The organism is Nocardioides sp. S-1144 (assembly GCF_005954645.2).
Classification (GTDB): Bacteria; Actinomycetota; Actinomycetes; order Propionibacteriales; family Nocardioidaceae; genus Nocardioides; species Nocardioides dongxiaopingii.
Genome location: NZ_CP040695.2, coordinates 2279109 through 2333810 on the forward strand (window position 1 = coordinate 2279109; position 54702 = coordinate 2333810).

Annotated in this window: 57 protein-coding genes (2 of these 57 running past the window's edge); 21 read left to right on the plus strand and 36 right to left on the minus strand. The window is 74.6% G+C overall.

The features are described 5' to 3' along the window. A protein-coding gene (locus FE634_RS10710; RefSeq protein WP_148240579.1) for a glycosyltransferase crosses the window boundary here: on the minus strand, positions 1-767 show its 5' portion. It extends 124 nt beyond the left edge of the window; the window shows 767 of its 891 coding nt (coding positions 1-767); it begins with the start codon at positions 765-767; the stop codon falls past the left edge of the window. A 224-nt stretch (positions 768-991) separates the two neighbouring features. On the opposite strand from FE634_RS10710, the gene FE634_RS10715 reads away from it, so the two are divergent. From FE634_RS10715 to FE634_RS10730, 4 genes are all read left to right on the plus strand, one after another. Continuing rightward, positions 992-1612, plus strand: a complete 621-nt coding sequence (locus FE634_RS10715) for an acyltransferase (RefSeq protein ID WP_148240987.1) — start codon at positions 992-994, stop codon at positions 1610-1612. Between the two features lie 104 nt (positions 1613-1716). Next, positions 1717-2748, plus strand: a complete 1032-nt coding sequence (locus FE634_RS10720; protein WP_148240580.1) for a sensor histidine kinase — start codon at positions 1717-1719, stop codon at positions 2746-2748. Next, on the plus strand, positions 2727-3422 hold the full coding sequence (locus FE634_RS10725; RefSeq protein WP_137295227.1) for a response regulator transcription factor: 696 nt from the start codon (positions 2727-2729) through the stop codon (positions 3420-3422). Before FE634_RS10720 ends, FE634_RS10725 begins: the two co-directional genes overlap by 22 nt. Positions 3423-3741: 319 nt before the next feature. Further along, positions 3742-4479 carry an AfsR/SARP family transcriptional regulator gene (locus FE634_RS10730; RefSeq protein ID WP_138875869.1) on the plus strand — a complete coding sequence of 246 codons (738 nt, stop codon included), beginning with the start codon at positions 3742-3744 and terminating at the stop codon, positions 4477-4479. Positions 4480-4486: 7 nt separating this feature from the next. Here FE634_RS10730 and FE634_RS21615 read toward each other — a convergent pair whose 3' ends face one another. After that, complete coding sequence (locus tag FE634_RS21615; RefSeq protein ID WP_262347384.1) at positions 4487-4618, minus strand: hypothetical protein; 132 nt, start codon at positions 4616-4618, stop codon at positions 4487-4489. 121 nt (positions 4619-4739) lie between these two features. Beyond that, positions 4740-5783, minus strand: coding sequence for an LLM class F420-dependent oxidoreductase (locus FE634_RS10735; protein WP_138875870.1), 1044 nt, complete (start codon positions 5781-5783; stop codon positions 4740-4742). Between the two features lie 119 nt (positions 5784-5902). Here FE634_RS10735 and FE634_RS10740 point away from each other — a divergent pair, with 119 nt between their 5' ends. Continuing rightward, entirely contained in the window at positions 5903-6217 is a 315-nt protein-coding gene (locus tag FE634_RS10740) for a helix-turn-helix domain-containing protein (RefSeq protein ID WP_138875871.1), read from the plus strand. 5 nt (positions 6218-6222) lie between these two features. On the opposite strand, the gene FE634_RS10745 is transcribed toward FE634_RS10740, so the two are convergent. The 3 genes from FE634_RS10745 to FE634_RS10755 are packed head-to-tail and all read right to left on the minus strand — an operon-like array spanning position 6223 to position 8233. Further along, a complete protein-coding gene (locus tag FE634_RS10745) occupies positions 6223-7002 on the minus strand; it encodes a maleylpyruvate isomerase family mycothiol-dependent enzyme (RefSeq protein ID WP_138875872.1) in 780 nt (259 codons plus the stop codon). After that, entirely contained in the window at positions 6999-7631 is a 633-nt protein-coding gene (locus FE634_RS10750; RefSeq protein WP_138875873.1) for a ClpP family protease, read from the minus strand. Before FE634_RS10750 ends, FE634_RS10745 begins: the two co-directional genes overlap by 4 nt. Further along, the gene (locus tag FE634_RS10755; protein WP_137295233.1) at positions 7628-8233 is read right to left on the minus strand and encodes a ClpP family protease; all 606 of its coding nucleotides are present in this window, start codon (positions 8231-8233) and stop codon (positions 7628-7630) included. Before FE634_RS10755 ends, FE634_RS10750 begins: the two co-directional genes overlap by 4 nt. A 101-nt stretch (positions 8234-8334) precedes the next feature. Here FE634_RS10755 and map point away from each other — a divergent pair, with 101 nt between their 5' ends. The 3 genes from map to FE634_RS21620 all read left to right on the plus strand — a co-directional run bounded on the left by map (position 8335) and on the right by FE634_RS21620 (position 9712). Beyond that, on the plus strand, positions 8335-9102 hold the full coding sequence (gene map, locus FE634_RS10760) for a type I methionyl aminopeptidase (protein WP_137295234.1): 768 nt from the start codon (positions 8335-8337) through the stop codon (positions 9100-9102). A 50-nt stretch (positions 9103-9152) separates the two neighbouring features. Continuing rightward, positions 9153-9497, plus strand: a complete 345-nt coding sequence (locus tag FE634_RS10765) for a hypothetical protein (protein ID WP_137295265.1) — start codon at positions 9153-9155, stop codon at positions 9495-9497. A gap of 89 nt (positions 9498-9586) precedes the next feature. Continuing rightward, complete coding sequence (locus FE634_RS21620; RefSeq protein WP_262347385.1) at positions 9587-9712, plus strand: hypothetical protein; 126 nt, start codon at positions 9587-9589, stop codon at positions 9710-9712. A gap of 28 nt (positions 9713-9740) precedes the next feature. Here the strand turns inward: FE634_RS21620 and FE634_RS10770 are convergent, their stop codons facing one another. Together FE634_RS10770 and FE634_RS10775 are read right to left on the minus strand one after the other, a co-directional pair. Next, positions 9741-10337: a DinB family protein gene (locus tag FE634_RS10770; protein WP_137295235.1), complete on the minus strand. Its 597-nt coding sequence runs from the start codon at positions 10335-10337 to the stop codon at positions 9741-9743. Then, positions 10334-10798: a MarR family winged helix-turn-helix transcriptional regulator gene (locus FE634_RS10775; RefSeq protein ID WP_138875875.1), complete on the minus strand. Its 465-nt coding sequence runs from the start codon at positions 10796-10798 to the stop codon at positions 10334-10336. Before FE634_RS10775 ends, FE634_RS10770 begins: the two co-directional genes overlap by 4 nt. Positions 10799-10870: 72 nt before the next feature. On the opposite strand from FE634_RS10775, the gene FE634_RS10780 reads away from it, so the two are divergent. Further along, the gene (locus FE634_RS10780) at positions 10871-11311 is read left to right on the plus strand and encodes an OsmC family peroxiredoxin (RefSeq protein WP_137295237.1); all 441 of its coding nucleotides are present in this window, start codon (positions 10871-10873) and stop codon (positions 11309-11311) included. A gap of 22 nt (positions 11312-11333) precedes the next feature. On the opposite strand, the gene FE634_RS10785 is transcribed toward FE634_RS10780, so the two are convergent. The 5 genes from FE634_RS10785 to FE634_RS10805 all read right to left on the minus strand — a co-directional run bounded on the left by FE634_RS10785 (position 11334) and on the right by FE634_RS10805 (position 16098). Then, positions 11334-12548: a DUF480 domain-containing protein gene (locus FE634_RS10785; protein ID WP_148240581.1), complete on the minus strand. Its 1215-nt coding sequence runs from the start codon at positions 12546-12548 to the stop codon at positions 11334-11336. Between the two features lie 10 nt (positions 12549-12558). After that, positions 12559-13074 (minus strand): 2'-5' RNA ligase family protein, encoded by a 516-nt coding sequence (locus tag FE634_RS10790; protein ID WP_148240582.1) that lies wholly within the window; start codon positions 13072-13074, stop codon positions 12559-12561. Positions 13075-13096: 22 nt separating this feature from the next. Continuing rightward, entirely contained in the window at positions 13097-14584 is a 1488-nt protein-coding gene (locus FE634_RS10795; protein ID WP_148240583.1) for a cryptochrome/photolyase family protein, read from the minus strand. Between the two features lie 99 nt (positions 14585-14683). Next, positions 14684-15472 carry a hypothetical protein gene (locus FE634_RS10800; RefSeq protein ID WP_138875877.1) on the minus strand — a complete coding sequence of 263 codons (789 nt, stop codon included), beginning with the start codon at positions 15470-15472 and terminating at the stop codon, positions 14684-14686. After that, the gene (locus FE634_RS10805) at positions 15469-16098 is read right to left on the minus strand and encodes a SatD family protein (protein ID WP_138875878.1); all 630 of its coding nucleotides are present in this window, start codon (positions 16096-16098) and stop codon (positions 15469-15471) included. The genes FE634_RS10800 and FE634_RS10805 overlap by 4 nt, the downstream gene beginning before the upstream one ends. A gap of 109 nt (positions 16099-16207) precedes the next feature. Here FE634_RS10805 and FE634_RS10810 point away from each other — a divergent pair, with 109 nt between their 5' ends. Both FE634_RS10810 and FE634_RS10815 read left to right on the plus strand, forming a co-directional pair. Next, a complete protein-coding gene (locus tag FE634_RS10810; RefSeq protein ID WP_138875879.1) occupies positions 16208-17485 on the plus strand; it encodes an alpha/beta hydrolase in 1278 nt (425 codons plus the stop codon). Between the two features lie 20 nt (positions 17486-17505). Further along, positions 17506-18195 carry a class I SAM-dependent methyltransferase gene (locus FE634_RS10815; RefSeq protein ID WP_262347386.1) on the plus strand — a complete coding sequence of 230 codons (690 nt, stop codon included), beginning with the start codon at positions 17506-17508 and terminating at the stop codon, positions 18193-18195. A 65-nt stretch (positions 18196-18260) separates the two neighbouring features. On the opposite strand, the gene FE634_RS10820 is transcribed toward FE634_RS10815, so the two are convergent. The 4 genes from FE634_RS10820 to FE634_RS10835 form a co-directional block, all read right to left on the minus strand. After that, on the minus strand, positions 18261-19340 hold the full coding sequence (locus FE634_RS10820; RefSeq protein WP_148240584.1) for a prenyltransferase/squalene oxidase repeat-containing protein: 1080 nt from the start codon (positions 19338-19340) through the stop codon (positions 18261-18263). Between the two features lies 1 nt (position 19341). Continuing rightward, complete coding sequence (locus FE634_RS10825; RefSeq protein WP_137295245.1) at positions 19342-20097, minus strand: class I SAM-dependent methyltransferase; 756 nt, start codon at positions 20095-20097, stop codon at positions 19342-19344. Beyond that, the gene (locus tag FE634_RS10830; RefSeq protein ID WP_137295246.1) at positions 20084-21349 is read right to left on the minus strand and encodes a glycosyltransferase family 4 protein; all 1266 of its coding nucleotides are present in this window, start codon (positions 21347-21349) and stop codon (positions 20084-20086) included. Before FE634_RS10830 ends, FE634_RS10825 begins: the two co-directional genes overlap by 14 nt. A gap of 127 nt (positions 21350-21476) precedes the next feature. After that, positions 21477-22493: an NAD(P)/FAD-dependent oxidoreductase gene (locus FE634_RS10835; protein WP_148240585.1), complete on the minus strand. Its 1017-nt coding sequence runs from the start codon at positions 22491-22493 to the stop codon at positions 21477-21479. A gap of 69 nt (positions 22494-22562) precedes the next feature. On the opposite strand from FE634_RS10835, the gene FE634_RS10840 reads away from it, so the two are divergent. Both FE634_RS10840 and FE634_RS10845 read left to right on the plus strand, forming a co-directional pair. Then, positions 22563-23111: a DUF1707 SHOCT-like domain-containing protein gene (locus tag FE634_RS10840; protein ID WP_187366673.1), complete on the plus strand. Its 549-nt coding sequence runs from the start codon at positions 22563-22565 to the stop codon at positions 23109-23111. Beyond that, positions 23111-23767: an ion channel gene (locus tag FE634_RS10845; RefSeq protein ID WP_137295267.1), complete on the plus strand. Its 657-nt coding sequence runs from the start codon at positions 23111-23113 to the stop codon at positions 23765-23767. The genes FE634_RS10840 and FE634_RS10845 overlap by 1 nt, the downstream gene beginning before the upstream one ends. Here FE634_RS10845 and FE634_RS10850 read toward each other — a convergent pair. Beyond that, complete coding sequence (locus FE634_RS10850; RefSeq protein ID WP_262347387.1) at positions 23748-24674, minus strand: DMT family transporter; 927 nt, start codon at positions 24672-24674, stop codon at positions 23748-23750. The genes FE634_RS10845 and FE634_RS10850 overlap by 20 nt on opposite strands. 37 nt (positions 24675-24711) lie before the next feature. Here FE634_RS10850 and FE634_RS10855 point away from each other — a divergent pair, with 37 nt between their 5' ends. After that, a complete protein-coding gene (locus FE634_RS10855; RefSeq protein WP_148240586.1) occupies positions 24712-26133 on the plus strand; it encodes an aminotransferase-like domain-containing protein in 1422 nt (473 codons plus the stop codon). A 28-nt stretch (positions 26134-26161) separates the two neighbouring features. Here FE634_RS10855 and FE634_RS10860 read toward each other — a convergent pair whose 3' ends face one another. From FE634_RS10860 to FE634_RS10875, 4 genes are all read right to left on the minus strand, one after another. Beyond that, the gene (locus FE634_RS10860) at positions 26162-26446 is read right to left on the minus strand and encodes a hypothetical protein (RefSeq protein WP_138875882.1); all 285 of its coding nucleotides are present in this window, start codon (positions 26444-26446) and stop codon (positions 26162-26164) included. Beyond that, complete coding sequence (locus FE634_RS10865; RefSeq protein WP_262347388.1) at positions 26443-27747, minus strand: MFS transporter; 1305 nt, start codon at positions 27745-27747, stop codon at positions 26443-26445. Before FE634_RS10865 ends, FE634_RS10860 begins: the two co-directional genes overlap by 4 nt. Positions 27748-27849: 102 nt before the next feature. After that, the gene (gene uvrB / locus FE634_RS10870; protein WP_148240587.1) at positions 27850-29976 is read right to left on the minus strand and encodes an excinuclease ABC subunit UvrB; all 2127 of its coding nucleotides are present in this window, start codon (positions 29974-29976) and stop codon (positions 27850-27852) included. 67 nt (positions 29977-30043) lie between these two features. Beyond that, the gene (locus FE634_RS10875; protein WP_246060912.1) at positions 30044-31294 is read right to left on the minus strand and encodes a phospholipase D-like domain-containing protein; all 1251 of its coding nucleotides are present in this window, start codon (positions 31292-31294) and stop codon (positions 30044-30046) included. 125 nt (positions 31295-31419) lie between these two features. Here FE634_RS10875 and FE634_RS10880 point away from each other — a divergent pair, with 125 nt between their 5' ends. Continuing rightward, positions 31420-32616, plus strand: coding sequence for an MFS transporter (locus FE634_RS10880; protein WP_262347389.1), 1197 nt, complete (start codon positions 31420-31422; stop codon positions 32614-32616). Between the two features lie 265 nt (positions 32617-32881). On the opposite strand, the gene FE634_RS10885 is transcribed toward FE634_RS10880, so the two are convergent. Further along, the gene (locus FE634_RS10885) at positions 32882-33841 is read right to left on the minus strand and encodes a DNA-3-methyladenine glycosylase family protein (protein WP_148240588.1); all 960 of its coding nucleotides are present in this window, start codon (positions 33839-33841) and stop codon (positions 32882-32884) included. A 92-nt stretch (positions 33842-33933) separates the two neighbouring features. Between FE634_RS10885 and FE634_RS10890 the strand changes: the two genes are divergently transcribed. Further along, a complete protein-coding gene (locus FE634_RS10890) occupies positions 33934-35460 on the plus strand; it encodes an ATP-dependent DNA ligase (RefSeq protein WP_148240589.1) in 1527 nt (508 codons plus the stop codon). 80 nt (positions 35461-35540) lie between these two features. Continuing rightward, positions 35541-36236, plus strand: a complete 696-nt coding sequence (locus tag FE634_RS10895; protein WP_148240590.1) for a TetR/AcrR family transcriptional regulator — start codon at positions 35541-35543, stop codon at positions 36234-36236. Positions 36237-36248: 12 nt separating this feature from the next. On the opposite strand, the gene FE634_RS10900 is transcribed toward FE634_RS10895, so the two are convergent. Further along, entirely contained in the window at positions 36249-37538 is a 1290-nt protein-coding gene (locus FE634_RS10900) for an acetyl-CoA C-acetyltransferase (protein ID WP_138875883.1), read from the minus strand. Positions 37539-37669: 131 nt separating this feature from the next. Here FE634_RS10900 and FE634_RS10905 point away from each other — a divergent pair, with 131 nt between their 5' ends. Continuing rightward, positions 37670-39022 (plus strand): 3-oxoacyl-ACP reductase, encoded by a 1353-nt coding sequence (locus FE634_RS10905; protein ID WP_138875884.1) that lies wholly within the window; start codon positions 37670-37672, stop codon positions 39020-39022. 2 nt (positions 39023-39024) lie between these two features. Further along, entirely contained in the window at positions 39025-39912 is an 888-nt protein-coding gene (locus FE634_RS10910; protein WP_262347390.1) for a MaoC/PaaZ C-terminal domain-containing protein, read from the plus strand. Positions 39913-39942: 30 nt separating this feature from the next. Here FE634_RS10910 and FE634_RS10915 read toward each other — a convergent pair whose 3' ends face one another. The 6 genes from FE634_RS10915 to FE634_RS10940 form a co-directional block, all read right to left on the minus strand. Beyond that, a complete protein-coding gene (locus FE634_RS10915; protein WP_138875886.1) occupies positions 39943-40836 on the minus strand; it encodes an acyl-CoA thioesterase in 894 nt (297 codons plus the stop codon). Beyond that, on the minus strand, positions 40833-41762 hold the full coding sequence (locus FE634_RS10920; protein ID WP_170981680.1) for a proteasome assembly chaperone family protein: 930 nt from the start codon (positions 41760-41762) through the stop codon (positions 40833-40835). Before FE634_RS10920 ends, FE634_RS10915 begins: the two co-directional genes overlap by 4 nt. A gap of 9 nt (positions 41763-41771) precedes the next feature. Further along, positions 41772-43238, minus strand: coding sequence for a hypothetical protein (locus FE634_RS10925; RefSeq protein ID WP_138875887.1), 1467 nt, complete (start codon positions 43236-43238; stop codon positions 41772-41774). Next, positions 43219-45144 (minus strand): 1-deoxy-D-xylulose-5-phosphate synthase, encoded by a 1926-nt coding sequence (gene dxs / locus FE634_RS10930; RefSeq protein ID WP_138875888.1) that lies wholly within the window; start codon positions 45142-45144, stop codon positions 43219-43221. Before dxs ends, FE634_RS10925 begins: the two co-directional genes overlap by 20 nt. Before the next feature lie 79 nt (positions 45145-45223). Further along, entirely contained in the window at positions 45224-46177 is a 954-nt protein-coding gene (locus FE634_RS10935; RefSeq protein WP_138875889.1) for an SMP-30/gluconolactonase/LRE family protein, read from the minus strand. After that, on the minus strand, positions 46174-46593 hold the full coding sequence (locus tag FE634_RS10940; RefSeq protein ID WP_138875890.1) for an NUDIX domain-containing protein: 420 nt from the start codon (positions 46591-46593) through the stop codon (positions 46174-46176). The genes FE634_RS10935 and FE634_RS10940 overlap by 4 nt, the downstream gene beginning before the upstream one ends. Positions 46594-46633: 40 nt before the next feature. Between FE634_RS10940 and FE634_RS10945 the strand changes: the two genes are divergently transcribed. Then, positions 46634-47668: a glycosyl hydrolase family 18 protein gene (locus FE634_RS10945; RefSeq protein ID WP_148240591.1), complete on the plus strand. Its 1035-nt coding sequence runs from the start codon at positions 46634-46636 to the stop codon at positions 47666-47668. A 194-nt stretch (positions 47669-47862) separates the two neighbouring features. Here the strand turns inward: FE634_RS10945 and FE634_RS10950 are convergent, their stop codons facing one another. From FE634_RS10950 to FE634_RS10970, 5 genes are all read right to left on the minus strand, one after another. After that, positions 47863-50079 carry a DUF3376 domain-containing protein gene (locus FE634_RS10950; protein ID WP_187366674.1) on the minus strand — a complete coding sequence of 739 codons (2217 nt, stop codon included), beginning with the start codon at positions 50077-50079 and terminating at the stop codon, positions 47863-47865. Between the two features lie 78 nt (positions 50080-50157). After that, positions 50158-50529, minus strand: coding sequence for a hypothetical protein (locus FE634_RS10955; protein WP_137295315.1), 372 nt, complete (start codon positions 50527-50529; stop codon positions 50158-50160). A 33-nt stretch (positions 50530-50562) separates the two neighbouring features. After that, complete coding sequence (locus tag FE634_RS10960) at positions 50563-50976, minus strand: YjbQ family protein (protein ID WP_137295316.1); 414 nt, start codon at positions 50974-50976, stop codon at positions 50563-50565. Beyond that, positions 50969-51277: a thiamine-binding protein gene (locus FE634_RS10965; RefSeq protein ID WP_137295317.1), complete on the minus strand. Its 309-nt coding sequence runs from the start codon at positions 51275-51277 to the stop codon at positions 50969-50971. Before FE634_RS10965 ends, FE634_RS10960 begins: the two co-directional genes overlap by 8 nt. A gap of 58 nt (positions 51278-51335) precedes the next feature. Continuing rightward, on the minus strand, positions 51336-52037 hold the full coding sequence (locus tag FE634_RS10970) for a hypothetical protein (protein WP_137295318.1): 702 nt from the start codon (positions 52035-52037) through the stop codon (positions 51336-51338). Positions 52038-52148: 111 nt separating this feature from the next. On the opposite strand from FE634_RS10970, the gene FE634_RS10975 reads away from it, so the two are divergent. Next, positions 52149-52454 (plus strand): MmcQ/YjbR family DNA-binding protein, encoded by a 306-nt coding sequence (locus tag FE634_RS10975; protein WP_138875894.1) that lies wholly within the window; start codon positions 52149-52151, stop codon positions 52452-52454. A gap of 116 nt (positions 52455-52570) precedes the next feature. Here the strand turns inward: FE634_RS10975 and acnA are convergent, their stop codons facing one another. Next, a protein-coding gene (acnA, locus tag FE634_RS10980; protein WP_148240593.1) for an aconitate hydratase AcnA crosses the window boundary here: on the minus strand, positions 52571-54702 show its 3' portion. It continues 553 nt past the right edge of the window; 2132 of the gene's 2685 nt are visible here — the last part of the coding sequence; its start codon lies off the right edge, out of view; it ends in the stop codon at positions 52571-52573.

Below are 54702 nucleotides of genomic sequence, written 5' to 3' on the forward strand. Positions count from 1 at the left end.
GGGCGGCGGGCGGCGAGCACCAGCAGCGACATCGGCGTCGTGGCGGAGTCGGCCCGTCGCGCGCCAGCGGCGCTGGCCTGGGTGACGCCGGTGGCGACGCGGCTGCGCCGGCGCAGCAGGTCGGCCAGCGAGCCCGGGGTCCGGACCTCGACGACGGAGTCCTCGATGACGCGGCGCTCGTCGTCGGTGAACGCGTCGGAGACGACGAGGTCGTCGCTCATCAGCTCCGGCAGGGCGTCGACCCGCGCCTGGCCGGCCGCGCTCAGCGCGAACGCCCCGCGGCCGAACAGCCCGCTGCGGACCTGTGGCAGCTGCTCCCAGACGTCGTAGTACCACCGCACCAGCCGGGGCGTGCCGTCGTGCCGGAGCACCCGGCGCGGCGCCGTGGCCATCGCGCCGCCGTCCAGCAGGGGCGCCACGAGCAGCAGCAGGTCGGCGCCGGTGAGCCGGACGTCGGCGTCGAGGTGGACCCGCGGGAAGACGCGGCACGCGGCGTTGCCGGCCCGCACCGCGGCCGCCTTCGACGGCGTCGCGAGCTCGATCACCCGCGCCTCCGGGTAGGCCAGCGCCGCCTGCGCGGCCGTGTCGTCGGTGCAGCCGTTGCAGACCACGACGACGTCGAGCAGGTCGGGCGGGACGCCGGTGCGCAGCGCGCCGAGCGTGCTGGCGATCCCCCGGCCCTCGTCGTGGGCCGGGACGACCACGCCGACCCTCGGGTGCTGGTCCCCTGCCGCCCCGCGCGCCGTGCCGGCGCGGTGGATGTCCATGTCGCGTGTGCCCCTCGGTGTGCTCGGCGGTGTCCTCGGCCGTCCCTCGTGTCCCGAGGCCCGCAGCCTCCCCTCGTTGCCAGGCGCGACGGCCCGGGCACGACCTCGGTCGCCGAATTTGGGGAGTGCCCCCGACCGGCTCGGCCGCCCGCCCCCGCGTGCCGTGAGATGGCCGCATGCCTGCCGAGCCGCCCGCTGTCCTCCCCGCCATCGCGCCACCACCGATGGCCGTCGAGGACGGGGCGCGCGTGGAGACGTCGGCCGAGGTGGAGGACGGGGCGGTGGTCGGGCGGGGCACCCGGGTCTGGCACCTGGCCCAGGTGCGGTCCGGGGCCCGGGTCGGCCGCGACTGCGTGGTCGGGCGCGGCGTCTACGTCGGTCCCGGTGCCGTGGTCGGTGACCGCTGCAAGATCCAGAACCACGCGCTCGTCTACGAGCCCGCCGTGCTCGAGGACGGCGTCTTCGTCGGGCCGGCCGTCGTCCTCACCAACGACGCCTACCCGCGCGCGGTCACCCCGGACGGTCGTCTCAAGGACGCCGACGACTGGACCGCCGTCGGCGTCCGGCTGCGGGAGGGCGCCAGCATTGGTGCGCGTGCCGTCTGCGTCGCCCCGGTCACGGTCGGCCGGTGGGCGCTGGTCGCGGCGGGCGCGGTCGTCGTCGACGACGTCCCGGACTTCGCGCTCGTCGCGGGGGCCCCCGCCCGGTTCCGCCGCTGGGTGGGTCACGCCGGCGTGCCCCTGGTCCCCGAGGGCGACGGTTCGTTCCGCTGTCCCGCCACGGGGCGGGGCTACACCGAGTCGGAGGGCCTGCTGCGCGAGGCGGGGCCGCCGGGCCCGTCGTGACCCAGCGCCTTCCAGCGCCGTTTCTGAGAAGCGGTTTGACGTTCCTTTGACGTTTGGTTCGCACCGTCGTCGTTAGATCCTCCTGAGCATCCGGGGGGACGCACATGAGCATCGATCTTGCATTCATCGCACCAGGTTCGAGTCGGCGGAGCCGGCTCCTCGACCCGCCGCCGACGACGGTCGTCGCGGTCGCGGTCGTCACCGTCGCCGCGCTGGCGGCCAGCCTCGTCGGGCACCCGTCGAGCGCGGGCTCCGGCTCCGAGCTGGCCCTGCGCTGGGGCCAGACCGAGCTGCTGCTCGGCGCCGCCGTGCTGGTGGTGCTGCGCCTGTCCCGGCGTCGCCGCGCCGACGGCGACGAGCCGGTCCCGGGCGCCGGTGGTGACGCCGGCGACCCCGACGCCCCTGCCGACCTCGCCGACCTGGGTGCCGCGTCGCGCCGCGCCCTGGCGGCCGAGGCCGCCCTGGGCCGCGACCAGGAGCGGTGGCACGAGCTGCGCGCCACCGTCACCGGGATCGCGCTCTCGCACCGGCTGCTCCACGACGGCGCCGCCGCGCTCCCGGCCGGCACCCAGGCGCGGCTCGCGCGGATGTACGACAGCGAGATCGGCCGCCTCGAGCGGCTGGTCTCCCCGGCGCACGACGAGGACCCGGCGTCCACCGTCGACCTCCACGACGTGATCGACCCGCTCGTGACCAGCCTGGAGGTCCGCGGCCACGCGGTCCGGTGGGCCGGGACGGCGCGACGGGTGGTCGCCCGCGCCGACGACGTCGCCGAGATGGTGCACGTGCTGCTGGAGAACGCCGTGGCGCACGGGTCCGGTCGCGAGGTCGCCGTCGAGGTCGTCGCCGCTGCCGGTCACCCCGCGGACCCCGGCGGAGCGGAGCGGGTCCACGTCGTGGTCAGCGACCACGGGCCCGGCGTCCCGCCCGCCCTCGCCGGCCGGGTCTTCGACCGCGGTGTGCGCGGCGAGCGCTCCCGCGGACACGGTCTCGGTCTCAACATCGCCCACCGGCTCGCCGCCGAGGCCGGCGGCCGTCTCTGGCTCGAGCCGGGTGGCCCCGGCTCCGGGGCGACCTTCGTGATCGACCTCGCCGCCGACGACCGGACCAGCCCGTGCCCCGCTCTCTCGGCCTGACCCGCATCGTCCTCGTCGAGGACCACGCACTGTTCGCCGAGGCGCTCGACGTCGCGCTGACGCTCGAGGGCCACCAGGTGCAGCGCGTGTCGCCGACGTCGGGGCCGATGACCACGGCCCAGCTGGTCAACGCCGCGCTCCGCAGCCGGCCGCGGATCGTCCTGCTCGACCTCGACCTCGGCCCGGCCGGCGACGGCGTCCGGCTGATCACGCCGCTCGTCGACGCGTCGGTGGCGGTCGTCGTCGTGACCGCCTCGACCGACCGCGCCCGCTGGGGCGACTGCCTGCGCCAGGGCGCCCGCACCGTGCTCCCGAAGTCGACGCCGCTCAACACCATCCTGGCGACGATCCGGCGGATCGGCGAGGGCCAGCGGGTGATGCCGCGCGAGGAGCGCGACCTCCTCGTCGCTGCGTTCCACGACGAGAACCGGTGGCTGCAGCACACCCGGGAGCGGCTCGAGTCGCTCACGACGCGGGAGCGCGAGGTGCTCGCGCGGCTGATGGCCGGGCGGACGGTGCGGGAGATCGCCCGGGAGTCGTTCGTCTCCGAGGCGACCGTCCGGACCCAGGTGAAGTCGATCCTGTCGAAGCTCGAGGTGTCGTCGCAGATCGCCGCTGTCGGCGCCGCGATGAAGGCCCGGTGGCGACCCCCGGCCCTGCGTGACCGGCTGTGAGGAGGCCTCGCGCCGACGGGTCCCGCGTGGGTGTCACTCGGTTTGGGGATGCGCTCGCCGGTCGCGACGGGGCAGCGTGGAGGCTGCACGCGGCGGTCGGTCCGATCCCCCAGGAACCGGCCTTCGTCCGTGGTGCGCCGGGGCCTGCCTCTCCGAAGTCACCCACGGCGGCGGGACGGCAGGCTCCCGGTCCAGCCCTCCGGGACCTCCGCCGGTCCTCGCGGCCCACCGGGTCGCCGACGTCGTCTACGATCGATCAGCGGTCGGACCCGGGCCGCGCGGGTGGCAACGGCCGGGGAGAGGCATCGTGCACCTGATCATGATCCGCATGCTCGGCGGCCTCGAGGTGCTGCGCCCCGACGGGGCGCTCGTCGAGCCGCGCGAGTGGCGCACGGGCAAGACCGCCGACCTCCTGCGGCTCCTGGCGCTCGAGAACGACCGGCCGGTCCGCGTCGGCAGCCTGCTGGCGACGCTGTGGCCCGACGCCCCGGTCGCGCGCGCCCAGGGCAGCCTGCGCACGGCCAGCAGCCAGATCCGGCGGGCGATCGGGACGCACTGCGTCGTCCGCCAGCCGGACTCGCTCGTGCTGGAGGGCGCCTGGGTCGACGTCGGGCACTACCACCGCAACGGCGCCGACGCCGCGGCGGCGGCACGGGCCGGTGACCTCGAACGGGTGCTGGCCCTGACCCGGATCGCCGAGCGGCACTACCGCGGCGACTTCCACGCCCACGACGACCTCGCCGCCTGGGCGGTCGCCGAGCGCGAGCGGTTGGCGCTGCGCCGCCACGACATGCTGTGCGACGCCGCCGACGCCGCGCTCGCCCTCGGGCGGCCGCGCGACGCGCTGGACTTCGCGAGCACGGCGGCCCGGGCCACCCCGTCGTCGGAGACCGCGCACCGCGCCCTGATGCGGGCCCACGCCGACCTCGGGGAGGTCGGGGCCGCGCTCCGGGTCTACGAGGGCTACCGGCGTCACCTGGCCGACGAGCTCGGCGCCGACCCGTCGGAGCAGACCCGGGCGCTGCACCTGGGCCTGCTCCGCGGCCGCGGCGACTGAGACCACCTCAGACGAGGTGCAGCTGCACCGCGGGCTGCTCCGTGCCCCGCGACTCGGCGTCCCCGCCCGCGCGGCTGCCGACCACGAGCAGGATCACCCCGACCACCACGACCAGCACCAGCACTGCACCAGCGATCATGCGTCCCGACATCTCGCTCCTCCGTTCCGTAGGCGTCCCTCCAGTACAGGGGCTCGGCCGCGGCGGCACCACCTCCCGCCGGGTTGTCCGCGCCAGGCGGGCGCGGCGCGCGCCGACGACGTCAGGCCAGCAGCTCGGCCACCCGGCGCACCTCGGCGGGGTCGGTGAGGCTGAGCAGCAGCGTCGTGACCCCGGTCGACTCCCAGGCCGCGACCCGCTCCAGGACCTCGGACGGCGTGCCGACGATGTGCATGTCGTCGACGAGGTCGTCGGGGATCAGCGCGGTCGCCTCGTCGCGGCGTCCGGCCAGGTAGTGCGTCTGGACCTCCGCGGCCAGGGCCTCGTGACCCATCCGGACGAAGACCTGGTTGTGGAAGTTCGCCTCGGCGGCGCCCATCCCACCCATGTAGAGCGCGACCATCGGCTTGAGGGCGTCGAGCACCTGCTGCTTCTCCGCGGCCGAGCCGACCACCTGGAGGTGGCAGGTCGCGGCGATCTCGAAGGTCTCCCGCGTGCGCCGGGCGCCCGGCCGCGCGAAGCCCTCGTCGAGCCAGGGCTGGTACATCCCGGCCGAGCCGGGCGTGTAGAAGAGCGGGATCCAGCCGTCGGCGATCTCGGCGGTCTGGGCGACGTTCCGCGGCCCCTCGGCCCCGAGCCAGATCGGGACGTCGGACCGCAGCGGGTGCACGATCGGCTTGAGCGGCTTGCCCAGGCCGACCGCCCCGGGACCGGCGTACGGCAGGGGGTGGTGCGGCCCGGCGTTGGTGACCGGGGCCTCCCGCGCGAGCACCTGGCGGACGATGTCGACGACCTCGCGGGTGCGGGCCAGCGGCTTCGCGAACGGCTCGCCGTACCAGCCCTCGACGACCTGCGGCCCGCTCACGCCCATGCCCAGCACCACGCGGCCGCCGCTGAGGTGGTCGAGGGTCAGGACGTGCATGGCGATCGAGGTCGGCGAGCGCCCCGACATCTGCACGATCGAGGTGCCCAGCCGGACCCGGGAGGTCTCGCGCCCCCACCACGCCAGCGGCGTGAACGCGTCCGAGCCCCAGGCCTCCGCGGTGAAGATCGCGTCGAACCCCGACTCCTCCGCGGCGGCGACGAGCTCGGCGACACCCTCGGGCGGTCGCGCGCCCCAGTACCCCAGCTGCAGTCCCAGCTTCATGGGGTCACTCTGGCACGGCGCCGCGCGCACCGGCGCCCGCGCGATCGCGTCCACCGGCCGCGTTCACCGGTCGCGAACAGCCCTTCCGGGCCGGCACCCGGGGCGCCTAGCCTCCGGGCATGGGTGACCTCGTCCCGCTCCCGCGCCCCGCACACCGCGCGCCCGCGCCGCAGCGACCCGAGCCGCTGTGGCGCGAGGTCGTCGGCCGGGAGCTGCGCGCCGAGCGGCGGCGCCAGGACCGCACCCTCGCCGACGTCGCCGGCGACGCCGGCATCTCGGTCCAGTACCTCTCCGAGGTCGAGCGCGGGCTCAAGGAGCCGAGCTCGGAGATCCTCGGCGCCGTGCACGGCGCCCTCGGGCTGCGGCTCGTCGAACTCACCGGCCGGGTCAGCCGGGCCCTGCGACCCAGCGGCCCGGTCGCCCTCGCCGCCTGAGCGGCTCAGTAGCCGGGGAAGACGCCGCGGAGCTCGTCGAGGGTGGTGTTGCCGACGACCTCGACGTCGTCGGGCGTGTGCGCCGGGCTGAGCCGGCCGGCCAGCAGCCGCACGAACGCCTCCACCGGTCCGTTGAAGGTGGCCGTCGGCGCGACCGGGGGCTCCGCGACCAGCGTCACGGCGTCGCCGATCGAGAGGCCGTGACCCGCCACCGCGAGCACCACCGGCTCCGCGACGGCGTCGGGCCGGCTCGAGAAGCCGAGCATCATCGCCATCGGTCCGGCGTGCAGCTCGAGCAGCGTCCCGGCCGCCTCCTCGTCGAGGACGGCGTCCGCGACCACCCCGGCGCGGACGTCCCACTCGTGCAGGGCCACCTCGCTGAGCCGCATCCCGGCCGCCACCTCCAGGGGCACCGGGGCGGGCAGGAAACCGAGGTCGATCGACACCGACCGGCGCTGGTCGTCGTCGAGGCCCTCGAGGGTGGCGACCAGCACCTCGTCGCGCTCGATGAACCCGCTCGCCTGCTCGCGCGGCGACAGCGCGTTCCAGCGGTCCCAGATCGCCTGGTTCCCGTCGCTCGGCGGCTCCGTGCCGGTGGCGGCCACCACGACGGGCCGCAGCGTGATCTCCGCGCCGCTGCCGAGGTGCGACAGGACGTCGCACACCCGCCACTCCGACGCCCCGCTCGGGCCGGTGAGCGCCGCGTCGTCGAGCGTCGCCACCAGCCCGGCGAGGTCGTCGTGGCGGGAGCGGAGGGAGCTGATGACGCGGTCGACGAGGGTCATGCTGGCGAGGGTACCGAGCGCGCGGCCCCGACCGGGGCCACCTTGCGGCTGTCGAGGACGGCGTCCGCCATCCCGTAGGCGACGGCGGCCGGTGCGGTCAGCACCAGGTCGCGGTCGGTGTCGAGGCGCAGCCGGGCGACGTCGACACCGGTGTGCCGGCTCAGGAGCCCCTCCATCTCCCCGCGGAGCCGGACGATCTCCTTGGCCTGGACGGCGAGGTCGGGCAGCGTGCCGCGACCGCCCCCGGACGGCTGGTCGAGCACGACGCGCGCGTGGGGCAGCAGGGTGCGTCGTCCCGGCTCCCCCGCGGCGAGCAGCAGCGCGGACGACGAGCCCACCTGGCCGACGCACGTGGTCGCCACCGGCGACCGGACGAACATGAGGGTGTCGTAGATCGCCAGGACGGCGGTCACGCTGCCGCCCGGCGAGTTGAGGTACAGGCTGATCGGCTCGTCGGGGCTCTCGGACTCCAGGTGCAGCAGCTGGGCGATGACGACGTTCGCGACGCCGTCGTCGACCTCCGTGCCGAGGTAGACGACCCGGTCCCCCAGGAGCCGGCTGTAGACGTCGACGGCCCGCTCGCCGCGCGCGGTCCGCTCCACGACGCTCGGGATCGCGTAGCTGCTCATGCCGGCCGCGCCGTGCCGAAGGCGATGCCGGCGCGCGTGGGCACCACGGAGGCGACCTCGGTGAGCACGTGGTCGACGAAGCCGTACTCGCGCGCCTCCTCGGCGGTGAACCAGCGGTCGCGCAGCGCGTCGCGCTCGACCTTCTCGACCGGCTGGCCGGTGTGCTCGGCGGTGATCGACATCATCACGTCCTTCATGTGCTCCAGGTTCTCGGCCTGGATCTCGACGTCCACGGCGCTGCCACCGATCCCGGCCGAGCCCTGGTGCAGCAGGATCCGGCTGTTCGGCAGCGCGAACCTCTTGCCCGGCGTGCCGGCGGTGAGGAGGAACTGCCCCATGCTCGCGGCCAGGCCCATCGCGAGGGTCGCGACGTCGTTCGGGATGAGCCGCATCGTGTCGTAGACGGCGAGCCCGGCCGAGACCGAGCCGCCCGGCGAGTTCACGTACAGGCTGATGTCCCGGTGCGGGTCCTCGGCGGAGAGCAGCAGCAGCTCGGCGCAGACGGTGTTGGCGATCTCGTCGTCGACCTCGCGGCCCAGGACGATGATCCGCTGGTGCAGCAGGCGGTCCGCGGCGCTCGGGCCGGTGGTGGTGGTGGTCATGGCTCCAGCCTGCGACCCCCGGGTCGCCGCGCCCAGGGAATCCGCCGGCAGCGGATCCGCCCGCAGCGGAACGGTGCGGGCCGACCGACTACCGTAGCCGCGTGATCGAGCTCAGGACCCCCGCCCAGATCGAGGAGATGCGTCCCGCCGGACGCTTCGTCGCCTCGGTGATCTCCGCGCTCGCGGAGAAGGCCGACGTCGGCATGAACCTCCTCGAGCTCGACGCCATCGCGCACGAGATGATCCGCGAGGCCGGCGCCGAGTCCTGCTACATCGACTACCACCCCAGCTTCGGCGCCTCGCCGTTCGGCAAGGTGCTGTGCACCTCGGTCAACGACGCCGTCCTGCACGGGCTCCCCCACGACTACGTCCTCCAGGACGGCGACCTGCTCTCCGTCGACTTCGCCGCCTCCGTCGACGGCTGGGTCTCCGACTCCGCGGTCTCCGTGGTCGTCGGCACGCCGCGCGAGGAGGACCTGCGCCTGATCGAGGTCACCGGCCGGGCCCTCGACGCCGGCATCGAGTGGGCCCGCCCCGGCGCCCGGATGGGCGACATCTCGCACGCCATCGGCGAGGTCGCGCGCGCGGCCGGCCTCGGCGTCAACCTGCAGTTCGGCGGTCACGGCGTCGGGCGCACGATGCACGGCGACCCCCACGTGGCCAACGACGGCCGTCCCGGCCGCGGGTTCAAGCTCAAGGAGGGCCTGGTCATCGCGATCGAGCCCTGGTTCATGCACACCACCGACGCGATCTACACCGATCCCGACGGCTGGACCCTCCGGAGCGCCGACGGCTCGCGCGGTGCCCACATGGAGCACACCGTGGCGATCACCGCCGACGGGCCGCTGGTCCTCACCGCCCGCGACTGACCCGGGCGGGGCCGGTCCCCGCGCGCGACGTCTAGGCTCGGGTCGTGAGCATGCAGCAGCCCCAGCGACGGTCGAAGCACCTCATCGACCCGTCGGCGCCCCGCAAGCGGGCGACGCCGGAGGAGGTGGCGCGGCTGGAGCGGGTGCAGCGCACGGTGCTCTCCGTCCTGGTCGGGACGACGATCTTCCACCTCGCGATCGGCCTGGTGCTCGCGGCGGTCTTCATCGACGACTCGGAGCGGGTCGCGCAGGTCGGCCTGTGCGTCCTCGGCGGCGCCTTCGGGGTGGTCGCCCTCGCCTCCGCGTTCGTCATCCACCGGCGGCAGGTGCTCAGCCCCTGGCTGCTGCTCGGGCTCGTGCCCACGGTCGTCGGGCTGGTCGTCGTCCTGCGCTGATGCGTCGTGTGACCGACGAGACACCGCCGGCCACCCGATTTCGGGCCGTTCGAGTCGTCCGGGACGTCGCCCGCACCTAGGGTGGAACCATGATCGGCACGGACGACGCGCAGGCCCCGCACGACCACTCCGACGGCGTCGCCACCGCCGCCGTCGAGCTCGACGACTACCCCGTCGGGAGCGTCGCCAGCCCGACGCGCACGCGCGTCCTCTGACGCCTCCCGCCTCGGCCCGCAGCCGGTCTCAGGACCGCAGCTGCGGGTCCGCCGCGTCCCGGGCCGCCGCCGCGACCCGGGCGACGTGGCCGGCCCAGTCGTAGCCCTCGTCGAGGTTGGGGTCACCGGCCCGCCGGCCGGCGGCGCCGTCGACCAGCTCGCGCAGGATGTCGGCGTGCCCGGCGTGGCGGTAGGTCTCGGTGGTCGTGTGCACCAGCACCTGGTGCAGCGTGACCGCGGCGTCCTCGGCCGGCCACCACGGCACCCGGCCCACCGACGCCAGGTCGTGGGTCGCGAACGTCTCAGCGGCGTGCGCCCAGGCCGTGCGGTAGAGCCCGACCACGAACTCGCGCGACTCCGACGCCGGGACCCAGAGGTCCTCGTTGGGGTCGGCGTCCTCGGCGTGCCAGGGCAGCGGCACCGGGCTCGGCCGGCCGAAGGTGTCGCCGAAGTAGCCGAGCTCGACGCTCGCGACGTGCTTGACCAGGCCGAGCAGGTTGGTGCCCGTCGGCGTCAACGGGCGCCGGACGTCGTGCTCGTCGAGGCCGTCGAGCTTCCACAACAGCGCCTCGCGGGCGCTCTGGAGGTACTCGACGAGGGTGTCCTTCGGGTCGGGCAGCGTCATGCCCCCATGCTCGCACCGTCCGCCGACGTCGGCACGGGTCCGGCGCCGACCGCCGCCGAGACCCGGCGCAGCAGGGAGCGCAGGACCTCGACGTCCTCGGCGGGCAGGCCCACGGCCTCCGCGATCCGGCACCGGACGTCGTCGGCGTGCTCGCTCAGTGCGCGCCCCTCCGCCGTGAGGGCCACGACGACCGCGCGCTCGTCGTCCTCGCTGCGCCGACGGGTCAGCAGCCCCGCCGCCTCGAGGCGTCGCAGCAGCGGGGTCAGCGTGGCGTGGTCGAGCCGGAGGGCCGTCGCCAGCTCCTTGATCCGTCGCTCGTCGCGCTCCCACAGCACCGCCAGCACGAGGTACTGCGGGTAGGTGACGCCCAGCCCGCCGAGGATCGGGCGGTAGGCCGCGGTCACCGCCCGCGAGGCGACGTGGAGGTCGAGGCACAGGAAGTCGTCGAGCTCGTCGGTCATGGGTGGAATATTACGTGTCTGCAAGTATCTTGTGCACAAGACAACTGCTCACCACCACGAGAGGACACCCCGATGCCCACACGCACCGCCCGCACCGCCTGGAACGGCTCGCTCCAGGAGGGCTCCGGCCAGGTCGAGCTCACCAGCTCCAAGGTCGGCACCTACGACGTCTCGTTCCCCCAGCGCGCGGCCGACGACGCCGGGGGCGCCACCAGCCCCGAGGAGCTCATCGCCGCGGCGCACTCGGCCTGCTACGCGATGAGCCTGTCCAACGAGATCGCCGGTGCCGGCGGCACCCCGCAGGCCCTCGACGTGACCGCCGACGTGACGCTCGGCCCGGACCCCGCCGGCGGCTTCCGGCTGACCGGGATCACGCTCAAGGTCGTCGGCGAGGTCGACGGTCTCGACGAGGCCGGCTTCCTCGCGGCGGCCGGCGCCGCCAAGGAGGGCTGCCCGGTCAGCAAGGCGCTCACCGGCGTCGAGATCACCCTCGAGGCCTCGCTCGAGGCCTGAGCGACTCCGCCGTCCGGGGTCGCTAGGGCTTGCGTCCGAGGACGTAGAGCCGCTGCGTGGACTCGCCGCGGGCCGTCACCGGCCCGCGGCGGTACCACTCGACGTCGACCAGCCCGGCCCGCTCGAGCACCGCGACGACGTCCGCCGGCTCGTGGAAGACGAAGTCCAGGTCGACCTCCTGGTCGAACCAGGAGCGGTTGGTCCTGACCTCGGCGCCGGCGTGCAGCGCGAGCAGCAGCCACCCGTCGTCCCGGATCGGGCGCACCAGCGCCTCGACGGCGCCCGGCAGCTCGGAGGCGGCGAGGTGGATCAGCGAGTACCAGCCGAGGACGACGGCCCACCCCGACCCGTTCAGCGGCCGCATCAGCGTGCGCAGGTCGCCCACCTCGTAGACGCCGTCGGGGAAGCGGCGCCGCGCCTCCTCGACCATCTCGGGCGTGAGGTCGATCCCGGTGGCGTCCACGCCGGCGTCGGCGAGGTAGGCCGTCACGTGGCCCGGCCCGCAGCCCACCTCGACGACGGGGTCGGTGCCGGCGTGGGCGGCGACCCGGTCGAGCAGCCAGCGCTCGAAGGGCAGCCCGGCCAGCTCGTCGGTGAGGGCCTCGGCGTAGGGCGCCGCGATCGCGCCGTAGGACGCGCGCACCTTGGCGTCGCGGACGTCGGCGCCGCCGGCGATCACGACGTCGCGGTCGACGTCGGGTGCGGCCGCTCCGGGAGCCGCCGACCCCTGGTCGACCGGGCCCAGCAGGTGCACCCACCGGGCGTCCTGCTCGCGGGGCTGCCGCGGCAGCTGCTCGACCAGCGGCTGCGCCCGGCCGGCCATCCGCTCGAGGCAGGCCGCGACCTCGTCGCGGTCGGCGAAGGCGTGCAGCCGCTCGGTGCGGGCGCGCAGCGCGCCCGGTGGCTGCGCCCCGCGCAGCAGCAGCACGGTGAGCAGCGCCCGCTCGTCGTCGGCGAGGTCGAGCCGCACGCTCAGCGTCTGCACGTACTTGAGGGTGCGCCGTCCCCTGTCGTCCCAGGTGACGGCGGCCAGCTCGGCCTGCTTCAGCGTGCGCAGCGCCTCGTGGACGACCCGCTCGTCGTGGTCGGTCACCGGCTCGCGGCTGCTCGACTGGTTGCAGCCGGTGCGGACGGCGTTCACCGTCATCGGGTACGACGCGGGGACGGTGACCTCCTTCTCCAGGAGCACCCCCAGGACGCGCTGCTCCTCGGCGGTCAGGACGGGAAGGTCGCTCACGCGAGGCAGACTAGTGCGCCGCTCCGAGCGTGCGCACCGTCCCCGCCTCCGGGTCCCAGCGACGCAGCGTGGTGAGGGTGAGCACGACCTCGCCGGCGCCGAGCGCGTCGACGACGTCCTGGGTGCGCTCGCGCGGCACCCGGCGCGCGAGGCTCACGTGCGGCAGCCAGCCGCGGTGCCGCTCGGGCGAGGTCGCCACCGAGGCGCGCAGGTCGAGCACCGCCCGCACCAGGGCGTCGTCGACGTCGAGCAGGCGCGCCACCGTGACCTGGGCGCCGCCGAGCAGGGTCAGCCCGGAGGCCCGCACCGTCACCGGGAGCAGGACACCGACCAGGTCGACGGCCCGGGCCTCGTCGGCGGCCGAGATCGCCGGCACGGCCACGACGGTCACGTGCGGGGAGTTCGTCGAGCCGCGGTGGTCGAGCATCGAGGGCAGCCCGGCGTCGCGGAGCCGCTGCCAGTCGGCGCGGACGGCGGCGTCCCCGGCGGCGTCCGGCAGCAGCTCGAGGGCGTGCAGCCGCGGCATCAGGCCGGCCCCGGCGCGGCCGTCACGACAGCCACCGCCCCGCGCGCCGGGTGTGACCCGCCTTGGTCGCGGCGTCCATCCGGTCGTAGGCGCTGGTCACGAAGTGGGAGCGGGCGTTGCCCTCGAACACGTCGCGGTGGTCGCGCACGAAGGTCCAGTAGAGGGCGTCCCAGTCCTCGACCCAGTCCTTCCCCCAGCCGGCCGAGCCGTAGTCCCCCATCTTTCGCAGGTAGTTGCTGCCCGACACGTAGGGCTTGGTCGTGATCGCCGCGCCGGCCGAGAACTGGCTCATCGCGTGCACGTTGGGCACCATCACCCAGTCGTAGGCGTCGACGAACATCTCCATGAACCACTCGTGGACCGCCTCGGGGTCGGTGCGCAGCAGGCCCATCGCGTTGCCGAGCACCATCAGCCGCTCGATGTGGTGGGCGTAGCCGTGCTCCAGCACCCGGGCCACGACGTGGTCGACCGGGGCGAGCCCGGTCTCGGCGGTCCACCAGCCGGGCGCCAGCGGACGGGCGTGGGCGAGGTGGTTGCGGCTGCGGAGGCGCCGTCCGTGCAGCACGTAGGTCGCCCGCATGTACTCCCGCCAGCCGATGAGCTGGCGCACGAAGCCCTCGACGCTGGCGATCGGGACGTCGTTGGCCGCGGCCACCTCGAGCGCCCGGGACAGCACGTGTCGCGGGTCGAGCAGCCCGATGTTGAGGCCGGGGGTGAGCAGGGAGTGGAAGACGAACGGGTGCTCGGTCGACAGGGCGTCCTCGTAGGGACCGAACTCGTGGAACCGCTCGGCGAGGAACTGCTCGAGGCCGGCCGAGGCCTCCGCGTGGCTCGTGGGCCAGGCGAACGCCGCCGCGTTGCCGGGGTTGTCGGGGAACTCCTCGTCCACCCAGGCGATCGCGTCGTCGACGGCCGGGTGCCGGTCGGGCGGGAGCGGCTCGGGCACCGGGTGGTTGCGGGGCAGCTTCCTGCGGTTCTCCTGGTCGAAGGACCACCGGCCGCCGACCGGGCCGTCGCCGTCCACGAGGACGTCGAGGCGGCGCCGCTGCCACTCGTAGAAGCTGCTCATCCGCGGACGCCGTCCCTCGAGCTGGGCGGCGAGCTCGGCGCGGGTGGTGAGGAAGTTGGGCGTCTCGCGCACGTGCTCGGCGGTGAGGCTGAGCCCCGCGTCGCCGACGGCGGCGACCAGGTCGCGGCCCAGCCAGTCGTCGACGACGTCGTGCACGCCGACCTCGGTGGCCCCCAGCGCGCGCAGCGTGCCGGCCAGGGCGGCGCGCGACGTCGTGGCGGCGTCGGTGCGCAGGTGCTCGACCTCGTGCCCGCGCCCGTGCAGCCGCTCGGCGAAGCGCACCATCGAGGCGCGGTGGAGCACCAGCTTCTGCCGGTGGAACCGGTACTGGCGGAACAGCAGGTCGTGCTCGACCAGCACGAACGTCGTCCCGGCGGGGGCGTCGAGGTGGGTCTCGAACAGCTGGTGCGGGAGCACGAGGCGCACGGGTCGGTCGGCCATGGCGCGACCGTAGCGAGCGGCGCCCTGCTCCAGATCACCCGAGCGGCGGCAACCCTCGCCCCGCAGGCCACCCGCCCCCGGGCGCCGGTCAGGTCGCGGTCAGGTCGCGGTGAGGGCGAGGGAGACGAGGGACACCGTCCACGAGACGAAGCTGCCGACGAGGAAGTACTCGGTGACCTCGTGGATCCCCGGCTCCGGTGGACCGGCGCCGGCGCCGCGGGCCCGGGTGGCGGGATCGCGGGCGGCCTGGAGCTCCGGGAACCGGAGCAGGCCCTTGGCCGCGATCACGACGCTGGCGGCGGTGACCTCGCCGGCCAGGCCGAGGCCGAGGATGAAGACCCGCTCCATCGGCCCGAGCAGGCGCCCGCCCTTGAGCGCCGGCGCCGCGCCCGCGGTGGACCGCAACGGGTGGGTGGTGCCGGTGGCGCCGAGCACCAGGCGGACCACGACGTTGCCGGTGGACAGCTGGACGAGCAGGCCGCCGGCGACCAGCACCGCACGCCCCGGGTCGCCGGCGAGGCCGGACAGCACCGGCAGGCCGGAGGCCTCGAGCCAGTCGGCCAGGACTCCGCCCGCCGGCACCGGGGCGGCCGAGGCGAGCACGGCGGCGACCACCGCCACGGCGAGCACGAGCAGCGGGCGGCCGTAGCGCCGCGCACCGAACCCGTGCGTGACGCTCTCGCCCCAGGCCACCGCCGCGACGGCGACCGCCAGCAGCCCGGCCGCTCCCCCGGCGCCGGCCGGGCCCAGCGACCCGGCCCCGGCGAGCAGGCCGAGGACGACGACCGTCGCGGCCGCGGCCGCCTCGGCCGTCCGCGGACGCCGGGTCCAGGAGTAGACGAGGTCGGTGACGCCGATCCCGACCAGCAGCAGTCCGAGCCACGTCACGCCAGGTCCTCCAACCACTCGCCCATCGCCAGCACGACGCCGATGCCGTCGCGACGGACGCGTTGCGAGACGGCCGAGGCCGAGACCCCCTGCTCCGCGGCGAGCTCGCGCTGCGTCCGTCCGCCCAGCAGACCACGTAGCACCGACAACGACCGCTCGTCGAGCCGCCCGACCAGCTCGTCGCGCGCGAGGAGGGCGGCCTCGACCGCACCCGCCGGCTCCTCGACGTCGGCCGAGCGGTACCCGGTGCGCGCAGCCCGGGTCGCCGCGTGCGCGGCGCGCGCGCTGACCGCCTCGATCGCGGCCCGCGCCGCCCACCAGCCGGGCCCGTCCTCGATGCCCGCCGCCGGGTCGAGGACGGCGGTGGGGCCGCGCCCGATCCCGTGCCGGACGTCGTGCGCCGGCAGCAGCGCGACCCGCAGGTCGAGCACGACCGCCGTGGCCACCCCGAGGCTGGGGACGGTCCCCTGGTACTCGTCGCCGACCGTGATCCGCAGGTCGGTCCCCCGGCGCCGGTTCACCGCGGCGAGCGCCGCGCCCAGGGCACGGTGCAGCCCGCCGCGGTCGGCCGCGGCTCGGGAACCGACGACGTCGCCGATGACCACCACGTGGTTCATTCCGCTCATGTGAACACGATACCTTCATTTCGTCTGAATGAAGCCAAAATCTTCACCATCGCCCCGGGGCCCCGGGGCCCGGGCCTGGTCGACCGTCCCGTCGGCCTACCGTGGGTGCATGGGGTTCCTCCGACGTCGCCTGGTCACCGCCGCCCTCACCGCGAACGCCATCCGGCCGCTGCCCGGGTTCCGGTTCGGCATCCCGGCCTTCGTCGCCGGCTGGCTCTCCGGCGAGCTCGCCCCGCACCTGCTCGCCCTCACCGCAGCCGACACCGCCGCCCAGCTCGCCCGCGGCCGCCGCGACCCCCGTGCCCTCGCCGTGGCCGGGGCCAGCGCGGCCGGGCTGGCCTTCCTCGTCGCGCAGGCCCGGCGCGCCGGCGACGTGGCCGAGGACGCGCTCGCCGAGGCGCTGGGACCGGGGTACCGCGACCAGCTCGAGACCCAGCCGACCCCGGCCGACGTCGCCGCCGGGTGGCGCCCGCTGGTCAACCCGTTCCGGCTCACCCGGCAAGCCCGCGCCGGCTTCGTCGTCGAGCGCGACATCGCCTACAACGACCGCGGCCGGCGCGGACGCCTCGACGTCTACCGGCCGGCGGGCGGCGTCCCCGACGGCGGCGCGCCCGTGCTCGTGCAGGTGCACGGCGGCGCGTGGACCGTCGGCAGCAAGGAGCGGCAGGCCCTCCCCCTCATGCGCCACCTCGCGTCGCGGGGGTGGGTCTGCGTGGCGGTCAACTACCGCCTCGCGCCGCGCCACCCGTTCCCGGCCCAGGTGATCGACGTCAAGCAGGCGATCGCGTGGGTCAAGGAGCACATCGGGGAGCACGGCGGCGACCCGTCCTACGTCGCCATCACCGGGGGCTCGGCGGGCGGCCACCTGTGCGCCCTGGCCGCGCTGACGGCCGGCGACCGGTCGTGGCAGCCCGGGTTCGAGGACGCCGACACCTCGGTGCGGTGCGCCGTCCCGCACTACGGCGTCTACGACTTCGCCGGTGCCACCGGCCTGCGCAGCGTCGAGCTGATGCGCGACCGGTTCCTCGGGCCCCAGGTGCTGCGCACGCGCTTCTCCGAGGAGCCCGACGTCTTCGAGGCCGCCTCGCCGATCCTGCGGATCATCGCGGACGCCCCCGACTTCTTCGTGCTGCACGGCACCGTCGACACGATGGTCGGGGTCGACCAGGCCCGCGAGTTCGTGCGCCGGCTGCGCGACCGGTCCGACCACAGCGTCGTCTACGCCGAGCTCCCCGGCGCCCAGCATGCCTTCGACACCTTCGCCTCGATCCGGTCGACGCAGGTCGTCCGGGCGATCGACCGCTACCTGCACTGGCACTGGAACACCTGGCGTGCCGGGCTCGACCACGACGACCAGGTCGACGACCCGCAGCCGCGCGACGACTGAGGCGCCGTAGGGTGCCGGTCGTGCCTGCCGAGACGCCCGCCGAGACGCCCGCCGAGATGCCCGCCGATCTGCTCGCCCACGCACTCGCCGCCAAGGGCTTCATGCCGCCCGAGGAGGGCCTGCTGCTGCACCGGCACGCCGCGGAGCGGGCCGCCCACGGGCCGCTGCTGGAGGTCGGCACGTACTGCGGGAAGTCGGCGATCTACCTCGGCGCGGCCGCTCGGGACTCGGGGACGCCGGGCGCCGTCGTCCTCACCGTGGACCACCACCGCGGCTCGGAGGAGAACCAGGCCGGCTGGGAGCACCACGACCCGACCCTGGTCGACCCCGACCTCGGCCTGATGGACACCCTGCCCGTCTTCCGGCGCACCATCGCCCAGGCCGGCCTGGAGGACGTCGTCGTCGCGCTCGTCGGGCGGAGCACGACCCTCAGCGCCCTGTGGCGCACCCCGCTGAGCCTGCTGTTCATCGACGGCGGCCACGCCGAGGAGCACGCCCAGAACGACTACACCGGCTGGGCGCCGTGGGTCGTGTCCGGCGGTCTCCTCGTCATCCACGACGTCTTCCCCGACCCCGCCGACGGCGGCCGCCCGCCGTACCACGTGTTCCTGCGCGCCCTCGAGGGCGGCGCGTTCACCGAGGTGGAGGCACTCGGCTCGATGCGGGTGCTGCGCCGCACGACCGGCACCGCCGGCGACCCCCTCCGCTGACCCGTCGCTGATCAGCGACGGGTCGACGGGGTTTCCGCGCTGACCCGTCGCTGATCAGCGACGGGTCAGCGTGCGTGGGACGGGGTGCAGCCGCACTCGAGGGCGATCTCGGCGAAGTGCGGGGCGAGGGAGGTGCCGCGCATGATGCCGGAGCCCGGGGTGCCGTGGCCGTAGGTCTCCCCCAGGGCGTCGACGGCGAGGATCACCGCGGCGGCGGTGTACGTCGTGTGCTCGACCGGCCAGTAGACGTCGGGGTTCTCGCCCTCGTAGACCCAGCCGGTCCAGTAGCCACCGGCGTCGCCGCGCAGGTGTTGCATGTCGGCGAGCAGCCCGAGCGCGCGGCGGTGGTCGCCGACGGCGTCGAGGGCCATCACCAGCTCGCAGGTCTCGGCCCCGGTGACCCAGGGGTTGGTGTCGACGCAGCGGATCCCGAGACCGGGCACCACGAAGTCGTCCCAGCGGGGCGCGAGCAGCTCCAGGGCAGCCGGGCCGCGGACGGCGCCGCCGAGCACCGGGTAGTACCAGTCCATCGAGTAGGTGGACTTGTCCTCGAACCGGTCGCGGTGGCGGCGGACGGCGTGCCCGAGCCGGCCCCCGGCCAGCTCCCACCCCGGCTGGGGGTCGTCGAGGAGGTCGGCGAGCGCGACGCCGGCGCGCAGCGACTGGTAGATCGACGACGACCCGGCGAGCAGGGCGAACGACTCCGACGGCGTCCACCCGATCCCGCCGAACGGCAGCTGCTGGGACACGACCCAGTCGAGGCCGGCGCGCACCGACGGCCACAGCCGCCGGACGAAGTCGACGTCGTGGCGCACCAGCCAGTGGTGCCAGACCCCGACCGCGAGGTAGGCGCTCATGTTGACCTCGCCGCGGTCGTCGTCGACCTGGCCGCCGACGATCTTCATCGGCCACGAGCCGTCGGGACGCTGCATGGTCGGCACCCAGTCGTAGGCGCGCTCGGCGGCCTCGACCTCGCCGCCGACGAGCAGGGCCATCGCGGCCTCGACGTGGTTCCAGATGTCGACGTGCTCGCCGGTCGTCCACGGCACGGCGCCGCTGGGCTCCTGCATCGAGGCGATCGACGCGGCCGTCTCGGCGACCTGGCGCGGGCTCAGCACGTCGGGGACGTGCGGCAGCTGGCCCACCTCAGGCCCGGGGCGCGGCGGGCTTGCGGAAGTACAGCACCATGCTCTTGCCGATGAGCGGGTCGAGCACCTTGCCGGCGTACTGCAGGGCCTTGGGCTGCTTCATGATCTCCCAGACCAGGAGCTTGTGGTAGGCCCGGGCGGCGGGGTGGTCGTCGTTGGTGACGCCGACCGCGCACTTGATCCACCAGTACGGCGTGTGCAGCCCGTGGGCGTACTCCTTGCCCTCAAAGAGCATCGCGTCGCCGGGGTTGCCGTCGTTGGACCGGCCGCCCTTGGTGACCTTGTCGACCAGCTCGTGGTCGGTGTAGATCCGGATGTGGCCGCCCTCGGCGTTGTGGTACTCCTCGGACAGCTTCCAGTTGACGACCTCGGGCAGCCACCGCGGCACGGTGACCGCCAGGGTGCCGCCGGGCCGCAGCACCCGCACGAGCTCGCGGACCGCCTGGGTGTCGTCGGGGATGTGCTCGAGCACCTCGGAGGCAACGACCCGGTCGAACTCGTCGTCGGCGAAGGGCAGCTCGAGCGCGTCGCCCTGCTTGATGTCGGCCTGGGCGCCCTCGGGCACCTCACCGGCCTCCTTCATCGCCCCGAAGAGGTCGAGGACGCCGGCCAGCTCGTCGGCGTCCATGTCGAAGGCGACCACGTCGGCACCGCGGCGGTACATCTCGAAGGCGTGCCGGCCGGCGCCGCACCCCATGTCGAGGACGCGGTCACCGGCGGTGAGGCCGAGGCGGTCGAAGTCAACGGTCAGCACGGGTGGGGCGCTCCTTCTGGTCGTCGTGGAAGTCGGCGATCGCGTCCTCGTAGGCCTGCGCGACCTTGACGGCGACGGCGCGCCAGCTGAACAGCTCCTCGACGCGACGCCGTCCGGCCGCGCCCATCCGGGCCCGGCGCTCGGGGTCGTCGAGCAGCGCGGCGACGGCCTGCTTGAGCTCCTCGACGTCGCCGGGCGTGACCAGGTCGGCGCAGTCGCCGTCGGCACCGACGACCTCGGGGATCGCGCCGGCCCGGGAGACCACGAGCGGGGTGGCGCAGGCCATCAGCTCGGCGGTGGGCAGCGAGAAGCCCTCGTAGAGCGAGGGCACGCACGCCAGCTCGGCGGAGCCCATCAGCTCGACCAGCTCGGCGTCGCTGACGCCGTGGACGAACCGGACCCGGTCACCGATCCCGAGCCGCTCGATCAGCTTCTCGGTGCGGCCGCCGGGCGCCGGCCTGGAGACGAGCACCAGCTCGACGTCGCGCTCGGTGCGCAGCTTGGCGAAGGCCTCGAGCAGCGTCGAGATGCCCTTCATCGGGGCGTCGGCGCTGGCCATCGCCATGATCCGGCCGGGCACGCGGGGCCGGGTCGGCGGGACGAACATGTCGTCGACGCCGAGCAGGATCACCCGCATCCGGGCCGGGTCGACGCCGAAGTCCTGGGCGATGTCGCGCTTGGAGGCCTCGGACGGCGTGATCACCAGCCGCGCCCGGCGCGCGACCCTGCCCTGCATCCGCAGGAAGCCGTACCAGCGCCGCAGGGTGAGCTTGCGCCACGGCGTGCGGGCCTGGTCCAGGTCGATGCGTCGGTCGAAGGTGATCGGGTGGTGGATCGTGGTGACCAGCGGCAGCCCGTAGCCCTCGATGTCGAGCATCCCGGTGCCGAGCACCTGGTTGTCGTGGGCGACGTCGAAGTCACCGGCCCGCTCGGCGAGGATCCGGCTGATCCGGCGGCTGAACGTGCGCGGCTCGGGGAACCCGCCGACGCACATCGTGGCGAACTCCTCGACGTCGACCAGGTCGCGGAACTCCTCGCGGCGCGGCACCCGGAACGGGTCGGGCTCGCGGTACAGGTCGAGGCTCGGCACCTTCGTCAGCTCGACGCCGGCGTCGAGCTCCGGGTAGGGCTGACCCGAGAGCACCTCGACCTCGTGGCCGAGCGCGACCAGCTCGCGGCTGAGGTGGCGCAGGTAGACGCCCTGTCCCCCGCAGTGGGGCTTGCTGCGGTACGACAGCATGGCGATGCGCATGGGCGGCTCGACTCTCGGTGCCGGGGCGACGACACTCGGCCGCGCGTACAGGGGTGCTTCCGGTCCCATTATGGGTTACCGGGGAGTCACCGGCACCAGCACCCGGCACCACGGCGGCCGGTCGGCGTCAGGGCGCCTCGGAGGAGTGGCCCGGGAAGACGTGCGCGCTGGGGTCGATGGCGACGGTGGCGTTGTTGACGGCCGTGGCGGCCTCGCCGAACCCCACCGCGATCAGGCGCACCTTGCCGTCGTACTCGGTGATGTCGCCGGCGGCGAAGACCCGCGGCAGGCTGGTGCGCATCGCGGCGTCGACCACGACGTGCCGCTTCGACACCTCGATCCCCCAGCCCTGGATCGGCCCGAGGTCGGCGACGAAGCCGAGGGCGGCCACGACGGCCTGGCACGGCCGCGTCGTCGTCACCCCGTCGACGACGAGGTCGACCTCCTCGACCGTGGTCCGGCCGCGCAGGGCGGCGACCTCGGCCCGGGTGACGATCTCCACGCCCGAGGCACGCACCTGCTCGACGGTGCGCGCGTGGGCGCGGAAGGCGTCGCGGCGGTGGACCAGCGTCACCGAGCCCGCGATCGGCTCGAGGTGCAGGGCCCAGTCGAAGGCGCTGTCGCCGCCGCCGACGATGACGACGTCCTTGCCGGCGTAGGGCGCGAAGCTCGGCACGAAGAACTCGAGACCGCGCCCGACCCACCCGGCGCCGGCCGGCAGCGCGCGGGGCGAGAACTTGCCGATGCCGGCGGTGATGAGCAGCGCCCCGGCCCGCACCTCGGTGCCGTCGTCGAGGCCGACGGTGACGCCGGCGTCGTCGCCGGTGCGCTGCGCGAAGGTGGTGGCGGTGCGCTCGAGCAGGTACTCCGGCTTGGCGGTGTTGGCCTGCGCGACCAGCCCCTCGACGAGGTCGCGGCCCTTGACGCTGGGGAAGCCGGCGACGTCGAGGATCTGCTTCTCCGGGTACATCGCGGTCACCTGGCCGCCCAGCTCGGGCAGCGAGTCGACGACGGCGACCCGGTGCCCACGAAACCCGGCGTAGTAAGCGGCGAACAGCCCGGTGGGCCCGGCCCCGATGATGAGCAGGTCGACGTCGACGGTGGTCACCTCCGGATCCTCCCCCTCGCGGGGTCCGGCGTCCATGGCCCGCTCCCTAGGATGTCGGCAGCCAGCACCCGGTGGCACCGGGACCGACGGAGGGAGGAGCAGAGCGTGGTCGACCTGTGGTCGTCGTTCCCCCTCGACCCGCGCGAGAGGGCCCACGCCGCCCTGCGCGCCTCCGACGAGGACCGGGAGCTGATCCGCGCCGAGCTGAGCAGCGCGTTCGGCGCCGGCAAGCTCGACGCCGACGAGCTCGAGGAGCGCCTGGACGCCGTCGGCTCGGCGCGCACGCTCGGCGACCTGCCGCCGATCGTCTCCGACCTGGTGCCGTTGAAGCCGCCGCCCGCCCGCCCCACGAAGTCCCTCGTGGGCGTCCCCCACGACGAGCTGCAGCGGCGCGCGGTCGCCGAGTGGCAGGACCGGCGCCGCAACGCGGTCTCGGCGTTCGTCGGCTCCGCCGTCATCTGCTGGGCGATCTGGCTGGCGATCTACCTCGGCACCGACGGCGGCGCGTTCCCGTGGCCGCTGATCGTCAACGCCGTCACGCTGCTCAACCTGGTCCGCACCTCGACGTCGCGCGAGGTGATGGTCCGCGACGAGCTCGCCCGCCTGGAGAAGAAGCAGGCGCGCCAGCAGCGCTGGCCCAAGGGCCTGGCGTGATGCTCCGCTCGCTGCGCGCCGTCCAGAGCCACCCCTCGGCGCTGCTGCTGGGCCTGCAGCTGCTCGTGATCCTGGCCTACCCGTTCCTCGACGCCTCGACCTCCGGGCGGGCGGTGCTCGGTGCGGTCCAGGTCTCCGTCGTGCTCGCCGCCACCTGGGCGGTGCGGCGCACCCCGACCCTGTCGTGGGTCGCCGTCGTCTTCGGTGCACCGGCCGTCGTCTTCAGCGTGCTGGAGGCCTTCGCCTCGCAGACCAGCTGGGTGGTGCTGGTCTCGGCGCTCCTGCACGTGCCGTTCTACCTGTTCGTCTCCTACGCCCTGATCCGCTACCTGTTCCACGACGACAAGGTGACCCGCGACGAGCTGTTCGCGACCGGGGCGGCCTTCACCGTCGTCGCCTGGGCCTTCGCCTACGTCTACGCCGGCGCCCAGGTCGTCTGGCCCGACTCGTTCATCGCCCACGGCGGCGAGGGCCCCCGCCCGTGGTTCGAGCTGCTCTACCTGTCGTTCACCACCCTCACCTCGGTCGGGCTGTCCGACGTCGCGCCGATCGACGACCACGCCCGCTCGCTGGTGATGCTCGAGCAGGTCACCGGGGTCTTCTACGTCGCCCTCGTCGTCGCCCGTCTCGTCGGCCTCACCGCCCGCCGCGCCTGACCCGCACCTGACCCGTGCGGGGCGGACCCGCCGGCGCCGACCGGACGCGGACGGCCCCCGCCGCGCACGCGACCACGGCGACGCCGCCGAGGACGGTAGCCGTCGTGACCTCCTCCCCGAGGAGCAGGCCGGCCCACGCGATGGTGAGGACCGGCTGGGCCAGCTGGACCTGGCTGACCGACGCCATCGGCCCGATGGCCAGGCCGCGGTACCAGGCGAGGAAGCCGAGGAACATGCTGACCACGGCGAGGTAGCCGAAGGCGGCCCACTCGGTCGGCGTGGCCTGCGGCGCCCCGGCCCGGAGGGCGACCAGCGCGAGCACCAGCATCGGGGGCGCACAGACGACCAGCGCCCAGGAGATCGTCTGCCACGCGCCCAGCTCGCGGGCCAGCAGCCCGCCCTCCGCGTACCCCACGGCCGCGGCCAGCACGGCGGCCACGAGGAGCAGGTCCGCCCGGTGCAGCCCGCCGAACCCGTCGCCCTGGAACGAGGCGAAGACCAGCGCCGCGACGGCCCCAGCCGCCGCCGCGACCCAGAACGCGCGCCGCGGCCGCTCACCGGAGCGCACCACCGTGGTCACCGCGGTGGCGGCCGGGAGCATCGCGACGACGACGGCCCCGTGGCTCGCCGGCGCGGTGGTCAGCGCGTAGGAGGTCAGGAGGGGGAACCCCACGACGACGCCGGCGCCGACGACCGCGAGCCGGGCCCACTGGCGCCCGCGCGGGAGCCGCTCGCGGGCGAGCCCGAGACACAGGACCGCGAGGCCGGCGGCGACCACGGCCCGTGCCGAGCCGACGAGCAGCGGCGACAGCCCCCCGAGCGCGACCCGGGTCATCGGCACCGTGAAGGAGAAGGCCACCACCCCCAGCAGCCCCCACCGGAGCCCGGCACCGGGACCTGGTAGCACCGGGCGGAGCGGACGAGTAGCGCTATCGTGGTGCGTCATGAACGACGATAGCAGCGGCCGGATCGCGGCCAGCCTCCGCGCCTGGCTCGCGACGGCGCCCGCGGGGGCCCGCCTGCCGTCGACCCGGTCGATCGCCGCCGAGCACCGGGCGAGCCCGGTCACGGTGCAGCGGGCGCTGCGCTCGCTCACCACCCTGGGGCTGGTCGAGACCCGGCCCGGCGTCGGCACCTTCGCCCGCACCGCCCGCACCGCCCGCACCGCCCTGCCGGTCGACCACGCCTGGCAGACCAACGCCCTCCGGTCCCCGCCGACCAGCGCCCGCGGGTCGTCGACGGCGCTGCGCACCGTGCCGAACGACGTCCTCGCCCTGCACGCGGGCTACCCCGACCGCGACCTGCTGCCCGAGCGACTGGTGCGCTCGGCCCTGGCGCGCGCCGCCCGCTCGGACGCCGCGGTGACCCGCACCCCCGCGGCCGGGCTCCCGGCGCTCCAGGCCTGGTTCGCGGCCGAGCTCGCCGAGCACACGCCGTCCGGGACGACGGCACCCGCGGCGCACGAGGTCGTCGTCGTGCCGGGGAGCCAGAGCGGGCTCGGCTCGGTCTTCCGGGCCCTGGTGGCGCCCGGCCAGGCGATGCTGACCGAGTCGCCCACCTACTGGGGCGCCATCCAGGCCGCCGGCCAGGCCGGGGTGCGGCTCGTGCCGGTCCCGAGCGGGCCGGGCGGCCCGGACCCGGACGACGTCGACCGCGCGTTCGCGGAGACCGGCGCCCGGGTCTTCTACGCCCAGCCGCACTACGCCAACCCCACCGGCGCCCAGTGGAGCCCCGCCGTCGCAGCCCGGATCCTCGACGTCGTCCGGGCGCGCGGCGCGTTCCTGGTCGAGGACGACTGGGCGCACGACTTCGGGATCACCACCTCCCCGACGCCCCTGGCCGCCCAGGACGACGGCGGCCACGTGGTCTACCTCCGCTCCCTGACCAAGAGCGTCTCGCCCGCCCTGCGGGTGGCGGCGCTGGTCGTGCGCGGGCCGGCGCGGGCCCGGATCCTCACCGACCAGGCCGCCGAGACGATGTACGTCAGCGGGCTGCTCCAGGCCGCCGCGCTCGACGTCGTCACGCAGCCCGGCTGGGGCACCCACCGCCGCGGCCTGCGCGAGCGGCTCGGCGCGCGCCGCGACCTGCTCGCCGCGGCGCTGCGGGAGCACGCACCGAGCGTCGAGGTCGAGCACCTGCCGCCGGGCGGGCTGAACCTCTGGGTCCGGCTGCCCGACCACACCGACCTGGACGCCGTGGTGCTCGGCTGCGAGCGCCGGGGGCTGGTGGTGGCCCCGGGCGCCGAGTGGTTCCCGGCGGAGCCGCCGGCGCCGCACGTGCGGCTGAGCTACGCGGGACCGAACCCCGCCGCGTTCGCGGACGCCGCGACCATCCTCGAGCAGGCGGTCGTCGCGGCCCGTCCCTGAGCCCCGCGACGTCTCGACGCCGGCGCCGTCACGGGCCCTCGACCACGGTCTCCCAGCGGGCCCGCCGCTCGTCGTCGTCCTGCTCCCACCAGGGGGTGCCCCGCTCACCGAGCGCGACCTTGGCGGCCTGGACGCCGGCGCGGGAGCGGGCCTCCTCGTCGGTGCCGCGGGTGCGCCGGACGTCGCGGCGCCAGGCCATCAGCACCTTCTGGAGCTCGGCCCGCCGCTCCTTGGGGATGTCGGGGTCGGTCGCGCGCCAGCGCCGCCCGTCGATGACGACGTGGTGACCGTCCTCGGTGTGCTCCGGGCTCACGTCGCCTGCCCGTTCGCCACGCCGGCCTCGAGGGTGGACCGGTCGATCACCCGGCGGGCCCGGCGGCGCCAGCGCCAGATCTGCAGGAGGCCGACCGCCCACAGCACGTACTGCGCGCTCATCGCCCAGCGGAACGCCTCGGGCGAGTAGTCGGTGGAGGCGCCCGGCGTGCGCCAGTCGAGGATCAGCCCGACCGTGACGACCAGGATCAGGCTGGCCACGAACCCGGCCTGGTTGATGATCCCGGTGGCGCTGGCCAACCGCTCCGCGGGGTTCGAGGTGCGCGCCATGTCGAAGCCGATCATCGAGGCCGGCCCGCCGAGCCCCACGACCTGGGTCAGCAGGACCAGCAGCCACAGCGGCGCCTGCCCGGGCCACGCCAGGACGGCGGTCCACACCAGCACGATCGACCAGACGATGACCAGCACCATCGAGGACCGGTGCCACGGGTGCCGGCCGACGAGCAGCCCGAGCAGCGGGCCGGCGTACATGATCGCCACGACGATGAGGGTCAGCAGCACCCCGGCCGTCGCCTCCGAGAGCCCCTCGCCCTGCACGAGGAACGGGTAGCCCCACAGCAGGCTCAGCGTGGTCGCGCTGAACTGCGAGGTGAAGTGCATCCAGAAGCCCAGGCGGGTGCCGGGGTGCGCCCACGACGCCGCGAGGCTGCTCCGGACGACGCCCAGCGACAGCCGGGCCCCGACCTCGCGCCGCTGGGACGGCGCGTCGCGGACCACCAGCAGGAGTGCGGCGACCAGCGCGATGCCGACCGACGCGGCCGCGAGGTAGGTCCCGGTCCACCCGAACTCGCGCAGCGCGAACGTCATCGGCACCGCGGCCGCCACCGCGCCGGCCTGGCCGAGGGTGCCGGTGACCTGGGTGATGAGCGGGACCCGCCTCGGCTCGAACCAGCGGCTGACCAGCCGCAGCACGCAGATGAAGGTGAGCGCGTCGCCGATGCCGACGACCACCCGCGCCGCCACCGCCGCCGGGTAGGACTCGGCGAGCGCGAAGCCCGCCTGCGCACCGGTGAGCAGCACGGTGCCGAGCAGCATCACCGCCTTCGGCCCGAACCGGTCGACCAGCAGCCCGACGGGGACCTGCATCGCGGCGTAGACGAGCAGCTGGAGCATCGTGAACGTCGCCAGCTGGGCCGCCGACAGGTCGAACCGCTCGGTGGCCGCGATCCCGGCGACCGCGAGCGAGCTGCGGTGGAAGACGGCGACGAAGTAGACCGTCAGGGCGACCGCCCACACGCTCCAGGCCCGTCGCCCGCCGAGCGGGGACGAGGTGCTGGTCACTCCCCGGACTGTACGACCGCGGGAGCGCCGGCCCCCACCCAGGCTCTGGCGGTGGACGGCCGGGGGTGACGTCGCCCGCCGACGGTCACGAGGCAGTCCTCCTCACTTCGTCGCCTCCATCATCTGGCGCAACTCGCGCTTGAGGTCGTTGATCTCGTCGCGGAGCCGCCCGGCCAGCTCGAACTGCAGCTCGGCGGCGGCCTGCTTCATCTGGTCGGTGAGGTCCTGGATCAGCTGGGCCAGCTCGGAGCTGGGCAGCCCGGCGAGGTCCTTGGCGTGGTGGCCGCTGGCCTTGTCGCCCAGCACCGGCACCGTCTGGCGGGCCTTGACCCCGCCGGCCCGGCCCTTGGCCGCGGTGCCGGCCCACGTCTGGAGCAGCGCCTCGGTGTCCTCGCTGTCGCGGTTGAGCATCTCGGTGATGTCGGCGATCTTCTTGCGCAGCGGCTGCGGGTCGACGCCGGCCGCCTTGTTGTAGGCCACCTGCTTCTCGCGACGCCGGTTGGTCTCCTCGATCGCCGACTCCATCGAGGGGGTGATCTTGTCGGCGTACATGTGGACCTGGCCGGACACGTTGCGCGCGGCGCGCCCGATCGTCTGGATCAGGGACTTGTCGGAGCGCAGGAAGCCCTCCTTGTCGGCGTCGAGGATCGCCACCAGCGACACCTCGGGCAGGTCGAGGCCCTCGCGCAGCAGGTTGATGCCGACCAGGACGTCGTACTCGCCCATCCGCAGCTCCCGGAGCAGCTCGATGCGGCGCAGGGTGTCGACCTCCGAGTGCAGGTAGCGCGTGCGGATGCCGGCGTCGAGGAGGTAGTCGGTGAGGTCCTCGGACATCTTCTTGGTCAGCGTCGTGACCAGGACCCGCTCGTCCTTCTCGGTGCGGGTGCGGATCTCGTGGATCAGGTCGTCGATCTGGCCCTTGGTCGGCTTGACGACGACCTCGGGGTCGATCAGGCCGGTCGGCCGGATGATCTGCTCGACGACGTCGCCGCCGACCTTGTCGAGCTCGTAGTTGCCGGGCGTCGCGGAGAGGTAGATGGACTGGTCGACGCGGTCGAGGAACTCCTCCCAGCGCAGCGGCCGGTTGTCCATCGCGCTGGGGAGCCGGAACCCGTGGTCGACGAGGTTGCGCTTGCGCGACATGTCGCCCTCGTACATGCCGCCGATCTGCGGGACGGCGACGTGGGACTCGTCGACGACCACGAGGTAGTCCTCGGGGAAGTAGTCGAGCAGGCAGTTGGGCGCGCTGCCGCGGGTGCGGCCGTCCATGTGCATCGAGTAGTTCTCGATGCCGGCGCACGAGCCGACCTGCCGCATCATCTCCACGTCGTAGGTCGTGCGCATCCGCAGCCGCTGGGCCTCGAGCAGCTTGCCCTGGCGCTCGAAGGAGGCCAGCTGCTCGACCAGCTCGGCCTCGATGCCGCGGATCGCGCGCTCCATGCGCTCGGGACCGGCCACGTAGTGGGTGGCGGGGAAGACGTAGAGCTCCTTGTCCTCGGTCAGGACCTCGCCGGTGACGGCGTGCAGCGTCATCAGCCGCTCGATCTCGTCGCCGAAGAACTCGATGCGCACCGCGTGCTCCTCGTAGACCGGGAAGATCTCGAGGGTGTCGCCGCGGACCCGGAAGGTGCCGCGGGTGAAGGACATGTCGTTGCGCGTGTACTGGATCTCCACGAGCTGGCGCAGGATCGAGTCGCGGTCGCGCTCCTCACCGACGCGCAGGCGGAGCATCCGGTCGACGTACTCCTGGGGGGTGCCCAGGCCGTAGATGCACGAGACCGTGGAGACCACGATGACGTCGCGCCGCGTCAGCAGCGAGTTGGTCGCCGAGTGCCGCAGCCGCTCGACCTCCTCGTTGATCGAGGAGTCCTTCTCGATGTAGGTGTCGGTCTGCGGGACGTAGGCCTCGGGCTGGTAGTAGTCGTAGTAGGAGACGAAGTACTCGATCGCGTTCTCCGGGAACAGCTGGCGCAGCTCGTTGGCGAACTGCGCGGCCAGCGTCTTGTTGGGCTGCAGGACGAGCATCGGGCGCTGCACCTGCTCGGCCACCCAGGCGATCGTGGCCGTCTTGCCGGTGCCGGTCGCGCCGAGGAGGACGACGTCCTTGACGCCGCCCTCGACCCGGCGGGTGATCTCCTTGATGGCCGCCGGCTGGTCGCCGGACGGGGAGTAGTCGGAGATGACCTTGAACGGGGCCAGGCGGCGCTGGAGGTCGGTGACGGGGCGCATGTGAGGAGCCTACGACCGGCCACCGACAACCTCCGGGCGAGCGGGCGTCCGGGCCCCCGGGCGCCGGTCAGAGCAGCGGGCGGAGGGGGGCCAGGAAGGCCTCGGTGAACTTGCGGTGCAGGTCGCGGGCCTCCCACTCGCCCTGTGTCAGCTCGACGGTGTTCGACTCGTCGGTCCGGAAGATCTCCTCGAGCTGGGCGGCAAGACCGGCGTCGATGATCTCCACGTTGATCTCGTAGTTGCCGGTGAGGCTGAGCCGGTCGATGTTGGCGGTGCCGACCGTCGACCAGGTGCCGTCGACCGTGGCGGTCTTCGCGTGCACCATCGCGCCGCGGAACCGCAGCACCTTGACCCCGGCCTCGAGCAGCTGGGAGAAGTACCCGCGCGAGATCCAGTCGGCGACGATGTGGTTCGACTTCAGCGGGATCAGCAGCCGCACGTCGACGCCGCGCCGCGCGGCGTGCTTCATCGCGTCGACGAAGTCCTGGTCGGGGATGAAGTAGGCGGTGGTGATCCAGACGTTGGTGCTGGCGCGGTTGATCGCCTCGAGGTACATCGAGCGGATCGGGAACATCCACAGCCGGGGCACGTTGCGCTGCACCCGGATCCGCGGCTCCCAGGTGGAGGCCGTCTCGAGCAGCAGCGGCCGCTCGCTGTGGCGCACGCGGCGCCGGCGGTGCAGGTTCCAGAAGTCCGCGAAGGCCCGCTTCAGGTCCCAGACGCCGGGGCCGCTGATCCGGACGTGGGTGTCGCGCCACTCGGTCTCGTAGGCGTCGCCGATGTTGTAGCCGCCCACGAAGCCGACCGTGTCGTCGACGACGAGGATCTTGCGGTGGTCGCGCCCGTAGCGGCGCAGGTCGAAGAAGCGCCAGCCGGCCGACCAGACCGGGTACTTGAGCACCTTCATGTTGGCGGGGAAGTGCTTGAAGACCGGCGAGACGACGAGGTTGGCGAAGCCGTCGTAGATGCAGTAGACCTCGACGCCGCGGTCGGCGGCGTCGGCCAGCGCCTTCTTGAACCGCTCGCCGGTGGCGTCGCCCTTCCAGATGTAGGTCTCGAAGAGCACCTGGCGCTGCGCGCCCTCGATCGCCGCGAGCATGTCGTCGTAGAGGTCGCGCCCGAAGGTGTAGGTCGTGACCGCGCTCTCCTCGATGTCGACGGTCCGCGGCGGCGTCGTGGGGAACGCCTTCGGCTTCTTGCCCCGACGGCGGTAGGAGTCGACCAGCGACATCGTCACCGCGATGGCGACCTGCAGGCCGAGGATCGTCAACAGGGTGCGGCGAGCCCGCCTCATCAGCCGCTCCACGTCGATCCGCACGGCGTCAACCTAGCCTGCGCGCCCGAACCGCCGCGGGGCGCGCGGCGCACGTCGTGGGCCGCGTCACGGGCCACGGTGCGAGACCGGAGCACCGGGTGCCCGGTCGGGGCCGTTGAATCTCCCGGGTGAGCCTCGCCGTCCGACCTCCCGCCACCGTGGGCACCGCCCGCCGCTGGGCCATGCTCGCGGCGAGCACGCTCGCGCAGGCCGCGTGCGCGGTGATGGCGCACGGGCCGGCGTTCCTGATCCCCGCGCTGCACGACCAGCGGGGCCTGAGCCTCGCCGAGGCCGGCGTCGTCGCCGCGGCGCCGACGGTGGGGGTGATGCTCACCCTGGTCGCGTGGGGCCTGCTGACCGACCGCCGCGGCGAGCGCCTGGTGCTGGTCTCCGGACTGGTCCTGACCACGCTCGCCGGCCTCGCCGCCGTCCTCGTCGACGGGCTGGTGCCGCTGACCCTCGCCCTCTTCCTCGGCGGGGCCGCCTCCGCGTGCAGCGCGGCGGCGTCCGGCCGGGTCGTGGTGGGCTGGTTCCCGCCGCACCGGCGCGGGCTGGCGATGGGGATCCGGCAGATGGCGCAGCCCGTGGGCGTCGGCGTCGCCGCCGTCAGCATCGCCACCGTCGCGGACCGGCACGGCGTCGGCGCCGCGCTGTGGGTGCCGACGATCGCGACCGCCGTCGCCGCGCTCGTCGTCGTGCTCGTCGTCCTCGACCCGCCGCGGCCGCCCGCGAAGGACGGCCCGGCGCCGAGTCCCTACCGCGGGGACGGCTTCCTCGCCCGCGTGCACGGGGTCTCGATGCTGCTGGTCGTCCCGCAGTTCGTGGTGTGGACCTTCGCGCTGGTCTGGCTGGTGCAGGACCGCGACTGGTCCCCCGCCGCGGCCGGTGCCCTCGTGGCCGTCGCCCAGGTGGTGGCCGCGCTCGGCCGGATCGCGGCCGGCCAGCTCTCGGACGTCGTCGGCTCGCGCACCCGGCCGCTGCGGTGGGTCGCGGTCGCGGCGGCGGTGGCGATGGGCCTGCTGGGCCTCGCCGCGGGGCTGGACTCGGCCGTCGCGGTGCCGCTCATGGTCGTCGCGACCGCGCTGACCGTGGCCGACAACGGACTCGCCTTCACCGCGGTGGCCGAGCGGGCCGGGCCGCACTGGTCGGGTCGGGCACTCGGGCTCCAGAACACCGCGCAGTTCCTCACCGCCGCCCTGGTGCCGCCGCTGGGCGGGCTCGCGGTGATCCACGCGGGGTACGCCGCGACGTTCGCGCTGGCCGCGGTGTTCCCGGTGGTCGCCGTGGCGCTCGTGCCGGTGCGCGGCGAACGTCCGCTCGGCTGAGGACCCCCGCGGGACACGGGGAACAGAAGTAGGACGACCCGCTCGGCTCCTCCCCAGGAGCGGTGAGCGGGTCGTCCTCTGTGCTTCTTCGGCACGGGCCCGGTGTGCTGCGATCCCCCCAGATCGAGATCAGCACACCCCTGGCCCGGCGTCGTCGCCTCGGCTCCCCCCGGAACCTTGCGACAGGTAGAACACTACGGCGGTCCCGGCACGCGCGGTCCACACGCAGGTCACGGCTGGTGCAGACCTTGGTAACAACCTGGTCTCAGGGGCCGCCGCGGCGCTGGCCGGGCGACACCGAACCCCCCGGGAGGTGCCCGCGCGGCGCCATCCGGGCCCCGTGTCGCGGGCGGTGCAGCCGGGCCATCGCCACCAGCGCGGGCACCCGGCCGCGCTGCGGCCGCCACGGCTCGAGGTAGGCCGCGAGCTCCTCGTCGTCGAACGGCGTGCCGGTCAGCGCCCAGCCGACGTCCTTGGCGACGTGGTAGTCGCCGAACGAGACCGCGTCGGGGTCGCCGAGGACGCGCTGGCGGACCTCCGCGCTGGTCCACACCCCGATGCCGGGCAGCGACCGGAGCCGCCGGTCGGCGTCGTCGGGCGCGAGGTCGACGAGCCGCTCGAGGGAGTCGGCCACCCGCGCCGCGGTGACGATCGCCCGTGAGCGAGCCGGGTCGACGTGCAGGCGCAGCCACTCCCACGACGGGATCGTGCGCAGGACGTCGGCGGCCGGCTGCACCCACAGCCGGTGCTCGGCGCCCGGCCCGGGCGCCCGCTCGCCGAAGCGGTGCACGAGCATCCGGAACCCCGCGAACGCCTCCTGCCCGGTGACCTTCTGCTCGATGATCGACGGCACGAGCGACTCCATCAGCAACCCCGTGCGCCCGAGGCGGGCGTGCGGGTGCCGGCGCAGCGCGTCGGCGAGGACCGGGTGCCGCGGCTCGAACTCCTCCCAGCTGTCGAGGGCGCCCAGCAGCGCGGGCAGCGTCTCGAGGGCCCAGTCGGCGCCCGGGCCCCACGCCTCGGCGTGGACCGTGCCCTCGGCGGGGCGCGGCTCGACGACCAGGGTGGCCGGACCCAGCGGCGTGCGGGAGCCGCGCCAGGTGCGGCCGGCGTCGTCGCGGCGCATCGTGGGGTCGCCGCCGCCACGGCGCTGCTGGCCGAGGACGGCGGTCACCGGGCAGGGCCAGTCGGGTCGCCACACCCGCGTCGCTCCGGCCTGCGTCATGCCCTCGAGGGTAGGGCGCGACGGGGACAGCCCCGCCCGCGCCGCCTCGACGGGTGGACGCGCCCGGGGGTGGCGCGGTGTTGGATGACGAGATGCTGCTTCTTGACGTGGTGGAGACCTCGGCGGCCGTCGCCGCCACCCGGTCGCGCAAGGCCAAGGCCGCCGCGATCGCCGACCTGCTGGCCCGCTGCGGGCGCGACGAGGTCGAGCTGGTCGCCGCCTACGTCGGCGGCGCCCTCCGGCAGCGCCGCACCGGCGTGGGCTGGCGCGGGATCGGCACGCTCCCGGCGCCGGCCGCCGCGCCGTCCCTGACCGTGGTCGAGGTCGACGCCGCGTTCGAGGCGCTGGCGGCGCTGGCCGGCACCGGCTCGCAGGCCGCGCGCCGCGAGGCCGTGGCCCGGCTGTTCGGCGCCGCGACGGCGTCCGAGCAGGCGTGGTTGCGTGCGGTCGTGACCGGCGCGGTGCGCCAGGGCGCGCTCGACGCCGTCGTCCAGGAGGCGGTCGCGGCCGCGGCCGGGGTGCCGCTGGCGGCGGTGCGCCGGGCGGCGATGCTGGCCGGCTCCACCACGGCGGTCGTCGCCACGGCGTTCGACGGCGGCGAGGAGGCGCTCGCCGCGGTCGGGCTCGAGGTCGGCCGGCCGGTGCTGCCGATGCTGGCGTCGTCGGCGACGTCCGTGGCCGAGGCGCTGGTCAGGGTCGGCGCCACCCCGGCGGCCCCCGCGGCGGTCGACACCAAGCTCGACGGCATCCGGGTCCAGGTGCACCGCGACGGCGACGACGTCCTGGTGGTGACGCGCAGCCTCGACGACATCACCGCCCGGCTGCCCGAGGTGGTCGCGGCCGTCCGTGCGCTGCCGGCCCGGCGCCTCGTGCTCGACGGCGAGGTGCTCGCCCTCGACGACGCCGGCCGGCCCCGGCCGTTCCAGGAGACCGCGTCGCGCACCGCCATGGGCGAGGGCGTGGTGGTGACCCCGTTCTTCTTCGACGTGCTGCACCTCGACGGCCGCGACCTCCTCGACGCTCCCGGAGCCGAGCGGGCCGCCGAGCTGGAGGCGCTGGTGCCGGCCCGGCACCGGGTGCAGCGGCTGGTCACCGCCGACGCCGCCGAGGCCGACGTCTTCGTGGCCGGGGTGCTGGCCGCCGGTCACGAGGGTGTCGTCGTCAAGGACCTCGCCGCTCCGTACGCCGCCGGCCGCCGCGGGGCGGCGTGGGTCAAGGTCAAGCCGGTCCACACCCTCGACCTCGTGGTCCTGGGCGTCGAGTGGGGCTCCGGGCGGCGCGAGGGCTGGCTCTCCAACATCCACCTCGGGGCCCGCGACCCCGACCGGCCGGGCGCGCCCGACGAGTTCGTGATGCTCGGCAAGACGTTCAAGGGGATGACCGACGAGATCCTCGCCTGGCAGACCGAGCGGTTCCTCGGGCTGGAGACCGCCCGGGAGGGGCACGTCGTCCGCGTCGCGCCGGTGCAGGTCGTCGAGATCGCCTTCGACGGCGTGCAGCGCTCCTCGCGCTACCCCGGCGGCGTCGCGCTCCGCTTCGCCCGGGTGCTCCGCTACCGCGACGACAAGGCGGCGTCCGAGGCCGACACGCTCGCGACGGTGCAGGCGTTCCTCGCCTGAGCCGCCGCTCACCGCCACGGGAGCCGCCGCGAGCGTCACAGACGTGCAACTGGGTGTGACAGCTGTCCTACGATCGCCCGGTGAGCACTGGCCCCCGGCGCGTCCCCGAGTCCGACGGACGCCGGCGGGCAGCGGCGGCGCGGCGCCGGGTGCGCGAGGCCGAGATCATCGCCGCCACCCGGCAGCACTTCGACACCCGCGGCGCCGGCGAGGCGCAGATCGAGGACGTCGCCGCGGCCGTCGGCATCAACCGCGCGATCGTCTACCGCGTCTTCACCGGCAAGGAGGAGCTGTTCGCCCTCACCCTGGTCAGCTACCTCGACGAGCTGCGCGAGGCCCTCGCCGCCGCAGCTGGGGCGGCCACCTCGCCCGCCGGGCGGCTGAGCGGCATCGTCGGCGCCTTCGTCGACTACGGCGTCGCGCACCCGGCGTTCGTCGACTGCGCGCAGTCGCTGATGCGCCGCCGCGGCGACGAGCTGCTCGACGAGATCTCCGAGGGTGCGCTGTTCCGCCTCGGCCGGGCGATCTCGTCGTGCCTGACGATCCTGTCCACGACCCTCGAGGACGGCGTCCGCGCCGGTGACTTCGCCGCGTCGGTCGACCCGGTCCTGGTGGCCAACACGCTCTACGCCTCCGGCCTGGGCGCGCTGCAGCTCGCCCACGTCGGCATCCTCGTCGAGGAGGCCGCACCCGGCATCCCGACGGTCGGCACGATCACCGCCGACCAGGTGCGCGCGCACCTGGTCGCCTCGGCGCTGGGGCTGACCCGGCCGTAGCGGCCGGGGCGGTCAGGCGCGCTCGAGCAGCGCCACCACGCCCTGCCCGCCAGCCGCGCAGATCGAGATCACGCCGCGGCCGGTGCCGCCCTCGGACGTCGCGAGCAGCTTGGCCAGCACGTTGACGATCCGTCCGCCGGTCGCCGCGAACGGGTGGCCGGCCGCGAGCGAGGAGCCGTGCACGTTGAGTCGGCTGCGGTCGATCGGGCCGAGCGGGCCGTCGAGCCCGAGCCGCTGCTGGCAGAAGACCGGGTCCTCCCAGGCGGCGAGCGTGGCGAGCACCTGGGAGGCGAAGGCCTCGTGGATCTCGTAGTAGTCGAAGTCCTGGAGGCTCAGCCCGTTGCGGGCCAGCATCCGCGGCATCGCGTACGCCGGCGCCATCAGCAGGCCCTCGCCGCCGTTGACGTGGTCGACGGCGGCGGTCTCGAAGTCCGACAGGTAGGCCAGGACCGGCAGGCCCCGCTCGGCGGCCCACTCCTCCGAGGCCAGCAGCACCACGGAGGCGCCGTCGGTCAGCGGCGTCGAGTTGCCGGCGGTCATCGTGGCCGCCTCGCCCCGGCCGAAGACCGGCTTGAGCCGCCCGAGCTTCTCGACGGTGGAGTCGCCGCGCAGGTTGGTGTCGCGCTCGACGCCGCGGAACGGCGTCACCTGGTCGTCGAGGAACCCCGCGTCGTAGGCCGCGGCCAGCTTCTGGTGCGAGGCCGCCGCGAGCTCGTCCTGCGCCTCACGGGTGACCTGCCACTCCAGCGCGGTCAGCGCGGCGTGCTCCCCCATCGACAGCCCGGTGCGCGGCTCGCCGTTCTGCGGGACCTCCAGGCCGATGTCGCCGGGCCGGATGGCGGCCAGGGCCTTGATCCGCGAGGCGGTGTCGCGGGCGGCGTTGACCTTCATCAGCTTCCGGCGGAGCCGGTCGCTGATCGCGACCGGCGCGTCGGACGTGGTGTCGGTGCCGCCCGCGATGCCGACGTCGATCTGCCCGAGGGCGATCTTGTTGGCCACCTGGATCGTCGCCTGCAGCCCGGTGCCGCACGCCTGCTGGATGTCGGTCGCGGGCGTCTCGGGCGACAGGCGGGACCCGAGGACCGACTCGCGCGCGAGGTTGAAGTCGCGGGCGTGCTTGAGCACCGCGCCGGCCACGACCTCACCGAGGCGCTCGCCCTCCAGCCCGAACCGGGCGACGAGCCCGTCGATGGCGGCGGTGAGCATCTCCTGGTTGGACGCCTCGGCGTAGACCGAGCTGGACCGGGCGAAGGGTATCCGGTTGCCACCGACGACGGCGACCCGGCGGGTACGTTCGTTCATGCGACCATACTGGCCGGTAACACCGCGTCGCGAAAGCCGGTGAGGGCCACGTCACGAAATGTGGACTCCGAGTTACACCCGTAGTTGCATCACCTGGTCAGACCATCACCGAGAGCGAGGCAGCAGCCGCCATGAGCGACAAGTATCAGGGCTTCACGTCGACCCCGGTCGGCAGGATCCTGGTGAGGAACCTGGGACTTCCCGACCCCACCCGCCTCGAGCGCTGGACCGAGGGCGCACCGCTGGTCGACGGCACCGTGCTGGTCGGTGGCTCCGGCCGCCTGGCCGAGTCGCTGCCCTCCCTGCTCGGCACGCTCGGGGTCACCGTGACCACCGTCGCGCCGGAGGAGGGACGCCTCAAGGGTCTCGTCCTCGACGCCACCGGCCTGACGTCGTCGTCCGAGCTGGTCGCGCTGCGCCAGTTCTTCACCCCCGTGCTCCGCCGCCTGGCCACGTGCGGCCGCGTCGTCGTGCTCGGGACGCCGCCCGAGCTGGTCCGCGGCGCGGAGCGGGTCGCGCAGCGCGCGCTCGAGGGCTTCACGCGCAGCCTGGGCAAGGAGGTCGGGCACGGCAGCACCGTCCAGCTCGTGCACGTCGCCGACGGCGCCGAGAGCGGCGTCGCCAGCACGCTGGCGTTCCTGCTGTCGCCGAAGTCCGCCTACGTGTCCGGCCAGGTGGTCCGCATCGGCGCGCACGGCGTCACCGACGTGCCCGTCGTCGCCACGCCCGAGGACCTGGTCGCCCCGCTGGCCGGCAGGGTCGCCCTCGTCACCGGCGCCAGCCGCGGCATCGGCGAGCAGATCGCCCGCGTGCTGCACCGCGACGGGGCGAGGGTCGTCGGGGTCGACGTCCCCCAGGCGGCCAGCGAGCTGCAGGCGCTGATGAAGGAGCTCGACGGCGACTGGCTGACCCTCGACATCACCGGCAAGGACGCCCCGCAGCGCATCGCCCACCACCTGCGCAGCAAGCACGGCGGGGTCGACGTCGTCGTCCACAACGCCGGCATCACCCGCGACCGGAAGCTCGCCAACATGGACGACGCCCGCTGGGAGTCGGTCGTCGCGGTGAACCTGACCGCGCCCGAGCTGATCACGCGCGAGCTGCTCGAGCAGGACCTCGTCCGCGACCACGGCGCCATCGTCGGGGTCGCCTCGATCGCCGGCATCGCCGGCAACGTGGGCCAGACCAACTACGCGGCCTCCAAGGCCGGCGTGATCGGCCTGGTCGACTCCCTGGCCGACGAGCTCGCCGAGCAGGGGCGTGGCATCACCGTCAACGCCGTCGCGCCCGGGTTCATCGTCACCCAGATGACCGCCGCGGTGCCGTTCGCGACCCGCGAGGTGGGCCAGCGGCTGAACGCGATGGCCCAGGGCGGCCTGCCGGTCGACGTCGCCGAGACGATCGCCTGGTACGCCCACCCCGCCTCGAGCCTGGTCAACGGCAACGTCGTGCGGGTCTGCGGCCAGATGATGCTGGGGGCCTAGCCGTGAGCACCCCGCGCACGAGCCCGGTCACCGTCCTGCTGCGCGCCGCCCTCCCGTCGGTCCCCGTCGTCAACCGGCTGCCCGGCGTCCGCAAGGCCCCGGCGTCCCGCTTCACCGGCCTCGTGCGGACCGCGCCGCCGGTCACGATCGACCGCGCGCACGTCGAGCGGTACGCCCGCGTCTGCGGCTTTCCGGCCAAGGACGTCGTCCCGCTCCCCTACCCGCACCTGCTCGCCTTCGGCATGCAGATGGCGATGATGAGCGACCAGGCCTTCCCGGCCCCGGCGATCGGCATGGTGCACGTGGCGAACTCGATCACCCAGCACCGGCCGGTCGCGGTCGGCGAGTCGGTGAGCGTCACCGCGCGGGTCGGGGCGCCGCTCCCGCACCCGCGGGGCACGGTGTACGAGTTCGTCACCGAGGTCCGCGCCGACGACGAGCTGGTGTGGCAGGAGGTCTCGGCCTACCTGCGTCGCGGTCGCGGCGACGCCGCCGCGGTGTACGGCACGGTTCCGCCCGCGGTCGAGCCCGGCGGGATCCCCTGGCGGCTGCCCGCCGACCTCGGGCGCCGGTACGCCGCGGTGTCCGGCGACCGCAACCCGATCCACCTGCACCCGCTGACCGCGCGGGCGCTCGGCTTCCCGCGCCAGATCGCCCACGGCATGTGGACCCTGGCCCGGTGCGTCGCCGCCCTCGAGAACCGGCTCCCGGACGCCGTGCGCGTCGACGTCGCCTTCAAGCGGCCGGTGCTGCTGCCCGGCACCGTCGTCCTCGGCACCGCGCGCGTCGAGGGTGACGGCGACACCGTTCCGGGCTGGGGCTTCGGCCTGACCAGCCCCACCGGCACCACGCACCTCACCGGTCGGACCGCCCACCCCGGTCTCGGCTGACCCCTCCCGGCGTCGGCGTCGTCGGCGGCGTCAGCGGGTCTTGGGGCGGATCAGGCCCTCCTGGGCGACGGTGGCGACCAGGACGCCGTCCTGGCGGAAGACGCGACCGATCGAGAGGCCGCGGGCGCCGCCGGCGGAGGGCGACCACTGGTCGTAGAGCCACCACTCGTCGACGCGGAAGGGCCGGTGGAACCACACCGTGTGGTCGAGCGAGGCCATCTGCACCGTCGTCGGGTCGGCGCCGTCGTGGGCGGCCAGCGAGGCCCCCAGCAGCGAGACGTCGCTGGCGAAGGTGAACGCCGCGAGGTGCTCGAGGGGGTCGTCGCCCATCTCGCCGCGGATCCGGATCCACATCCGCGACTGCGACGGGTGGTCGGGGTCGGGGTCGAGGCCGCGCCGCGAGCTGCCGAGCCACCGGGCGTCGAGCGCCGCCCACTCCTTGCCGAGCGCGTCGGACTCCTCGTTGCCGCGCCGTCGCATCAGCTCCATCAGGTCCACGCCCTCCTCGGGGGGCTTGACCCGGGGCATCACGTCCTGGTGCTCGAGACCTTCCTCGAGCCGCTGGAAGCTGAGCGTCTGGTAGTAGATCGCGCGGCCGTGCTGGCGGGCGACGACCCGGCGGGTGACGAACGAGCGTCCGTCGCGGATCCGCTCGACGTCGTAGATGATCGGCACCGAGTAGTCACCGGGGAGCAGGAAGTAGGAGTGCAGGGAGTGCACGTGGAGGTCGGGCTCCACGGTCCGGGCCGCCGCGATGAGCGACTGCGCGGCCACCTGGCCGCCGTAGACCCGCTGGCGGGTCGTGTCGGGCTGCTTGCCGCGGAACAGGTCGACGTCGAGGTACTCGAGGTCGAGCAGCGCGACGAGGTCACGGGCCGGGTCCGGGGCGGCGTCCTGGGCGGCGTCCGGGGCGGGGTCGGTCACTGCTCGTCCTTCGGGTCGGGATCCTCCAGGTCGGCGAGGAACTGCTCGAACTGCAGGCCGATCTCGTCGCCGGTCGGCAGCGGCTCGTCGTCGGCGAGCAGGTTCGCGCCGCTCTCCTCGGCGCGGGCGAACGAGTCGTACTGCCGCTCCAGGGAGGCGACCACCTCGCCGACCTCCTCGTTGGCCGACAGGTAGCGGGCGATCTCGGCCTCGCGGTCGCTGGCGGCGACGTGCAGCGCCGACAGGTCCAGCGTCAGCCGTCCGGCTCGCTCCACCTGCTCGAGCAGGACCGCGGCGGCCTGCGGGTACTCCAGCTGCGCGAGGTAGTGCGGGATGTGGGCGACGAAGCCGAGGGCGTCGCGTCCCCACTCCCCCAGCCGCAGCTCGAGCAGACCCTGCGCGCTGCTGGGCACCCGCAGCTCGCCGGCCCACGGGTTCTCGGAGGTGACGAGGTCCGGGTTGTTGGCGTGGTGGGTCACCGCGATCGGGCGGGTGTGCGGCACCGCCATCGGCACCGAGCCCATGCTGACCACCAGGGTCACCCCCAGCCGGTCGACGACCTCGAGCACGGCCCGGGCGAAGGCCTCCCACCGGTTGTCGGGCTCCGGTCCCTGCAGCAGGAGGTACGGCGTCCCGCCGGCGTCCTGCAGCAGCCGGACGACGAGCCGCGGCGCGTCGTACTGCTCGTAGTGGTCGCGGACGAACGAGACCGCCGGGCGCCGGGCGCGGTAGTCGTGGAACTGGTCGACGTCGAAGGTCGCCACGACGGTGCCGCCGTCGGAGAGCGCCGTCAGGTGCTGCGCGGCCAGCGCGGCCGAGGTGCCGGCGTCCAGGAAGCCGTCGAGCGCGACAACCATGGTCACCTCGCTGACCGACTCGAGGCCGGGGACCTCGTCGACGATGTGGACCAACCGCTCGGAGCTCACGGGGCAACCCTAGGGGCCGGTGGGCGGCGGGGACGTCGCCGGGCCGGTGGGCGGGGCGCCGTCGGTGGGCTCGGTCACCACGGGCGCGTAGGTGCGGGCCATCAGGTCGGCGCCCCGCCGGGCGACCTCGGCCAGCGGGACCCGGAGGACCTGGCGCACCACCCGCGCGTCGTCCTGGCCGGGCTCGGCGGTGAAGGCGTCCAGGAGGGCCCAGACACCCTGCTCGCCGCGGGCGCGTGCCACCCACTCGACCATCCACCACGCGAGGGCGTAGTGCTCGGCGGCGTCCTCGTCGTTGAAGGCGTCCTCGGCGGGCAGGCGCAGCGTCCCGGCGCGGGCGGCGGCCAGGGTGCGGGCCGGGACCCGGCGCTCCCCGGGGGCGAGGGCCTGGACCGACAGCCACTCGGCCACGCCCTCGCTCAGCCAGACCGGGGCCTCGTCGTCGTGGGTGCCGACGGCGACGTGGGTGAGCTCGTGCCGCACCAGCCGGGCCAGGTCGGCCGACCGGCGCGGTCCGAGCCGGTCGAGGGCGCTGCCGTTGAGGGCGAACCGGGTCGAGGCGATGGCGTCGTCGCCCGCCTCCGGGCCCACCGGCACGGTGATGGCCACGGCGTCGAGGGCCTGCGGATCACCACCGGGGACCTCCTCGAGCCCCGCGAGGAACGCCGGGTCGGACAGGGCGTAGAAGACGACGGTCCGCGGCCACGCGTAGGGGACCCGGGCGGCGACGTCGTCGACGCCGGCCGCGACCGTGGCCACGAGCTCGGGGCCGCGCCCGGCGGTGCCGGCGTCGAGCACCCCGAGGACGTTGCCCGTGCGCACCGCGGTGACCGCGCCGGTCTCCCACGGCTCGCGCAGGCCGAGGTGGGCGTCCTCCCAGGCCGGGTCGGTGGTCGAGTCGACGACGAACCGGGCACCGTCCGGGGCGAACCGGAAGCGGTCGAGGGTGCGCACGGCGTGCTGGTCGAACGCGCCGAGCCGGGTGGTGACCTCGACGACCCCCCAGTAGCCGTCCCCGGTGCGGACCAGGCTCTCGGGGGCCAGCCGGTAGGAGAACCGGGAGAGGGGCAGCTGGGTGATGCTGGCGAAGTACCGGTCCTCGGAGGCGCGGAGGTCGGCGTCGGCGCCGAGACCGGCGTCGAACCCGGCGCGGTCACGGGTCAGGACGGCGGTCGCGCGCGCGTCCAGGACGCCCTGGAGGGTGGTGGCGACGTCGGCCGGCACCACCCCGGTCACCCCGCTCGGACCGCTCGGTCCGGGGCTGCCCGGCGGGACCGGTGCGGCGGTGGAGGTCGCCGGGGCGGCCGGGGCGACCACCGGGTCGGCCGGCGGCGGGGGCGTGGTGCGGCCGGGGCTTCCGCAGGCGGCGACGCCCAGCGCGAGCAGCGCCAGGCCCGCGGCACGCCCGGTGCTCAGGGCAGTGGTGCGGGCGGTGGTGGCGACCCGGGACCGGACGTCAGCGCGTGCGGTCGGCATCGACGTCGGGTCGGATGCCGCCCGTCCCCCCGGCGGGATCGCCGAGGGCCGACATCGCCTCGACGATGCCGAGGGCCAGGGCCTGGGGCGTGAGACCGATCCGCTCGAGGATCGCGGCCCGCTTGGCGTGGTCGAGGAACTCCTGCGGGATGCCGTGGAGGCGGAACGGCGTGTGCACGCCGGCGGCGTTGAGGGTCTGCAGCAGGACCGCGCCGCAGCCACCGACCTCGCCGTTGTCCTCGATGCTCACGACCAGGCGGTGGTCGCGGGCCAGCTCGACGACGGCGGGGTCGACCGGCTTGACCCAGCGCGGGTCGACGACCGTGACCCCGATGCCCTGGGCCACGAGGCGGTCGGCGACGTCGACGGCCACCTCGGCCATCGAGCCGACCGCGACCACGAGGACGTCCTGGTCGCCGGTGCGCACCAGCACGTCGGCCCCGCCGGCCCGGCCGACCGCCTCGATGTCGGCGGGCGGCGGGCCCTTCGGGAAGCGGACCACGGTGGGGGCGTCGTCGACGTCGACGGCCTCGCCGAGCAGCTCGCGCATCCGGGTGACGTCGCGCGGAGCGGCGAGCCGCAGGCCCGGCACCACCTGGAGGATCGACATGTCCCACATGCCGTTGTGGCTGGCCCCGTCGTCGCCGGTGACGCCGGAGCGGTCGAGGACGAAGGTGACGCCGAGGCGGTGCAGGGCGACGTCCATCAGCACCTGGTCGAAGGCCCGGTTGAGGAAGGTCGCGTAGACCGCGAACACGGGGTGCAGCCCGCCGAGCGCGAGGCCGGCCGCCGACGTGGCGGCGTGCTGCTCGGCGATGCCGACGTCGAAGGAGCGCTCGGGGAACTGCCGCTGGAACGCGTCGAGCCCGACGGGGTGGGTCATGGCCGCGGTGATCGCGACGACGTCCTCGCGACGCTGCCCGATCTCCACGATCGCGTCGGAGAAGTGGTCGGTCCAGATCCGACCCTTGGGCTTCTCGGCGCCGGTCTGCACGTCGAAGGGCCCGGGCGCGTGGAACTGGTCGGCCTCGTGGCGCTCGGCGGGGTCGTAGCCGTAGCCCTTGCGGGTGATCGCGTGCACGATCACCGGTCCGTTGAACTTCTTGGCCTGGGCCAGCACCTGCTCCATCGCGGCGCGGTCGTGGCCGTCGACGGGGCCCACGTACTTGAGGCCGAGGTCCTCGAAGAGCCCCTGGGGCGCCAGCGCGTCCTTGAGGCCCTTCTTCATCGCGTGCAGCGCGTCGTAGGCGGCGGGGCCGACCCCGGGCACCGCGGTGAGGCGCCGCTTGACCAGGTCGAGGACGTTCTCGTAGCGCGGGCTGGTGCGCAGCGAGGTGAGCGCCGTCGCCAGCCCGCCGATGGTCGGGGTGTAGGAGCGGCCGTTGTCGTTGACGACGATGACCAGCCGGCTGTCCTTGGCGATCGCGATGTTGTTGAGCGCCTCCCAGGCCATGCCGCCGGTGAGGGCGCCGTCACCGATGACGGCGACGGTGTGCCGGTCCTCGCCGCGGATCCGGTAGGCCTTGGCCAGGCCGTCGGCGTAGCTGAGCGCGGTTGAGGCGTGGGAGTTCTCGACGATGTCGTGCGGCGACTCCGCCTGGCTGGGGTAGCCGCTCATGCCGCCCTCGCGGCGCAGCGTGCCGAACGTCGCGACGCGGCCGGTGACGAGCTTGTGCACGTAGGACTGGTGGCCGGTGTCGAAGACCACGCGGTCGAGCGGGGAGTCGAAGACCCGGTGGATGGCCAGGGTCAGCTCCACCACGCCGAGGTTGGGGCCGAGGTGGCCGGTGTTGGTCGCGACGGTCCTGATGAGGAGGTCGCGGATCTCGGCAGCCAGCACCTCCAGCTGGTCGTCGTCGAGGGCGCGCAGGTCGCGCGGCCCGGTGATGGACTCCAGCAGTGACATGCCCTCGAGGTTACCTGCTCGTAGCGCCTCCCCCGGGATCGGCAGGACCCCCTCCCGCGGCGGCGCCGTGTCGTTCGCCTCAGAGGTCCACGACGGCGATCGCGGGCTCGTGCAGGCTGCCGAGCCACACCCGGCCGTCGTGCTCCCGGACGCCGGTGACCATGTGGTAGCCCGTGCGCTGGGTGGTCGGGTCGACGTCGACGTCGTGCACCAGCCGGCCGTCGTCGTCGTAGGCCTGGACCCGCACGGTCCGCCGCGGCGCCGGCTGGAGCCGCTCGGGCAGCCGGGTCGCGAGGCGGCGCAGCGCCATCGGGGCGGTCTGCAGGCGCTCGACGGTGGCGTCGCGGGGGCTGGCGATGGTGACCCAGATGAGGCCGTCGCTGCCGCGGGCGATGTTGTCGGGGTAGCCGGGCAGGTTGCTGCACAGGAGGTCGCGCATGCCGGCGTTCGGGCCGGTGAGCCAGCGGCGCACGACGGTGCGGGCGCCGGTCTCGGCCACCGCGACGTAGTCCTCGGCCCGCGACAGCGCGACGCCGTTGGCGAAGGCGAGCCCGTCGAGGACGACGGTGACGGTGCCGTCGGTGTCGAGGCGCAGCAGCCGCCCGGTCCGGGTGTTCTGGACGAGGTCGGCCTTCCAGTCCTCGATGCCGAAGCGGGTGGAGGAGTCGGAGAACCAGACCGTCCCGTCGGCGGCGATCGCGGCGTTGTTGCAGAACCGCATCGGCCGGCCGTCGACCTCGCCGGTGACCGCCTCGACGGCACCGTTGCGGGTGTCGACGCGCAGCAGGCCGCGGTGCGCGTCGCAGACCAGGAGCCGCCCGTCGAGGTCGATCTCGAGGCCGAGCGGGCGTCCCCGGGTCTGGGCCACCCGGTCGACCTGGGAGCCGTCGGGGCTGACGCGGAAGACCGAGCCGTCCTCGGTGCCGGTGAAGACGGCGCCCTCGTCGGCGCCGGAGCGGCCCACGACGACGTCCTCGGCGCCCGGACCGGGGACGGGGTGGACGGTGAGGGTGCGGTTCGTGCCGGTCGTCATGGCAGCAGCTCTCGGTAGAGGTCGGAGGCGAGGAAGTCGTCCAGGACGAGGGCGCAGGAGGTCGTGAGCGGCAGGGTGCGGAGCCGGGCGGGCTCGACGAAGACCATCTGCCGGCCCTCGTGGCACTCGACCTCGGTCAGCTCGGTGCGGGCGGCGTAGAGGCGGAAGGTGTCGTCGCCGCCGCACGGCTCGCTGAAGAACGTGCGCTCGCCCCACAGCACCAGCCCGCCGTCGAGGACGACGCCGGTCTCCTCGGCCAGCTCCCGGTAGGCGGCCTGCTCGTAGCTCTCGCCCTCCTCGACCCCGCCGCCGGGGAAGCCCCACCGCTCGGGATCGATCCGCGGGTGCTCGTCGCGCTCCTGCACCAGCAGCCGGCCGTGCGGGTCGACGAGGGTGGTGGAGGCGAAGCGGTGCACCCGACCAACCTAGTGGCCCCGGTGGTGCGACCCTGGGGCCATGACCGGTCGTCGACCCACCGCCCTGGCCCTCGGGACGCTCCCCCTGCTGCTGGCCCTGGTGCTGGCCCTGGCGCTCGCCGCGCCGGCCCCGCCGGCGTCCGCCCGCGCCGAGGAGCCGGAGGTCACCGGGTACGCGCTGGGCAGCCTGGCGGCCCGGGTGCTCGCCCGCGACGCCGGCGCGCTGACCACGGTCACCGTCGCGGCCGCCCCGCTGTCCGCCGACGGCCGGCGGGCGCTGCGCCCGGCCGCCGACGTCCTGCGGGTGGGGCGGGTGGCGCGACGTCAGGGGCTGCGCACCGAGCTGCTGCTCTCGAACTACAGCAACCGCCTCGGCGCCTTCGACCCGCGCGCCGCGCACCGGCTGCTCTCCGACCCGCGGTCGGTCCGCCGGGTGGCCCGCCAGCTCGCGCGTCACGTCGCCGACGGCCGCTGGGACGGCGTCAACGTGGACCTCGAGCTGGTCCGGCGCGACGACGCGGGCGGGCTCGTCGCCCTGGTCGAGGCGCTCCAGGACGCGATGCCCGCCGAGCGGACCGTCACCATCGACATCAGCGCCTCGACCTCGCTGCGCTCCTACCGCGACCGCGGCTACGCCCTGGCCCGGATCGGGCGCGCCGTGGACGCCGTCCAGCTGATGGCCTACGACCAGCACGGGCCGACGTGGTCGGGTCCCGGGCCGGTCGGCGACCTGCGCTGGCAGCGGGCCGCCGTCGAGACCGTCCTGCGCCGGGTCCCGGCGAGCCGCCTGGACCTCGGCGTCGCGGGCTACGGTTACACCTGGCCGCCGGCGTCCTCGGGCCGCACCGGGCGCACGGTGACGCCGGCCCGGGCCCGGCTGCTGGTCGAGCGGGCCGGCGTCCGCGCGGTCTGGCACGCCCGGTCCGGCGAGTGGTCGGCCCGCCTGCCCGACGGCACGGCGCTCTGGTGGTCCGACGCCCGCTCCTACGACCGCCGCGTCGACCTCGCCGAGGAGCTCGGCCTGCGCGGACTCGCCGTCTGGCGCCTTGGCTCCGCCGACCCCCTCCCCCGCTGACCCGTCGCTGATCACTGACGGGTCACCCACCCCTCCGCGCTGACCCGTCGCTGATCACTGACGGGTCACCCACCCCTCGACGCTGACCCGTCGCTGATCACTGACGGGTCACCCACCCCTCCGCGCTGACCCGTCGCTGATCACTGACGGGTCACCCACCCCTCGGCGCTGACCCGTCGCTGATCAGCGACGGGTCAGCGGGGGTGGTGGTCGTCGTCGGTGGCGCGGTCGACGACGCGGTCGAGGTAGAGGCGGACGGGGGTGGCGACGACCCGGACGAGGCGGAGCTTGAGGCGCTCGGCGAGGCCGGCGTCCGGCGGGACGTCGGTGTCGTCGACCCGGCGCGCGAGCACCCACTCCAGGGCCGGACCGGCCCCCCGGACCTCGCCGAGCACCTCCGGGACGGTGTCGATGAGGAGGTCGAGCGAGTCGTCCTCGGCCACCATCTCGCGCAGCAGCTGTCCCGGTTGCTGGTGGTAGGCCCGCAGCGCGCCCACCTCGAGCCGGTCCGGGCTCGTGCCGTCGGCCGCGAGGATGGCGTCCGCGAGCGCCCGGCACGCGGGATCGTCGGCGAACCCGCGTCCGACGAGGTACTCGCAGAGCGCGCTGGCGCCGTCGAGGCGGCCCCACAGCCAGTCGTGCGCGCGCCCCTCGCGCGAGCCGAACGCCCCGAAGTGGTTCCACCGCTCGCCGTGGAGCTTCCGGGCCGGCCAGTCGCCGTAGCCGCTCGCCTCCACCGGCACCAGGGGCGGGGCGGCCGGGGTGACCTGGCGGTAGCGAAACGCCGGCCGGTCCCCCGACTCCGGCGACAGCGCCGAGGACACCACCTCCAGGTCGAGCGAGTGCTGGGCCAGGTCGGCGGCGCTCGGCGCGCCGGGCCAGGCGACGCCGACCGCCTCGACGACGTCCGCGAGCAGCACCCCGACCTCCGCGCGCGCCCCCAGGTCGTCGTGGACGGCGGTCAGCGCGGCCAGCCGCGCCGACGGCGACGACGTCGGGGCGACGGCGGCCAGCAGCGCCTCCTCCTCGGCGCGGCGCAGCGTGCGGACCCGGCGCTGGGCCCGGTCGACCGCGCGGAAGGCCTGGGTGCGGGTGGCGTCGTCGGCCGCGGTGAGGACGAGCGCGCGTCCCCACCAGCGCAGGATCCGCGCCGCGGCCGGCAACCCCCAGGACCAGGCGGTCGGGTCGAACGCCGGCCCGTCGGGCACCACCGGCCAGGCCTCCCCGGCGAGCTCGAGGGGGGCCGGGGGCACCAGCTGGGCGGGCCGCCCGAGCGCGAGCAGCCACCGCTCGGCCTCCTCCAGGCGCCGCGCCCGGTAGGCGGGGAACAGCGCCGCGGCCGCCGCCCGCCCCGCGACCGGGTCGAGCACGGGCACCGAGGACGGCGACAGCAGGTCGGCCAGCACGTGGTGCGGCCCGGACCGGCTGGACGACGCCCGGGCGAAGGACTCACCCAGGGTCTCCATGTCGGCGCGCTGGTCGGGCTCGCGCACGGCGCCGACCACCGCCCCGACCACCCGGGCGACGTCGGGTGCGTCCCCGCTGGTCCAGGGCTGTCCGGCGGCGGCGGTGCTCGGCGTGACGTAGAGGACGACGCGCTCGAACGGCGCCGCCACCGACCGGTCGCGCAGCTCGTCGAGGAGCGGCTCGAAGGGGGCGTTGTCGAGCACGCCCCCGTCGATCAGCCACGTCTGCGGGTCGTCGTCGCGCCGGTCGCGGCGGCGCTCGCGCAGGGCGGCGCCCTCCCACACGGGCGCGAAGGCGACCGGGAGCCCCGCCGAGGCCCGCCCCGCCAGGGCGACCACGGTGTCGGGGCCGAAGTCGTCGTCCTCGAGGACGCCGTCGGCGCCGTGGCGCAGGCGGAACCGGTAGACCCGGCGGCTGTCGACCGCCCAGGCGGCGAGCCCGTGCTCGAGGTCGTAGCGACGCGGCTGCGGCCGCAGCGCCGTCGCGGTGACCAGCAGCGTGCACTCGGCCGGCTCGAGGCCCGGGCGCGGCGCGATGCCGGCGACGACGTCGGCGACCGAGCGGACGAAGAAGTCGCCGTCGAGCACCGACGGCGCGGCCTCCTTGTCCTCGCGGAGCAGCGCGCCGCGCTGGAGCGCGGCGAGGTCGCCCCAGACGGCCTTCATGTGCGGCAGCTCCGCGCCGCGGGCGACCGCCGTGGCGAGCAGCGTGCCGTTGATGCCGCCGGCGCTGGTGCCGGCGACGGCGTCGACCACCACGCGCCGGTCGGTGCGCCCGAGGATCGCGCGCCAGGCGTCGTGCACCGCCTGCTCCCCCGGCTCGGCGGGACCGACGCCGACCGAGGCCAGGCGCAGCCGGTCGAGCTCGTGGACGACGCCGCCCATCCACACCGCCAGGCTGACGCCGCCGTTCAGGACGAGCGCGAAGCGGGTCTCGGTGGTCATGCCCCCACCTGACACCCGCCACCGACCCGACCGCATGACCCGTTCGGGTCACCACCACGGGGACCGGTCACGGGCGGCTCAGAGCCGGGGCCGGTGCCGGGTGCCGCGCAGGGCGTCCTCGACCAGCCCGACCTCGCGGCGCACGGCGGACAGGCGGGCGTCCTCGGTCAGCCAGGTGTCGACGGCGGCGTCGACGACGTCGGGGCTCGCGACGTCGCGCAGCTCGGCACGCGCCTCGCTCAGGCCGCGGCGGCAGGCGGCCTGCATCGCCTCGACGTGCAGCACCGCGAACCGGGCGAGCACCAGGACGTGGCGCCGCAGGGTCGGGTAGGTGCGGTACTCGGGTGGGCAGACGTCGAGGAGCCACGACTCCGCCGTGCCCTCCCAGCGCTCGGTGTCGGGGGGTCGGACCGGGCTCGGCCAGCCGGGCGGGGCGTACGGGCGGGACATGGCGCCAGGCTACTCGAACGCCTGTTCGAACGGCTAGCCCGCCAGGAAGGAGAACCGGACCTCGCGGACGTCGTTGTCGACGTTGAGGTCGACCAGGCAGATGCTCTGCCACGTCCCGAGCGCGAGGCTGCCGTCGAGGACCGGAACCGTGGCGTGCGGCGGCACGATGGCCGGCATCACGTGGGACCGACCGTGACCGGGGCTCCCGTGCCGGTGCCGCCAGCGGTCGTCGGCCGGCAGCAGGTCGCCGAGCGCGGTCAGCAGGTCGTCGTCGCTGCCGGCGCCGGTCTCGATGACGGCGATCCCGGCGGTGGCGTGCGGCACGAAGACCTGCAGCAGCCCGTCGTCGGCGCTGGCGACGTCGGCCAGGAACGCCTCGGCGTCCGCGGTCAGGTCGAGCACCCGCTCGGTGCCGCCGGTGCGGTACGAGCGGACCTCGCTACGCACCGCCGCGCTCCAGCGCCGACTCGAGCCGGTCGAGCTTCGCCGTCATCTCGCCGGACCGACCGGCGCGGATGTCGGCCTTGAGCACCAGACCGACCCGCGGGGAGACCTCGGCGACGACGTCGACGGCGCGCTTGACGACCGCCATCACCTCGTCCCACTCGCCCTCGATGTTGGTGAACATCGAGTTTGTCTCGTGCGGCAGCCCGGACTCCCGGACGACGCGCACCGCGGCCGCGACGGCCTCGGCGACTCCCCCGTCGGCGTCGCCGGAGCTGGGACTGATGCTGAAGGCCACGATCATGCCCGCCACGGTAGCGACCCGGTCGGAGGCTGGGTCGGCGGCCGGGTCGGCGGCCGGGTCAGCCGGTGAAGACCGCGTAGCTGCTGCCGAGGAAGAAGCCGCTGCCGGCGACCGTGTCGACGCAGGTGACGCCCGAGGCCTCGAGCAGGCATTGGACCGCACCGGACGGCGAGGCGACCACCGAGCCGTCGGCGACGCTCGCGGCGCCGGGCTCGCGGATGGTGTCGCTGTTGCACTCCGCGGTCGGGGCGCCGCCCTCACCGAAGACCACCCGGCCCACGCTCTGGACCGGCCCGTCGGTCCCGCAGTAGTCGGGGTCGGGGATGCCGCCGGAGGGCAGCTCGCACCCGACGGCGAAGCGGGACTGGGTCAGGCAGTAGATCCCCGAGGCGGTCTGGAACCGTTTCGCCGTCTGCGGCTCCTGGCCGGCGGCGTCGAGCTTGGCCAGCGCGTCGGCGTAGGTCGTCGGCACCGGGTCGGGGCCCGGCGCCGGGGGCGGCGTCGTGGTCTGCGACGGCTCGACCGTCTCGCTGGGGGTCGGGTCCGGCGTCGGCGTGAAGGACGGCGTCTCGGACGGCGTCTCGGACGGCGTCTCGCTCGGCGTCTCGGAGGGCGTCTCGGTGGGCGTCTCGGACGGGGTGGTCGGGCCCGAGGTCGGCGTGTCGCTGGGGGTCGGGTCGGCGCTCGGCTCGTCGTCACCGCAGGCGGACAGGCCCAGCGCGAGGACGGCGACCAGGGCCACGAGGGGAAGTCGGCTCACGCCGACATCGTCGCGCGTCGAGCCGCCGCCGGGGTGGAACCGGCCCCGCCCGGGCGCGCCGCGACGTCCGGTGCCCTCGACGCCGGCCGGCGCAGGGGTGATCCTGGTCCGATGACCCCCGAGGAGCTCGCCGAGCACTGCGCCTCGCTGCCGGGCTGCCGCCGCAAGGGCACGACCGCCCGCCCGGCCTGGTACGTCGCCGACCGGCTCGTGGTCCGCCTCGAGGACCCCACGACCGTGACCATCCGCTGCACGCTCGCCCAGCGCGAGAGCCTGCTCGCCGCCCATCCCGAGACGTTCGGCGTCCCGCCGTCGATGGAGCGGCACGAGAAGGTCCAGGCCGTCCTCGACCGGGGCGACGACGACGCCGTCCGCGACGCCGTGAGCGCGGCCCACCGCCTCCAGCGCGACCGCTAGCCCCGGCCCGGCAGCAGGGCGACGAGCGCGTCGCGGGCCTGGACGACGTCCGGACGCACCACCGCCCCGGCACCACGGGGGTGTCGGGGCGGTGGGGTGCCGGTGCGGGCGGGGCGTCAGGCCCGGCGCAGGTTGCGCAGGACGTACTGCATGATGCCGCCGTTGCGGTAGTAGTTCGCCTCGCCGGGGGTGTCGATCCGGACGACGGCGTCGAACTCGACGTCCTGGCCGCCGCCGGTCGCGGTGACCTTGACGGTCTTGGGCGTGCGGCCCTCGTTGAGCTCGGTGATCCCGGAGATCGAGAAGGTCTCCTCGCCGGTCAGTCCGAGCGACTCGGCGTTCTGGCCGGCCGGGAACTGGAGCGGGATGACGCCCATGCCGATGAGGTTCGAGCGGTGGATCCGCTCGTAGGACTCGGCGATGACGGCCTTGACGCCGAGCAGCGAGGTGCCCTTGGCGGCCCAGTCGCGCGAGGAGCCGGAGCCGTACTCCTTGCCGCAGAGGACCACGAGCGGCGTGCCCGCGGCGGCGTAGGACTCGGAGGCCTCGTAGATCGAGGTCACCGGGCCGTCGGCCTGGGTGAAGTCGCGGGTGAAGCCGCCCTCGGTGCCGGGCGCGATCTGGTTGCGCAGCCGGATGTTGGCGAACGTGCCCCGGATCATCACCTCGTGGTTGCCGCGGCGCGAGCCGTAGGAGTTGAAGTCGCGCTGCTGGACGCCGTGCTCGGCGAGGTAGGTGCCCGCGGGCGAGTCCTTCTTGATCGCACCGGCCGGGCTGATGTGGTCGGTGGTGACCGAGTCGCCGAGCTTGAGCAGGACCCGGGCGCCGTCGATGTCGGTGACCGGGGTCGGCTCGTCGGGCATGCCGTCGAAGTACGGGGGCTTGCGGACGTAGGTCGACTCGGGGTCCCACTCGAAGGTCTTGCCCTCGGGGGTCGGCAGCGACTGCCAGGTCTCGTCGCCGGCGAAGACGTCCTGGTAGCTGTCGCCGAACATCTCCGAGCTGATCGCCTCGCCGATGACCCGCTCGACCTCGCTGGGCGAGGGCCAGATGTCCTTGAGGAAGACGTCGTTGCCGTCGGTGTCCTGGCCCAGCGCGTCGCCGAACAGGTCGAGGTCCATCGAGCCGGCGAGCGCGTAGGCCACCACGAGCGGCGGCGAGGCGAGGTAGTTCATCTTGATGTCGGGGTTGATCCGACCCTCGAAGTTGCGGTTGCCCGACAGCACCGAGGTGACCGCGAGGTCGGCCTCGTTGACCGCGGCGGAGACCTCGGGGATGAGCGGGCCGGAGTTGCCGATGCAGGTCGTGCAGCCGTAGCCCACGAGGTTGAACCCGAGCTTGTCGAGGTACGGCGTGAGGCCGGCCTTGTCGTAGTAGTCCGAGACGACCTTCGAGCCCGGCGCCAGGGTCGTCTTGACCCACGGCTTGCGGGACAGGCCCTTGTCGACGGCGTTCTTCGCGAGCAGCGCGGCCGCGATCATCACCGAGGGGTTCGAGGTGTTGGTGCACGACGTGATCGCGGCGATGGTGACGGCGCCGTGACCGATGGTGACGGCCTGGCCGTCGATCTCGAAGTCGATCGTGCGGTCGGGCTCGTCGGTGTAGTCGGCGAGCGCGGTGCGGAACTTCGGGCCGGCCTCGCTGACCTCGACGCGGTCCTGGGGACGCTTCGGGCCGGCCAGGCTGGGGACGACGGTCGACACGTCGAGCTCGAGCTTCTCGGAGTAGCGCGGCTCGGCGGCCGGGTCGTGCCAGAGGCCCTGCTCCTTGGAGTAGGCCTCCACCAGCGCGAGCTGCTCGGGCGAGCGCCCGGTGAGCTCGAGGTAGTCGATGGTCTGCTGGTCGATCGGGAAGACCGCGATCGTCGAGCCGAACTCGGGGCTCATGTTGCCGATCGTGGCGCGGTTGGCCAGCGGCAGCGCGGAGACGCCGGGGCCGTAGAACTCGACGAACTTGCCGACGACGCCGTGCTGGCGCAGCATCTCGGTGATCGTCAGCACCAGGTCGGTGGCGGTCGCACCCTCGGGCAGGTCGCCGTTGAGCTTGAAGCCGACGACGCGCGGGATGAGCATCGAGACCGGCTGGCCGAGCATCGCGGCCTCGGCCTCGATGCCGCCGACGCCCCAGCCGACGACGCCGATGCCGTTGACCATGGTCGTGTGGCTGTCGGTGCCGACGCAGGTGTCGGGGTAGGCCTGCTGCTCGCCGTCGACCTCGCGGACCATCGTCACGCGGGCGAGGTGCTCGA

Excerpts from the sequence above, each read along its gene's own strand:
- FE634_RS10795 (WP_148240583.1), bottom strand. The coding sequence starts at position 14,584 with ATGGCCGACCGACCCGTGCGCCTCGTGCTCCCGCACCAGCTGTTCGAG.
- FE634_RS10755 (WP_137295233.1), bottom strand. The coding sequence starts at position 8,233 with ATGACCACCACCACCACCGGCCCGAGCGCCGCGGACCGCCTGCTGCAC.
- dxs (WP_138875888.1), bottom strand. The coding sequence starts at position 45,144 with ATGTCACTGCTGGAGTCCATCACCGGGCCGCGCGACCTGCGCGCCCTC.
- FE634_RS10805 (WP_138875878.1), bottom strand. The coding sequence starts at position 16,098 with ATGAGCGGAATGAACCACGTGGTGGTCATCGGCGACGTCGTCGGTTCC.
- FE634_RS10955 (WP_137295315.1), bottom strand. The coding sequence starts at position 50,529 with ATGTCCCGCCCGTACGCCCCGCCCGGCTGGCCGAGCCCGGTCCGACCC.
- FE634_RS10810 (WP_138875879.1), top strand. The coding sequence starts at position 16,208 with ATGGGGTTCCTCCGACGTCGCCTGGTCACCGCCGCCCTCACCGCGAAC.
- FE634_RS10890 (WP_148240589.1), top strand. The coding sequence starts at position 33,934 with ATGCTGCTTCTTGACGTGGTGGAGACCTCGGCGGCCGTCGCCGCCACC.
- FE634_RS10750 (WP_138875873.1), bottom strand. The coding sequence starts at position 7,631 with ATGAGCAGCTACGCGATCCCGAGCGTCGTGGAGCGGACCGCGCGCGGC.
- FE634_RS10975 (WP_138875894.1), top strand. The coding sequence starts at position 52,149 with ATGACCCCCGAGGAGCTCGCCGAGCACTGCGCCTCGCTGCCGGGCTGC.
- uvrB (WP_148240587.1), bottom strand. The coding sequence starts at position 29,976 with ATGCGCCCCGTCACCGACCTCCAGCGCCGCCTGGCCCCGTTCAAGGTC.
- FE634_RS10855 (WP_148240586.1), top strand. The coding sequence starts at position 24,712 with ATGAACGACGATAGCAGCGGCCGGATCGCGGCCAGCCTCCGCGCCTGG.
- FE634_RS10770 (WP_137295235.1), bottom strand. The coding sequence starts at position 10,337 with ATGACGCTGCCCGACCCGAAGGACACCCTCGTCGAGTACCTCCAGAGC.
- FE634_RS10900 (WP_138875883.1), bottom strand. The coding sequence starts at position 37,538 with ATGAACGAACGTACCCGCCGGGTCGCCGTCGTCGGTGGCAACCGGATA.
- FE634_RS10935 (WP_138875889.1), bottom strand. The coding sequence starts at position 46,177 with ATGACGACCGGCACGAACCGCACCCTCACCGTCCACCCCGTCCCCGGT.
- FE634_RS10790 (WP_148240582.1), bottom strand. The coding sequence starts at position 13,074 with ATGCCGCGGCTGCACGCCCTCGAGCTGCTGCCGGACGCCGCCGGGGAC.
- FE634_RS10730 (WP_138875869.1), top strand. The coding sequence starts at position 3,742 with ATGATCCGCATGCTCGGCGGCCTCGAGGTGCTGCGCCCCGACGGGGCG.
- FE634_RS10835 (WP_148240585.1), bottom strand. The coding sequence starts at position 22,493 with ATGGACGCCGGACCCCGCGAGGGGGAGGATCCGGAGGTGACCACCGTC.
- FE634_RS21620 (WP_262347385.1), top strand. The coding sequence starts at position 9,587 with ATGATCGGCACGGACGACGCGCAGGCCCCGCACGACCACTCCGACGGC.
- FE634_RS10775 (WP_138875875.1), bottom strand. The coding sequence starts at position 10,798 with ATGACCGACGAGCTCGACGACTTCCTGTGCCTCGACCTCCACGTCGCC.
- FE634_RS10905 (WP_138875884.1), top strand. The coding sequence starts at position 37,670 with ATGAGCGACAAGTATCAGGGCTTCACGTCGACCCCGGTCGGCAGGATC.
- FE634_RS10925 (WP_138875887.1), bottom strand. The coding sequence starts at position 43,238 with ATGCCGACCGCACGCGCTGACGTCCGGTCCCGGGTCGCCACCACCGCC.
- FE634_RS10720 (WP_148240580.1), top strand. The coding sequence starts at position 1,717 with ATGAGCATCGATCTTGCATTCATCGCACCAGGTTCGAGTCGGCGGAGC.
- FE634_RS10735 (WP_138875870.1), bottom strand. The coding sequence starts at position 5,783 with ATGAAGCTGGGACTGCAGCTGGGGTACTGGGGCGCGCGACCGCCCGAG.
- FE634_RS10845 (WP_137295267.1), top strand. The coding sequence starts at position 23,111 with ATGCTCCGCTCGCTGCGCGCCGTCCAGAGCCACCCCTCGGCGCTGCTG.
- FE634_RS10965 (WP_137295317.1), bottom strand. The coding sequence starts at position 51,277 with ATGATCGTGGCCTTCAGCATCAGTCCCAGCTCCGGCGACGCCGACGGG.
- FE634_RS10780 (WP_137295237.1), top strand. The coding sequence starts at position 10,871 with ATGCCCACACGCACCGCCCGCACCGCCTGGAACGGCTCGCTCCAGGAG.
- FE634_RS10740 (WP_138875871.1), top strand. The coding sequence starts at position 5,903 with ATGGGTGACCTCGTCCCGCTCCCGCGCCCCGCACACCGCGCGCCCGCG.
- FE634_RS21615 (WP_262347384.1), bottom strand. The coding sequence starts at position 4,618 with ATGATCGCTGGTGCAGTGCTGGTGCTGGTCGTGGTGGTCGGGGTGATC.
- FE634_RS10950 (WP_187366674.1), bottom strand. The coding sequence starts at position 50,079 with ATGACCACCGAGACCCGCTTCGCGCTCGTCCTGAACGGCGGCGTCAGC.
- FE634_RS10765 (WP_137295265.1), top strand. The coding sequence starts at position 9,153 with ATGCAGCAGCCCCAGCGACGGTCGAAGCACCTCATCGACCCGTCGGCG.
- FE634_RS10745 (WP_138875872.1), bottom strand. The coding sequence starts at position 7,002 with ATGACCCTCGTCGACCGCGTCATCAGCTCCCTCCGCTCCCGCCACGAC.
- FE634_RS10715 (WP_148240987.1), top strand. The coding sequence starts at position 992 with ATGGCCGTCGAGGACGGGGCGCGCGTGGAGACGTCGGCCGAGGTGGAG.
- FE634_RS10885 (WP_148240588.1), bottom strand. The coding sequence starts at position 33,841 with ATGACGCAGGCCGGAGCGACGCGGGTGTGGCGACCCGACTGGCCCTGC.
- FE634_RS10830 (WP_137295246.1), bottom strand. The coding sequence starts at position 21,349 with ATGCGCATCGCCATGCTGTCGTACCGCAGCAAGCCCCACTGCGGGGGA.
- FE634_RS10945 (WP_148240591.1), top strand. The coding sequence starts at position 46,634 with ATGACCGGTCGTCGACCCACCGCCCTGGCCCTCGGGACGCTCCCCCTG.